The organism is Roseateles sp. P5_E1, assembly GCF_054049335.1.
Genome location: NZ_JBFUMN010000021.1, coordinates 1 through 54389 on the forward strand (window position 1 = coordinate 1; position 54389 = coordinate 54389).

Below are 54389 nucleotides of genomic sequence, written 5' to 3' on the forward strand. Positions count from 1 at the left end.
TTGCTGGACTCGAACAGGGCACCGTTGCCGTTGCGAGAGATCGAATGATCACCATGCCAGGCGGCGCTGGTTGACAAGGGCGACCCCGGCAGATAGCCCGCGTTCAATGTGACGTCGGCCGTCCACTGCCCGATGACGGACCAGTTGCCACTCACGTTGCCGTTGCCGCCGATGCTGCCCGAGGCGCCGATCGAGAAGGTCAGCAGCCCCAAGGCGCCGGGGCCGCACAGACTCTGATTCTGGCAATTGACGGCATTGATCGTGAATGCGTCGTCAATGCTGCCATTGGCCGAACTGCTGCCATTCGCGTACATCGCGGCGCCGTTCGTGCTGGTCAGGTTGGCGCTGGCTTCGGCCAGCAGATGCAAGGCGCCCAGCCCGGCGGAGGCTGAGGCATTGGAACGGCCCAGCCCCGTGGACACCGCCGCCCCGCCGCCGGCCGCTTCGAACTGCGAAGACGTGGCCGTGAAACTGACGGGCACCGTGTCCGCGTTGGAGTGGTAGTCGGTCGGGCCAGGGATATTGATGGTGCCGCTGCCCGCCGAAGCCGTGGCCGAGAATTTTGGCGTCGCCGCTTGCGCGGCAGCCCCGATCGACAACAGGCAGGCGGCCAGAACGAGTGCGGTTGAACGGGCCATGCCAATCTCCGATGTCGCTGAAGCGGCGGATTGACCCACGGAACCCTCGCCCTGTACAGCGTCCGCTCAGCCTGCGTCGTTATTGTTGATTGCCCACCACCCGCGTTCAGGGTGCGCGTGCTCATGGAAAGATGGCTGGCCTGCACTGCCCTCGCGCCTGTAGCAGCCGCACGCAGCGCCCCCTATCTTGTCAGTCAGTTCGCACTGCCCGAGCGAGTCAAGGGACGCCGCACGTGCCAGATCCGGCGCAGCAGTTCGCCAGTTCCGTACCTACGCTGGCACCACACGTTAGGTGTAGCGCAATGGTCTCCAAGCGCCCAGACTGAAGTTCGCTTCGCTTACGGAGGTCTTCATGTGCAGCCTGTATCGTGCCCTCTCCCGAGCGGCCGCCTCGATGACCCTCGTCCTCACCGCCTTGCCCGCCCTTGCCACCTGGGGCCCCATCAACGAAGGCCCGGACTTCGACTCCGCGAACCCGCCAGCGACCTTCCGTTTTATGTCTGCGGGAATTTATGACCCGACGACCCACCTCATCGGCTACATCAACTGGCAGGACGACCCGTCCGACACGATCCGCTTCTACATTGGCGAACAACTCGGAAGCGCCGGATATGAGCTGCGGCAGTTCCGCGTCAGTTTCTGGACCTACCCGAGCCTCGACTCCGGCGAACAAGGCCTGCACCTTCTGCTTCGCAAGGCTTCTCCGTTGAGCCAGCCGCTCCTTTCGGTGGATCTCATGGCGAACTCATCCGGGATGGGCAGTTTCACCGACGACACGCTGCGGCTGAACTCCGGCGAGCTCTACGTCCTGACCTTCAGCACCCTGGGTTCGACCAACTCCGGCGCCTTCGCGTCCTATTCCCTCGGCTTCTCGATCACCAATCCCGTTCCCGAGCCCGCAACTTGGGCATTGCTGCTGCCCGGTGCCGCGGCGTTGGCCCTTCTCGTTCGCCGGCGAGAACGTATCCGCCAGATCTGAATTCGCCGCCTTGGCTTGGAACCTCCCGGCCCCGCGCCGGCACGGCCGGGGCGCGCGTCATCGTCGCCGGCTCGGACGCGAGCGACGCACCTGACCATTACCAGCGCGCCGGCGCCGACGTGGCACTGCGCGGCGAGGGCTTGGACGTGTTGCCCGCGTGCGGGGCGACGAACTTCTCGCCGGCCTGGCCCAGCCCGTCACGCTGCAGCCACGCGGTGACCACGCCGAACTCGAAGCCCCGGCCGCGTGGGATCTCGTCGACATCGAGCGCTACCGCACCACCTGGGTTGCCGCCCACGACTATTTCAGCCTCAACATGGCGGCGTCCAAGGGCTGATCCTTCCGCTGCAACTGGTGCGCCAAGCCCATCTGGGGCCAGCGCTACCAGCAGCGCAGCGCCGCAGCGGTGGCGGCCGAGATGGCCGAGCTCAAGGCCCGCTTCGCGCCCGACCACATCTGGTTCGCCGACGACATCTTCGGCTTTCGCGCCGACTGGGTGCAGCGCTTCGCCGCCGAACTCGACGCCCGCGGCGGCGGCGTGCCTTTCACCATCCAGACCCGCGCCGACCTGGTCAGCGACACCACGGCCCGGGCCCGGGCCCGGGCCCTGGCCGACGCCGGCTGCCGCGAGGCCTGGATAGGCACCGAGAGCGGCAGCCAGCAGGTGCTGGACGCGATGAACAAGGGCACGACGGTGGACGAGATCCTGCAGTCCCGCCAGCGCCTGAAGGCCGTGCCGTGCGCGTGGGCTTCTTCATCCAGCTCGGCTATCTGGGCGAAGGCCTGCCTGAGCTGCTGCACACGCGCCAGCTGATCGAGGAGGCACGGCCCGACGACATCGGTGGCAGCGTGTCCTACCCGCTGCCGGGCACGCGCTTTCACGAGCAGGTCAAGGCCCAGCTGGCCGCCAAGCGCATTGGGACGGCAGCGGCGACCTCGCCATGATGTTCCGCGGCACCTTCGGCAGCGAGATCTACCGTGCGGTGCGCGACTTGCTGCATGAACAGGTGAGCCTCGGCCACGGCCATCCGCCTCGCGGTCACCGACAAGCAGTCGAAACTCGCAGCCAACGCGACGATCTGGCGCGTTGACGCGTCGAACGGAAACGCCTTCACGGCCTGGAAGGCGATGGGCTCGCCGCAGTCGCCGAACGACAAGCAATACCCGCAGCTCGAAACCGCCTCGGAGCTGGTGCTGCAAGCGTTGAAGTCTCGTGCCGCTCGCGAGCGGCGCTCGTCGAATTTGACGTCACGGCGCGCCGCCAGGGCGTCGCGTTGATCGTCTTGGACCGAGGTAGTAGCCGGCCCGGCACCCGGCCCGCCGCTGCCCTGAACTAGCCGGGCCGCCGCGAGGCGCTCGCACCATGCTCAACCTGGCATCACACCGGATTGGCGATTGAAAACAAAATCGCGTTGAACCCTTGGTCAACGCGGCGGAACCCACGCCCCCAACGCTCCTCTCCAAATGTCCCGCATGGCGCGACTCAAAACCGACTTGTCATCACCTTGCGGCGCTCCCGCCGACGCGACGGCCCGCTTCTACGATGGTGTGGCGGCTGGCTACGACGCCCTGGTTGATGGCCGAGACGACAACGTGGCGGTGCGGTTGTCGTTCTGTGAGCGCGTGGCGTCCATCGCTGGGCCGGGCGGGGTGATCCTGGATTTCGGTTGCGGTACTGGCACCGATGCGGCGTGGTATGCCACGCGTGGGCACCGCGTCATCGCCTACGACGTCTCGCCCGGCATGGTGGATGTGCTGAGAGCGCGTTGTATCAACGAGATTGCGGCTGGGCGCATCACGCCGGCGGTGGGCCCGCTGGCCGCAATGGAAAACGCGCTTCAGGGAAGCCCTCCGGTTGCAGCCATTTCCGCCAACTTTGCCGTGCTGAGCCACGTGCGCGAGCTCAAGCCGCTGCTGCAACGGCTCGCGTCGCATGTGAAACCGGACGGGGCACTGGTGGCGAGTGTCCTCAATCCGCTCTACCGACAAGACATGCGGCACGCCTGGTGGTGGCGAAGCGCATTGCGTTCGGTCCGGACGGGAGCGATCGAGTTGAAGGGCAAGGTCACGTCCTACCGGCATTTCGTCAGCGCCATACGCGAAGCGGCGGAACCTCATTTCGCCCTTGTGGAGGTTCGCGCAGCCAGTCGTAGCGCGCTTCTAGGGGCGCTCGATTCAAACTTCCTGTTTGTCGTTCTCCGCAGGCGGCCATGAGGCATTTGCTGTCCTTGTTGCGCAGCGGTAAGGGCCTGCGCTACGCGCCTGTGGTGTATGCCGATTCAGCGGAGTTTGCACTTCGAGTGGTGCTGCGAGGGCTGCCCAGCGGGCCCATTGACGTCAGTGGCGACCACTGTCCCGTGTCCATGCGCCCCTTCGTTCTGGGGGTCCGCTTGGCGGCGAAAAATGTCGATCAAGGTGCCCTTGCGCTGTGCCCATGGCTGGAGATCTACCCGCCGAATTCTGAAACCACACCCTTGGCGCGGCTGGCATTGAAATCGGTCGGAATGCTGCCGATGAAGCAGGGCGCCCTGTACCTTTTCGAAGTGGCGCGCACGATGAACCGCTGCCTGCCGCGACCCACCTTGTGGCTCCGGTACTTGCTGGCCTGGCAAAACGCGCGGACCGCTGCTCGGCGAGGTGATGCGCTTCGCATGTCTGCGCGAGACCTGCGCGCGCTGAATGCCTACTACATCGTGGCGAGGCCGGTTTTTCTCGTGGGCGTGGGGCACGACAAGCGGGAGGACCTGTTCCCCATGGACCTCGTGGGCGCGCTGTCGTCGGGCGAGTACCTGCTGGCCCTGCGCGCAACGAGTCCGGGCGTTGCGCTCATGGAAGCCTCCAAGCGCATTGCCATGAGCAGCGCGCCCGCCGAGCTGCTTGAGGCCGTCTACGCCCTCGGAAACCGGCACCGCCAGCCCACGCTTGACCTGAACAAGTTGACCGTGCCGATCTCGTCGTCGCCGCTATTCGGGCTTCCCGTGCTGGATCAGGCAGGGCTCGTTCGTGAACTCTCCGTTGAGAGGGTCGAGCGAATCGGCTCGCATGTATTGTTCATTGCTCGCATCGAGCACGAAGCCGGGCTCTCAGGCCGGCAGCTCGCCCACATGAGCGGGACCTACATTGAATGGCTGCGGCGCAGTCAGCGGGGCTGCGAAGTGCTGGCGCCCTTGTAGAGCCCACAACGGGAAGGAAGTTCGTCACTTTGGCGAGCCGGAGATGCATTGCGGCACGTGCTACCCGGCTGGCGAATTGCCGGGCACGGGACCTCGCGCTTGTAACCGCCCGGCGACCATCTCCAATACTTGGTCCGCCTGGGCGATGAGGGCTGGATCGTGGCTGACGATGAACACCACGGGGCGGCCGGGCGCCTGGCGCAGCAGGCTGACGAGGGCCTGTGAACTGGCGCCGTCGAGGTGGTTGGTCGGCTCGTCCAGGATCAGCAGCCGCGGCGCGCGCAGCAGCACCCTGGCCAGGGCCACCCGCTGGCGCTCGCCACCGGACAGCGGGCTGCCGCCCGGGCCCAACCGGGTGTGCAGACCGTCGGCCCACGCGCTCAGCCGCGCGTCCAGACCCAGCGCATGCGCCATGCCTTGCACGGCCTGTGGCGTGACACCGGGCGCCGCATAGGCCATGTTGTCGTAGACAGTGCCGGCGAACAGCACGGCGTTCTGCGGCAGGTAGCCCACGCCGCGCCGGAACGCCGACCGATCAATCTGCGCCCACGGCACACCATCGACGCGGATCGCGCCGCCATCGGCTTCGGCCAGACCGAGCAGCAGACGCAACAGCGTCGTCTTGCCCGCGCCGTTGGCGCCGGTCACCACGGTCACGCGCCCGGGCTCCAGGGCAAGATCGACGTCGCGAACCAGCATTCGTTTGCCGGCGCGGTGGCTCACGCCTTCCAGCGTCATGCGCCAGTGCGTCGGCGGCACACGGCCGTGATGCGCCGGCCCAGGCGGCATGGCCAGCAGCTGTTCGATGCTGTCCAGCGCCGGCACGCCCTGAGCCATCTCCTGCGACGCGCGCAACAGGCTCTGCAAGGCGCCGCGCAGCGCCAGTAGCAGGAACAGCACCGACGCCAGCTGCGCGCCCGACACTGCGGCACCGCCGGCCATGGTCAACCAGACGACGAGGCCCAGCAGCGCCAGGCCCAGCACCAGCGCGTCGAGCTCGGCTGCAAAGGTCTGCATCCTGGCCAGCGCACGCGTCAACGCATGGGTGCGCGCAACGCTCTGCCGGCAGGCTTGACGCTCGTGATGTTCGTTCGCCTGGCTGACCGCCAGCTCGTGGCGCAGGACGGTACCGCCCAACTGCTCATACAACTGGTCGATGGCAGCGTGCGCGCCAGCCATCTGGCCTGCCAGGCGACGTGAAAGCTGTCGCCGTGTCAGCCCCAGCAGCGCCAGTGCGAGGATCAGCGGCACGGCCAGCGCCGGCAGCATCGCCGCGATGCCGCCCAGGCACAGCAGCACCAGCATGGCTCCGGGCAGCAGGGTGCCGAAACAGGCCCGGGCCATCTGACCGAGCAGCTCGCCATGGCGCGTCATCGCCATCACGAAAGGCTCGACGCCCTGTTGATGCACGATGTCCACCGGCAAGTCCAATTGCCGCTCCACCAGCCGCTCGCGCACATGGGTCAGCCCGTCCTGCACGGCATCGATGACGAGACGCTGCCCGACATAGCCCAGTGCTGCTGCCGCCAGCAAGGCCAGGCAGGCCACCACCGCCCAGACCGCGACTGCGTTGCCGCTGACGGCGCGGCCGATGGCGATCGACACCAGCAGCAGCGTGCCCGCCCGCAGCAAGGTGGCCAAAAGCCCACCACACAAGGCCACCGGTCGCACCGCGAATAGCCGCCACAGCGAGCGGACCACCCGCCCCGGCTGCCAGGCGGGCTGCGGCGCAACCTGCCGGGGGCGGCGAGCCAGCGAGGCGACGTCGGGTGGCGTCGTCGTCTGCGCATTGAAGGAGTGTTCGGACATCAAATCTCGGCCCGAGGCTGGGCTCGGCGATGGCATAGTGGAAACAGCTGGGCGAGGCGGACAAGACAGTGGGATGGCAGGACATGGGCGGCAAAGTGCAGTTGCGTTTCATGCGCCGCCATATCCAGGCCTGCCTCGCTGCTGGCCAATGGCGCAACAAGCCCCGGCCACCCGAACATCCCGATGCCGGACTGCATCAGCGCGGCGCTGAACTGCAAGCGCAGACGCTGGCCCGCTTCAGCCGGGTTCGGGCCGCCTGCGGCGAACGGGTGTTGCTGGTGACGCCGCCATCGCCGGCCGGGTGGGTGTGGTTCGAGGATCTGCGATGCGCGCTGCAACACATCGGTGTGGTGGTGCTGCGCGTCGACGATGAACAGAGGCTGACGCCGGCGTTGGCGGCCGACTTCCGGCCGACGCTGCTGCTGGGGCTGGACACCGACCGGCTGCATCAACGCTTTCAGGCCACCGGCATGGACCACCCGTCGCGTTGCACGCGGCTGCTGATTCCCGCGCGCGACGTGGCCGAATCGTGCGCACCGCTGAGTGCGGCCGAGGCGCGGCGGCTTGATCGCACGGCCAGCGGTGCCGGCGCAGACCTGCTGCTGTCGCTGCATGCCGAGCCCTTCATGCAGCGTTCGGCAGTTGCATGGATGCGCCTGGGCAAGCCTTTCGTGTGGCTGCCTCAGGCGGCCAGCCCGTTCCGCGACCGGCCACATGCCTGCGCGCGCGTGTTCGACTATGCGCACCTGTCGGTGGCCAATCCACAGCGGGTCCGTGCCGTGTGGCACACGATGCGCCATATCCTCGCGCGGCACCACGGCCTGTTCGGTGAGCTCGAGACGTGGGGGTTCGGCGTGCCGCGGCTGCCGGTCGATGAGCATGCTCGCCACCAAGCGATGGCTCGCGTGTCGCTTGCCCCTTTGGTTGCTCCGCTGCTCGACAGCGCCGCAGACTTGACCCAGCGCGTCTATGCAGCGGCGGCCAGCGCCACCTTCCAGATCACCGAACTCAGTCCCCTGACCCGACAGCATTTCGATGAGGATGAACTCATTGCCGTGCCGCGAGGACCGACGTCGATGCGCGATGCCTTTGATCGCTGGCTGGATGATCGCCCGGCGCGTGAACGCGTCGCCGGTCGCGCGCTGGAGCGGGTGTACCGGGATCACACCAGTCTGCACCGCGCTGTGCAGCTCATCGACGAGGTCCGGGCTAGGCGCTGAGCGATGAAGTCGAGGCTCCATTTGCCCCTCCTGCTGTCAAGGCCGGCCCAGCCGGTCCAAAGCTCCTCGGTTGCCGGCGCATCCACAACACCCCGCCGATCGGCATGATGGCCGCGATCATCCAGGCAATGACGCTGGGATGCGGATCCAGGGTCAAGATGCCCACTTCCGCAAGGTAGAACCAACCCGCCGCCAGCATGCGATGGCCGTGGGCTCGCCAGCGCGGCCCCGGCGCCGTGCGCAGATCATTGACCGCAAGTGCACCTTGCGTCAGTGCAGACCAGGGAAAGGCGATCACGTCGATGAGCCGGTGCGAGTTCAGCAGGCCCCAAGTGCCTGCCAGCACGCCGGCCGCCACCAACAAACCCACCCAGCCGAGTGCGCGCACGACCCAGCGCGAACGAAGGAACTGAGCACCGGCACTCAGGCACAGCACCAGAGGTTGCAACGAGGTCACGGCGCCGAATGGGTTGCGGGCGTCCACGGCAATGCCCACGGCCAACACCATGCCGGCCACGACCAACCCCATGAAGGTGCGGCCGATCAGCCTGTGATGCCGGCGCCAGGCACCGGCATAGGCCGCTAGCGCGGCCAGCCAGCAGAGCATCGCCCCGCATGACAACACCACGTGGATCTGGATGATCAGCCCGCGTGCGCTCACCGGACGTCCTCCAACGCCGGCACCACTTGCAGCATGGCCGCCCATTCCAGCCAGCTCCGGCGCCTACCCCGCAATTTCAACTGCAGCCCATGCACCTTGGCCGCCTGGCGAATGCCATCCTCCTGGCAATCTTCTGACAGCACCATCAGCACCTCCGTGTGCGTCAGGTCCAGTGCCGCCAACTGCTCGAACAGCGCATGAAAGTACTCGAACCCCACCCCGCAGAACCAAGCGCGCTCCGGCATCGAGCGCGGTGAGCGTGCGTAGTAGGGTGGGTTGATCACCACGCAATCCAGCGTGGACGTGCGGATGCCTGCCAGCAGGTCGGCCACCACCACCGTCAGCGCCAGCCCGTTGGCCTGCGCATTGGCTGTGGCATTCGCCGCCGCAACGGGATTGATGTMCGACGCGATGACGCGAGCGCCGGCCTGGGCCAGTGCCAGGCCGATGAGCCCGCTCCCGCATCCCAGGTCGAGCACCCGCCGGCCCGGCCATGGGCCAGGACCCTCGTCCGAGAGCAGCCAGCGGACGAAGACGGCCGAGCTGAGCGTCGGCCCCGGTGGGAAGACGCCCGGGTCGATGCGCAGCCGCAAGCGGCCCAGGCGCCAATGCTGCGCGGTGCGACCGGCACGCGCCATGCGGCCCCGCAGCCACGGCGAGACGGCCCGCCGCACCGGGCCGCGCAGCAGGCGTGCCAGCAGGCCATGGGGCGGCAGGCCCCAGCGCGTTTCGGGGCCGCTCACGCGGGTTGCATCCCATTGCGACGATGCCACCACATGCCCAGACGCGAGCGGCACCACGCCACGCGATGGGCCAGTGCGCGGGCGCCGAAGGGGCGCGGCGCGGTGCTCACGGCATGGGTGTGGGTGAGCAGGCGCACGGCATGGCGGTAGTAGTCATCGCTGTAGGTGCGCGGGTAGCGCCGGTCGCGGTCGCTGCCCTGATCGAACGGCGGCGACGTGGTCTGGTCTGCCACCTGGTCGTGGAACAGCGTGCCGCGGATGGGATACGCCAGCGTCACGGTGAACAGGTCCGGCCGCGCATCGCGCAAATAGCGCTCGGTGGCGACGATGTCCGACTCAGTCTCGCCCGGGTAGCCGAGCATCAGGAAGGTGCCGGTCTGCATGCCCGCATCCGAGGCCGCGCGGATCATGGCGGTGACCTGCTCGACGCGGACCTGGCGCTGCATGGCATCCAGGATGCGCTGCGAACCGCTCTCGGCGCCGATCCACACGCGCACGCAGCCAGTGCGCGAGAGCAACTCCACGACGCGCTCGTTCATGCGGTCGGCCCGCGTGATGCATTCGTAGCGGATGCGCAGGCCCGCGGCATCAAGCGCTTCGGCAAACCCGGCAAGCCAGTTGTGGTTGATCGTGAACACGTCGTCGACGAACCAGAACTGATCGGGTGCGTAGCGATCCACCAGCGTGCGCAGCTCGGCCACCACATGCTGCGGCGAACGGCGGCGGTAGCTGGTGCCGTACACGGCCCGGCTGCACCAGGCGCACTTGTAGGGACAGCCGCGCTGGGTGCTGACGTTCAGCGAGGTCTGGCCATGGGCATCGCGCCAAGCCTTGAGGTATGGCCGCAGATCGATGCGATGCCGTGCCGGCTCGGGTAGTTCGTCCAGTTCAGGCACGAAACGGCGTTCGCCGGTGAACACCGGCTGCCCCTGCGCATCGGCATGGATCAGGCCGGGGATGGCCGCCAGCGCCGCGGCATCCCTGCAGGCGGCTGCAGGCAGCCGTGCTACATCGGCCATCGTCTGCTCGCCCTCACCGACCACCAGCAGGTGAGCACCATGGCTGAGATAGTCGGCGGCGTTGTGGCGCACGTCGGGCCCGCCCAGCACGATGACCGGGCTATCTTCTGCGCCGCCCAGCGCCGCGATCAGGCGCAGCACCGAGTGCCGCGTCATCAACGTCACGTAGAAGGCCATCATGCGCGGGCGCAGCGCCCGCACACGCTGGACGAAGGTGTCAGCATCGAGAAACGTGGCGTCGACGACATGGTGGTCGACGCCTTCGCGGTCCAGCCATGCCGAGATGGAAAGCAGGCCCAGCGGCGGATAAGGCCGCATGATGCGCTGCTCAATCGCGTCATCGGCGATGAAATACCCGTGAGTGAGGATCAGGCTCATCGTCACCGCCTGCGCCATTGGATCAACGCGTGGTCTGCCAGATGGGCGCCCCAGGCCGCCGTGAGCCAGCGGCGCTCGATCCGTTCCATCAGCGCCAGCCAGCGCGGTGCACGGCGGGCCAGGGGCTCCAGGTAGGACGGCGGCACCGCCAGCCCGACCGGGCGCACCCGTTCTTGCCGGAAGTGCTCACCCAGCGCGCACTGCATGTCGCCCACACCGTGGTACCAGACCGACAGCGGCGGTTGGCCGGCGCCCAGTTGGGCCGGCACCGGCCCGCCGCGCCAACGCCGCATGGCGCGGCGCGGCTGCAGGTGCAACAAGGCCCACGCGGTTTCCCACAGGCACAAGCGCGGCATCACGACGACGATGACCTGCCCCTGTGGCGCCAGGCAGGCAGCCAGCGGCGCGGCCAGCGCCCGCAGCGCCTCGGGCGACACGCAGTTCAGGCCGCCGAAGTTGGAGAACACGAGGTCGAACGGGCCACCCAGGTCCTGCGCCCTCACCTCACCGGACGCCAGCGCTTGCAGGTCCAGCTGCCGCGTCTGCACCAGAAGACCGAGACCACCACCTTCGAGCTTGTCGCGGGCCACTCGCAACATCTCGCCCGACACGTCGGTGGCTACCACGCGATGACCGGCGCGGGCCATGTGCAGAGCGTCCTCGCCCGTGCCGGAGTTCAGCTCAAGCACCAAGCAGGGCCGACCGTGCTGGCGCAGGCAGTCGTCAAGAACCTCCCAGACCATGCGGCGCTGCGCGGCGCCCACCAGGCTGTGGGTGAAATCACGGTCGTAGTCGACCGCCATCACGTCGAAGGCGGCTGCACTCATGGTGCCACCGCCGGTGCAGGTGCCGGCAGACGCTGTTCGCGCCCCATGCCGATTCGGGCGGTCAGCAGCGCGGGCGTGGCGCGCAGCAGCGAGGCCAGCGCACGAAGCCTGCCCCCGCGGCTGGGCGCCGGTAGCCGCCCGCGCAACACTGCCCAGCAACGCCCGATCTGGAAGCGCCGCGACGTGTAGACATGCAAGTGCCGGTAGAACGCCGGAGAAAAGGTCCCGGGGAACATCAGCGCGAGGTCATTGCTGTGAAGCCAGTGGGTCTTATGTCCCATCTGGGCCTTGACACGGTCGTGGAAGACGGTGCCTGGTAGCGGGTAGGACACCGAAATGCCGATCTGATCGGGCTGCAGATCGTCCAACATCTGGTGAGTTAGCTGAATGTCGTCGGCCGTCTCGCCGAGGTAGCCAAACTGCAGGAACAGCGCTGGCTTCACGCCCTGCTGCTTCAGCGCATGCACAGCGCCGTCGATCTGCGGCCGCTTGATGCCCTTGTCCATCGCATCGAGGATGCGCTGTGAACCGCTCTCGGCGCCGATCCAGGCCGTCTCCAAGCCTGAGCGGGACAATGCCTGGAGGTCGTCGGCATCGCGCAGCACCAGATCGGCGCGGGTCTGGATGGTGTAGCGCATCTTCAGGCGGCGCTCCTGCACCAGCGCGGCGAAGCGCTGCGCCCAGCCCGGCTTCAGCCCGAAGAGATCGTCGGTGATCCAGAAGTGATCGGCACCGTAGCGTCGCACCAGCAGCTCCAGCTCATCAACCACCTGCTCCGGGGAACGGACGGTGTAGCGTTTTCCATAGAGCGGCTTGGCGCACCAGTTGCACGCGTAGGGGCAACCGCGTGTGGTGGCGACGTTCAGCGAGAAGTGGCCATGCCGACGTTCCCAGACCTCCCGGTAAGGCTCCAGATCGGCCAGGTCCCATGCCGGAGGAGGCAGGTGATCGAGGTCGGTGATGGGTGCGCGCACCGGCGATCGCGCCAGACGGTCGTCCTCCAGATAGGCCAGCCCTGGGATGTCGGCCCACGGTCGGCCGTCACGCCAGGCCCCCAGAACGTCAGCCAGCGTGGCCTCGCTTTCGCCGCGCACCACAACGGTCGCGCCGGCGCGCAAATAGGGTTCGGGGAAGTCGGTGGCATCAGAACTGCAAACGACGACCCGTGCCCCAAAGGCACGCGCCAGGCGCACCATCTGCAATGCCGCTTCGCGCATGCGGTCCAGGCACATCTTGGTCAGATAGTTGAAGCCGTCCTCCTGCAGCACCACGAACTCCGGGCGTTCCTGCTCTAACCGACAGAGGAAGGACAGTTCACTTTCAGCGAGCCCCGCATCGAACACATGCGTCTTGAAGCCCAAACTGCGCACCAGCCCGGCCGCGTACAAGGTGCCCAGGGGCGGATACGGCTTGCCCGCCTGCCACTGCTTGGGATCGAGCCGGTAGAAGTAGGCCGAGGCGACCAATACGGTGTCGTCGACGGTGTGGCGCGTGATGGCCCCGCCCGCCTGCCGCTGCAATCGGTCCAGATTCGCCTGATAGCGCTCAAGAATGCGGTACTTCCATTCCGCGGTATGGAGCTTGGCCACATCGCGGCTGAGCTCCATGCTCCGCCGCGCCGTCAGAGATGACAGCTGCGCAATATTGCGACGGAGCCGTCGGTGGATCAGCTTCCACGCGCACCAGTCCAGCAACGCGCCCAGCACCCCTCCCAATGCCATCTCGCTGAAACGGCGACCAGTCGTACGCGCTGGCTCTGCCGGCCTCTGCAGCACTGCCCGGTTCGGCAGGTAGTCGTCCACCCAAGAGTTGGCCTTTTGCAGGTGCGTCAGCGAATCACACCCCGCCACGGGATACAGCGTGGCCAGCTCCATCGCCGTGAAGACGTCGCGCCGCTCAAGTGCCAGCTTGTGGCCAGCCAGCAGGTAGTTCGAGCACAGCATCTGCGGTGCGGGCAACTTCTGGCGGTAGAAGCGCAACAAGACGTAGACCAGCCACAACCGCCCCGGCCGCGTGATGATCAAGAAGTCAAAGTCCCCGTCCTCGGCCAGCGACCGCTTGGACAAGGATCCGGAAATGGCCACGCCATCCACGAAGGGCAGGCGCATCAGGCCACGGCCCACTTCCAGCGCTTGAGGCATGGCCGCGTCGGCACGGTCGCGGTTGGCTGACCAGCGCGCAATCGGATCGTCCATCTCGGCGATCCAAAACCATCGGTCATGGCTGGCCACCAGGCCAGCCGTTTGCAACCGCTGCAGCGCACTCGCCACCTCGCTGATCGGCACGCCCGGCGTGTCAAGAAATCGCCAGACCTCATCGGCGGACAGCGGGCTGTTGAACACCTGGCGATATGCCAGTGCCCTCAGCACCGCTTGCTGGGCCGCATCCAGCGAGGGTATCTGTGCCGTCACGGCTTCAGTTGGCTTCAGCATAGAACCCCTCCACCTCGGGACGCGTGTATCGGCGCAGGCGCTGCAGCGCCTTCAATTCCAGCGGCCGCCTGTACAGGCCGCTCCAGTACCGCGGCAGTGACGCCAACTGCATCATTCGGCGGCCCCATTCGCCCAGGGTGAAATCCGTGCGCGTCGGGTAGCGGGCGTTGATCACCGTCTCGAAGTCATGGATGTGGCGCACCATTGCGGTCGTCAGCCACGGTGTCAGCGGATTGCGATGCAAGTCGAAGGACTCCCATGACGGGCTGACCCATTCCTCCAGCGTGCTCGGGAAGCGGAATCCCGCGGCCTGGCTGTGCTGCTGCAGCGTGCTGCCCTCGGTGGGCACCGGGCTGTAGATGTAGAGGATGATTTCGGTCGCCGGGCTCTGGTCTTTCAGGCGCCGGATGAAGCTGATGTCGCGGTGGATCTGCGCCCAGACCTCGGCCTCGGTGGGCCGGGGAAAGCCCAGCACGAACGAATACTCGGGAATGATGCCGAACGACAGCAGGCGGGCGGCGAACCGCAGGATCTGCTCGCCTGACTGGCGCCCACCCTTATCGACCATGGCCAGCACTTCGTCGTCGCCGCTTTCGGCGCCGAAGAAGATCATGCGGCAGCCCGCTTCGCGCATCAGCGACAACGTCTCGTCGCTGTAGCGGTCCAGCGTGTCGATGCGACCTTCGCCCCACCAGGTCACGCCCTGCCCACGCATGCGCTCGGCGAAGGCGCGCACGCGTTTCTCGGCAACAAAGAAGTTGTTGTCGGTGAATTCGATGGCATCCACGCCATGCATGTCGCGCATCTGCAGCACGTCGTCGGCGACAAGCTCGGCCGAGCGCGCCACCCAGCGGCCTTGGTAGAGCGGCACCACGGCGCAGAACGCGCACATGAACGGACAGCCCATGCTGGTGTGCATGGCATGGGTCCGGCGGCCAAGGAAGGTGCGCGGCAGATAGCGTTTGATCGGATGACGCCGGGCCAGCAGTTTCAGCGGCAGTGATGGCTGACTGTCGAGGTTCGGCAGCGGGGCCTTGCCGGTGCGCACCACTTCGCCCCTCCGCTGGAAAATCAGCCCGGGGATCTGGTCGGGCGAACGGCCCGCGCACAACGCCGCCAGCAATGCCGGCAGTGAACCCTCGCCGGCCGATTGCACGACGTAGTCCACCCAGCCCGACTGAAGGACGGCCTGCGGATGGTTGGATGGAAAGTAGCCGCCCCAGATCGTGACGACCAGGGGAAAGTGCTCGCTAACCTGGCGAGTGATCGGCACCGCCTGCCGCAACTGCGGTCCAGGCATCACCGTACAGCCGAAAAAACCGAATCGCCCGGAAGCCAGCAGCCTCTCGATCACCACCCAGGGATCTGGCTCGAGGTTGCCGTCGACCAGCTCGACGTCATAGCCGTCGCCTAGCGCCGCCGCAATGTGCAGCAAGCTGTTGGGTACGCGGCCTGTGCGGGTCGCCCAGGGGTTAAACAGCAGAATGGCTGGCTTAGGCCGCAGCGTCGGGACGGCGGCGGAGGCAGCGGCACCCCCAACCGCCGGCGACGAGCCTTTGCGCCTCCCGTAGAAATGCATCGGCACACCCACCGCCGCTTGCACCCCGGGATCGGCACTCACGCCCGCCGTCTTTGGGCCGATGACGCTAGAACATTCCATGCAGTTCGACAAAGCTTTGCCGCCGGTTGTCGATGGCGTTCTGCGGGATGCCACCAAACTTGCGATAGCCCGCGCGCAGCTGCGCGAAGGCGAAGGGCGTGTACTCGTAGACGAGGCTGTAGCGCACCTTGTTGTCGTGGGCCACACGGCGGTCAGGGTCGAGGTACTCACCGGTGAGCTTGAGGTTGTGGCCCTGCTGCACCAGCCAGTTGGCCTCCAGCAGCGTCGCGTATTGCTTGCGCTTGCCCTCGGGGTAGCCGGCGTCGCTGACCATGTCGATCTCGGCCAGCCAGGCCACCGGCCCGGTCGTCGTGCCGGCAAAGAGGCCGTAAGCCTGGCGGTTGCCTGCCGCCGACTTGACCTGCGCGGCCGCTGCGCCGACGCGGCCCCAGGGCTGCATCCAGATGGCCTGGGCCGTCGTCTGGTGGCCGTTGGAATTGCCCGTGTTGCCAGGGCCGTTGCTGCGCACGAGCTGCAGGGACCAGTCATCGCTCTCGTGCCCCAGCTCAAGGCCCTTGTCGGGCACGGTCATGCTGACCCCGCTGAGCTGGCGAACGAAGGCCAGGCTGTCCTGCAGGCGCCAGCCAAAGGGCAGGTAGAACTGGCCGGCCTTGGCATACCAGCCCAGGCCGGGCGTCTGCAGGCGCACATAGGCCTCCTGGCGCTCGGACTTGCCGGGCGCGACCTGCTGGTCGAGGTAGGCGCCGAGGTAGTCCTTKATGAGCTGCACGTCGGCGTACAGGCGCACCTGCTCGGTACCGCCGACGCTGCGCGTGGGCTGGCCCGAGACGGAGGTGCGCGTCGTCGCTGTGCGCAGGTCGCCACCCAGGCGCAGGCGATCATCCAGCAGCGAGCCGGTCCAGCCCTGCAGTGCGTCGGGCAAAGCGTTGGCCGGGATGACGTTCTGCGCGAAGGTGTTGCCCACCGCATTGCGCAGGCCGCCGCCCGAGGGGTTCACATGGCAGGCCACGCATTTGAGGCCGGCGCGGATGGCGAGATAGGGCTCGGCCTTTACGGCCGAGAACAGCAGCGCGAGGGCCAGGCCGAGAAGCAGTCGTGCGGCCATCATTTCTGGGCTCCGTTGTTGATCCATTGGCGGATCAGGCCGATGGTCTGGGCATCCAGATAAGGACCACCCAGCGGCATGCGCGCACCGACGGCCTGGTGGCCTTCGAGCTTGTGGATCAGGTAGCTGTTGTCCGCATCGCCCGGCGCCACGCGCTTGAGCGCCGGCACGCCGCCGCTGGATACACCCACCAGCATCGCGAAGCTGTTGGTCGCGTCCAGCCGCAGGCCGCGGGGCGCGGCCGCGCCGGCGTGGCAGGCCGTGCAGACGGGCGTGAAGACATGCGACTGGATGGAACTGAAGCTGGCCGTCATCGGGCCGCTGGGGTCGTCGCCCTCGCCGAGCGGCCGGCCGTTGGCGTCCAGCCCTTCACCGCTGCCGCCGCCGCAGCCCGCGATCAAAGCGGCTGCAGCGCCCAGCGCAGCCACCCATGGTTTCGAGATCCTCATCACTGCCCTTTCCTGGCTTCACTGCGGCGTGAGTGCCAGCGCCTGCAGCGCAGGTTCAAGGCAAGCTAGGGATTCAGAACGCGGTCGTCAGGCCGAGCACCAGCGCGCGCCGGCGTGTCGCGTCCGTCCAGGTGTAGGGGCCGCCGCGGCCGGCTGCTGTCCAGGCAAGCTGCAGATCGCTGCTCGCGCCGAGTTGCCAGGACGCACCCAGGCGCAGGTCCGCACGCGTCGCGCCATGCGGCTCGGCATAGGGCGAGGCCCGGCCGCCGCGGCCGTGCAGCAGGCCGACATGCCCCAAGGCCGCCACGCCCCGCGCCAATGGCCAGCGCAGGTTGAATTCGGCATAGACGCTGCGCTGGCCGATGCCGTAGTAGTCGGGCGAGACATAGGCGCGCAGGTTCCAACGCTCCCCCAGCAGCCCGGCATAGACCTCCTGGTAGTCGTAGCGCGACACGTTCTCGTAGGCATGCGCGACGATGCCGGCCTCGCCGTCCAGGCCCGGCGCCAGGCCGAAGACCCGGCCGCCATAGAGCTGCAGCGCGGCGCCACGCCGCTGGGAAAAGCGAGCATGCGCCAGCTGTGCCCCGCCATACCAGCCAGCCTCGCCGTCCCAGGCCAGGCCAAGCTGGGCGCTGGGGCGGTTGGCGCTGTACGACATGCCGCGCTCCCGCGCATCCGTCTGCAGCGACAGCGTGCCGCCCACGTCGGCCCAGGCTGCGCCCGCGCCGGCCAGCAGCGTGGCGACCAGCGTCGTCAGTCGGGCCAGGTGCGCGGGGGGAAACATCAATCGGCAGTTTGCCCCAGCATCGTGCAGGTTGGGCCGCGAGTGCCGGCGTGGCGGGCCAGCGTCGCGCAGCTGTCGATGCGGCCCTGGGTGGTGTTGACCAGGGCCGTCTTCAGCGCCAGGGTGCCGCGTGTGCCGTCGAGCTCGCGCACCAGGGCGAGCAGGCCGGTCGCATGCGCGGCCGCGAAGGACGATCCCGATACCAACGACCAGCCACCGCCCACGGCCGTGCTGGGCACGTCACGCCCCGGCGCGATCACGGCGCCTGCGGGCAGTGGCGGCGCGAGGCCGACGACGAGCACGCCGGGATGGTTGGCCGGAAAGGGCCCGTTCTCGCTCGGCATCGCCGCGACCACGGTGGCGCCGCGCGCCTGGGCCTGGTCCAGCAGCAGCGCGAGCAGGCGGTCGTCCGGCCCGCCGAGGCTCATGTTGATGATGTGGGCACCCTGCTGGATGGCCGCGTACAAGGCCTTGGCCAGGCCCAGGCTCGTGCACAGCGTCTGAGTGCCAGCCGCCTGCCAGCAGGCACGGAGGGCCAGCAACCGGGCCTGGGGCGCGATGCCGGCGATGCCCAGGCCGTTGTCGGCCCGCGCCGCGATGATGCCGGCCACCGCCGTGCCGTGGCCTTCAGCCGGCGGCGCCTTGTCGTCGACGAAGTTCTCGTTGAGGGCGACCTGGCCGGCGAGGTCGGGGTGGCCGGCCTCCACGCCGCTGTCGACGATGGCCACACGCACGCCGCGGCCGGTGGCCAACTGGTGCAACTCGGCCAGATGCCACTGGCGTGCAGCCGGCTGGGCTTGGTAGAGCGGTTCCTGCTGGCTGCCCTGGGCGCGGTACAGGCTGACCGGCTGGGCCCAGGCGACGCGCCTGTCCTCGGCCACAGCCTCGGCGACCTTCGCCGAACTGCGCGTGTCCCCCTCGGGCAGGCGCATGACGAAGCAGTCCACGCCGGCCAGCGGCATGGCCCATTCGCTGCGCATCTCCAGCTTGTGGGCCTGGGCCAGCGACTGGGCGACCTGCTGGCGCGACTGCCGGCCCACGCCCTCGCCATAGGTGCCCGCATAGCTGCCGTCGGGCCGGTAATGAGCCTTGGGCAGCTGCAGCATGACGAGGACCTGGCGCTGGGCGTCCTCGGCCTGGGCATGGGCGCCACCGCCGGTCAGGCAGCAGGCCAGCAGCACCAGCAAGCGCAGCCAGAGTCTCATTGAGCCGGCCCCGGTTGCAGCGGCTCGGCCAGGGCGACGATGGGAGCCGTGCGCAGGGCGGCGAGGCCCCGGGCGTCGACACGCAGCAGCCAGGCGCCGGTCTCGGTGGGCCCGGCGACGACACCGGCGCCCTGGGCCTGCAGCAGTTCCCGCACCGCCTTCTCGGTGGTGCCGGGCTTGAACATCACCAAGGCATCCGCCACGACCGGCACGCTGCCGCTGGCGGACAGGCCCTGGTAGGTCGGCCCGTCGGGGCGCGGCGCCAGCACCAGGGCCAGCAACAACGCGACTGCCGCACCTTGCAGGCCCAGGGCCCAGGGCATCCAACGCGCCGCACGGGCAGGTTTTGGCTTGGCAAGCTGTATCAGCGCATGCATCTTCGCCAGCCCCGCCTCGACGTCACCGCCCTGCGGCGGCGTACCGGCCACGTTCAGCAGCGTCTGCATGGGCTGCTCGGCTGCCAGCTCGTTGCGGCAGGCGGTGCAATGCAGCAGATGGCGTTGCACCTGGCCGGTCTCATCCTCGCCCAGCTGGCCGCGCGCATACCAGGGCAGCAGCGCCTGCACGGCGGCATGCTCGTCATGTTCCATCGGAATCACCACACTCATCACAGTTCTCCTTGCTCCAACCCGGCGAGATCGTCGAGCAGGAGGCGCAGCCGGCGCCGGGCATAAAACATCCGTGTCTTGACGGTCTCGGGCGGGCAGCCGACGACATCGGCGATCTCGGCATAGGCCATGTCATGGAAATAGCACAGCTCCACGACGGCGCGGTGCTCCGGCGACAGCTCGGCCATCGCTGCGCGCAACCGGCCGCGCAGCTGCTCCAGCCCCAGGCGCTGCTCGGGTCCTGGCCCTGGGTCGGTCGGCTCCTCGACGCTGTCGCCGTCCACCGGCAGGTCCTGGCGGCTCAGGGCCTTCAGCGCCTTGCGGTAGGCGATGCCGAAGATCCAGGTCGACAGCTTGCTGCGCCCGTCGAAACTGTCGGCGCGCTGCCAGACGACCATCAGGGTGTCGTTCAGCACCTCCTCGATGGCTTCCGGCTGACGCATCAGATGCGACAGAAAGCGCCACAGCCGGGGGTGGTAAACCCGATAGAGGGCGTCGAATTCCGCCCGCTGCCCGCGCTTGATGCCCTCCAGCAAGGCCAGTTCCAGCACCTCGGCCGCCGGCCCGCGGGCAGAAGCAGCCGGGGCCGACGGGGCGTCATCGCGCTTTTTCCTGATGCTGGGCCACTTCAACATGCTCGCCACACGGGGTTCCATTGCGTATGAGTCCCGGCTCGGTGCCAGGAGGTTCAAAGCGATGGTAGCGAGCCCCCGGCTCAGGGGGCTAGGCCAGGCCGGCCAACGTCATCTCATGCAGCCAGTGCGATTCGGCAAAGCCCTTGGTGTCATAGAGCTTCTTCAGGCGTGCGGTGGGTACGGGCAGCTTGCAGGTGGCCGCGGTGAAGTTCTGCTCGCCCTTGCCTTCCTTCCAGGCCGACTGCCAGACCGTCGCCAGCGTGACGGCGCCGTCGGCCATGCGGTTCATGGTGCGCTCACCCAGTGCGGCCCACATCGCCGCCGACTGGCCACGGCCATGCACCCGGCGGTAGACCTCGAGCACCTCCTCGGGCGGCAACTCCTCGATGGTGCGGCGCATCAGCTGCACGACGGCGTCCGCCGCCGCCATGGGGCCTGTGAACAACGGGCGCTTCACCGCCGCACCCACGCGCTGCTTGACGCCGACCACCACCTCGTCGGCGGCCTGGTTCAGCATGTCGTCCTCGTAGACGGCATGCACCTTGTCGTCGTCGGCGTCGTCCGGCTGGCCATGGTGCAGCTGCGAGACATGCAGGGGCTGGCAGGCGTCGCCAATGTAGTGGGCCAGCACGCCGGCGGCACAGACGTAGGCGTCGAGCTGCTTGGCGGCAGCGGCCTGCACCATGACCTTGTAGAGCTCGGCAACGCGAAACGGCAGCGCGCCACGGTGCGCGGGTTTGCGGGCAGGGTCGATGCTGCTGTAGAACTGGTCCCACACCTGCGGGTCGCGCGACGCCGGGTCCTGCTGCCAGAGCTGGATCAGCGTCCTGCCCTGGAAGGCGGGCCCGCGGCCGGGCTCGTCCATGTCAGCGAAGTGGTTGGCCTTGTCCTTGCCTCGGGTGCTGCGCCAGACCAGGTCGGGCACATCGGCCAGAGCGATGAATTTCGATGTCTGCGTGGCGCCGGGCAGCTTGCCAGCGGTGATGTCCTCGTCGCTGACGCCGATGGCCGTCGCATTGGCCTTGAAGACGGCCTTGGCCTTGGCCGTCTGCAGCGCGAAGCAGGCGGCATAGCCGATGTTGTAGTGGCCGACCTTGCCCCAGTAGCGGCTCTGGCCGCTGCGCCAGTCCTCGACGAGCTCGACATTCAGCGCCTTGCACAGCGAGCTGAAGCCGGTGGCCAGCGCGAATTCGGTGGCGCGGTTCGAATGCAGGGCGCCGAAGCCATGGCCGCCCCATTGCACGGCCAGCGGCCGGAAGTTCACCGGCGCAGGGGCGCCCTGGTCCTTGGCGGTGCGGTCGGCCACCTCGTCCCAGAACCACACGGCACCGGAGTCGCCCGGGCGCGTCTGCACGGTCTGGCCCGGCCGGCGCGGGCCGATGAGGAATTCCGCCAGCGCGTCCACGCCGCCCACGCTGGCATGGCGGTAGAACAGCCCGTGCACGCAGCCCTCGGTGCGGATTCCACCCGGCAGCTCCGTGAACAGCGGGCAGCCGATCAGGTTGAGGCTCATCTTGTCGGAGCTCAGGTCGATGACGGGGCCGAAACCGCCGACGCCCAGGTACTGGGAATTGGTCGAGCCGATGCTGTCGAGCTTGACGAGGGCGGCGTCCAGCGTCAGCCGGGTATCGCGGCCGGCAAAGCCGGGGTAGATGTCGGCCAGCGGCAGCGCGTCGACGCTGCGCGACGTGATGTGCCCGATGCCGACCTTCTTGCCACGCGGCAGCGCAAAGACTGGCGCGCCGGGCTCGGTGCCCGAGGTCACGTGGCGGCTGACGAGGGCGAAGGCGCAGGCGCCGTCCTCGACGATGGCCGAGGCGACGCCCATGCGCGTCGCGCCCTGGTCGGCCACATGGACCTGGAAATTGGGGCCGAACTTGTCCGCCGCATAGAGAGCCGTGTCGGCCGGCGGCAGGTTGGCCACGCGCCGCTGCACGAGCACGGGGCAGGTACGCACCTGGCGGCCGTCGGGCAGGTAGAGCACCGGCGGCACCGCCAGCTCGGGGTGGCGGGACAGCGTCTTGCGGTCCAGCCATTCGGTGACGAAGACCAGCACGCAGGGCCAGGACCAGGGCCGGAAATTGCTGTTGTCCAGCGTGCGGGGGCCGAGCTCCTTGCCGGTCTGCTCGGCATGCTCGTCGGCGTAGTTGGGGTCGTCCAGCCGGATGCGRTAGCGGCCCATGGCCGTGCCGATGACGGTCGGCAGGTTGGCGATGTGGACGTGGTACTGGTCGCGCGCCTCGAGCAGGTCGCGCACGCTCAGGGTGCGGGGGTCGGCGCGGCGGATGAAGCGGTCCATAAGGTCTTTCGCAGGGCGGATCAACGGCCGGACGCTATCAAGCCCCGGCCCCCGCCGCCTCATCAAGCCTTGGGAGGCGCTATCGTTGCACCATGAGCGAAGCCGGCGCCCTGCCCCTGGACACCCTGACCTCGGCCTGGGCCGGCGGCGCATCCGACGCCGAGCCGCAGTTGCAGTCCGGCGGTGGCGAGACCGGCAGCGGCCGTGAATGGCGGGTCAGCGGTGACTGGACGGTGCTGGCCCTGCGTGAGCGCTATGTGGAGTTCCGCCAGCGCGTGGCCGCCGCCGTCACCGAGACCCCCGATGCGCTGTGGGACCTGCGTGCCCTGGGGCGGCTGGACACCGCCGGCGCATTGACGCTGTGGCAGGGCTGGGGCCGCAAGCCGCCGCGGCGGCTGCTGTGGCTGCCCGAGCATGTGACGCTGTTCTCGCAGTTCATGCAGCCCGGCGCCTTCCCGAAGCGCAAGCGCAGCCTCGGCCCCGGGCTGGAACTGGCCAGCTTGAAGACCCTGGCCTTCGCCCGCCATGGCGTCGACATCGTCGCCCTCATCGGCCGCCTGCTGCTGGACTTCGTGCAGATGCTGCGCCACCCCTCGCTGATCGGCTGGCGCGAGATCTCGGCCAATGTCTACCGCACCGGTGCCCAGGCGCTGCCGATCACCGCCCTGGTGGGCTTTCTCGTCGGGCTGACGCTGTCCTACCTGATCTCGCGCCAGCTGAAGGCCTATGGCGCCGACATCTTCGTCATCAACATCCTCGGCCTGGCGGTACTGCGCGAACTGGGGCCGCTGCTGGCGGCCATCATCGTGGCCGGCCGCTCGGGCTCGGCGATGACGGCGCAGATCGGCGTCATGCGAGTCACGCAGGAACTGGACGCGCTGTCGGTCATGGGCATCTCGCACACCGTGCGCCTGGTGGCGCCCAAGGTCATCGCGCTGGCCATCTCGCTACCGCTGGTGGCTCTGTGGACAAGCGGGCTGATGCTACTGGGTGGCATGACGGCGGCCAGCGCCCAGCTCAAGCTCGACCCGATGCAGTTCGTGCACATCCTGCCCAGCGTCGTCGAGCCCGTCAACCTGTGGCTGGGCTGGATCAAGTCCATCCTGTTCGGTGGGCTCATCGCGCTGCTGGCCTGCCATTTCGGGCTGCGCGTGAAGCCCAACACCGAGAGCCTGGGCCAGAGCGTCACGCAGTCGGTCGTCACGGCCATCACGCTGGTCATCGTCGTTGACGCGGTGTTTGCGGTTCTCTTCTCCAACCTCGGGGTCTGAAATGGACAACCCAGAACCCATCATCGAAGTCGAGAACGTGACCACGGCCTATGGCGGCCACGTCATCCATCGCAACCTCAACCTGACCGTGCACCGCGGCGAGGTGGTGGCGCTGATCGGCGGCTCGGGCTCGGGCAAGACGACGCTGCTGCGCCTGCTGCTCGGCCTGGAGGTACCGCAGGCCGGCAGCGTCAAGATCTTCGGCCACCCCTTGGGCCGCTGCGCGGTGCGCGACCTGGAGTGCGTGCGCTACCGCTGGGGCGTGCTGTTCCAGGCCGGCGCGCTGTTCTCGGCGCTGAGCGTCTACGACAACGTCGCCCTGCCGCTGCGCGAGCTCAAGAGCGTGCCGGCCGACCTCGTCAAGCCGCTGGTCATGCTGAAACTGGCCCAGGTCGGCCTCAAGCCCGAGGACGCGTTGAAGCGCCCGGCCGAGCTGTCGGGCGGCATGGTCAAGCGCGTGTCGCTGGCGCGGGCGCTGATCCTTGACCCGCAGTTGCTGTTCCTGGACGAACCCACCGCCGGCCTGGACCCCGACAGCGCCAAGCAGTTCGTCAAGCTGCTGCGGCGCCTGCGCCAGGAGCTGGGCCTGACCGTCGTCATGGTCACGCACGATGTCGACACCCTGTTCGCCGTCGTCGACCGCGTCGCCGTGCTGGCCGACCAGCGCATCATCGCCAGCGGCCCACTGTCCGAGGTGGCGCGACTGCCGCATTCCTTTGTGCGCAATTTCTTCCTCGGCCATGTCGAGCGCTGCGCCGAGGAGGATGTGCGGCGCTTCCGCCTCAGCCTGGACGACACGAGCGATGAGGGCGGCATTCCCGCCGTCCTTCGCGAAGAACAAACCGCCTGAAAAGCCGCATGGAAAACAAAGCCCACGCCCTGGCCGCCGGCCTCTTTCTGCTGCTGCTCGGCCTCATGCTGGCAGCCAGCGTCGCCTGGTTCCAGGGCGACCGCACCGAGCGCGTGCGCTACACCGTCGTCGCCCGCAGCGGCGTTCCCGGCCTGAATCTGAAGGCACCGGTCAAGCTGCGCGGTGTCGAGGTGGGCTACGTCGAGACCATTGGCTTCGACTCGGCCGACCCGCGCCAGATCCTCGTCGGCATTGCCGTCGATGTGGCCGCGCCCGTGTCGACCCAAACCTATGCCCAGCTCGGCCTGCAGGGCGTGACCGGCCTGTCCTTTGTCGGCCTGGAGGAGGCCGATACCAAGGGAACCCTGCAGCGCGCCGCACCCGGCACCCGCCTCGCGCTACGGCCGACGCTGCTGGATCGCCTGGCCGAGAGCGGCCCGGGCCTGGTGACCGGCTTTGCCGAGACGGCCACCCGGCTCAACGCCCTGCTCAGCGACGACAACCGCATCCAGCTCGGCAAGACGCTCGCCGAGCTGCAACAGGCCGCCGGCGACACCAGCAAGCTGATGGCTGCCCTGCAACCCAGCGCCCGCGAACTGCCGGCGCTGCTGAAAGACTCTGATGCCACCGCCAAGCGCGCCCAGGCCGCGCTGACCCGCATCGAGGCGCTCGCCGCCGATGGCCAGTTGCTCGCCCAGGATCTGAAGGCCCGCGCCAAGGCGCTGGACCAGCTGGAGGCGGCCGCCGCTCAGGTGCAGGCCACCAGCCGCAGCCTCGAACTCGCGCTGGTGGGCGACACGCCGCCGCGCAACCGGCCTGTGCTGGCCGATGTCTCGGCCGCCAGCCGCAGCATCGAGCGTGCCGCCAATGACCTCGGCGACCAGCCGCAGAGCCTGCTGTTCGGCCGCAGCGCGCGGCCGCCCGGGCCCGGCGAGACGGGTTTTGCCGAGCGGCTGAAGAAATGAAAACAGCATCGATCCTGCTGGCCGTCGCGCTGGCCTTGAGTGCCTGCTCCCTCGCACCGACGGCGCCACCGCGGGCCGTCTACGACCTCGGCCCCGCGCCTGCGGCGGCCGCCAGTAGTGGTGCGCTGGCCTGGCGCGTGGCCGACGTGACGGCGCCACCCTGGCTGTCGGGCGACGGCATTGCCTATCGCCTCAGCTTCCAGCAGGCCCAGCGCCTGGAGCACTACCGCGACAGTTTCTGGGCCGCACCGCCCGCGGCCCTGCTGACGCAGCGGCTGCGCGAACAACTCGTCACGCCGCCCGCCTGCGCGGGCCGGCCGGCAGCGCTGCTGGCCATCAACCTGGACGAGTTCGAGCAGGTGTTCGCCAGCCCGGCCAGCAGCCAGGTCGTGCTGCGCCTGCATGCGACGTTGTGGCCCGCCGGCGCCACCAGCCCGCCAGTGCAACGCCACTGGCGCATCGAACGCGCCGCCGCTACACCCGACGCACCCGGCGCCGTGCGCGCCATGGCCCAGGCGGTGGACGAAATGCTGCCCCAACTGGCCGACTGGCTGGCGGCATCCGCCTGCCGCTGAATCCGGCACGGGCTGCGAGTCCAGGCCTTACCGGGCGGTCGATGGGCCAGCGCGGCGGCGCTGCAAGCGGACCAGCACCAGCAGGCCGGCGCCGGCCATCATCCAGCTCGACGGCTCGGGCACGGCCGCCGCCGTCATGAACTGGCCCGAGGCCGAGCTCGTGGTGACGCCGTCGGGCAGGGTCCAGTTGAAGTGCAGGGTGTTGCCGAAGTCGGCGCTGGTGTTGGGGCTGCCGGCATAGGGCAGCGCCACGGCCGAGGTGTGGAGCTCGGCATAGATGAAGACCTTGCTGTTGCCCAGGGGGATGGCCAGCTCATCGCCCAGGACCGTCGTGCCGGATTTCAGCTGCATGGCCGGGGCRTAGTCGTTCAGGTGATCGAAGAAGTCGGCCTTGGGGTCGCCGACATAGAAGCGCGCCCAGGCCTGCGCATTGCCACCGGGTGTCAGCGTGCCGTCGATGCTGACGCTGAGGTTGGCCAGGCCGAGGTTCTGGCCGTTGTGGAAGGCCACCGTGTCCCAGAAACGGGCCAACGATTCGGCGCCCGTCTTGGCATGGCAGCCCGGGCATGGTGTGGCGCTGGAGGCCGCGTGCAGCGTGCCGTCGCTCAAGGCAGCCATGCCCCAGGCATAGGAGTACTTGTAATACGACGGCGTGTTGGCCATGGCAGAGAAGCTGCCCTCGCCACCGCTGCGGGTGCCGCCCGTCGTGCCGGCGTAGCTGCCGTAGTTGGGTGTCGCGGCTTGCGCGGTGAAGGTCAGCAGGGTGGCGCTGGCCAGGGCCAGCGCGAGAGTCATCGAGGTCTTGTTCATGGTGGTCTCAAGTTCAGACATTCAGGGGTTGGGTGTTCATCAGCGCCCGCGCGCGGGCGGCGATCTGTTCGGGCCGGGGCACGGCGGCCTGCTCCAGCGGCCAGCTGGCCAGCGCCGGGGCGTCGGGACCGGTCAGGCGCCGGGGCGCGACCTTCAGTTCGGCAAAGGCCTCTTCGGCGACGACGGCGCACAGCTCGGCCGCCAGGCCGCACAGGCCGCTGGCCTCGGTCACGCACAGCAGGCGGCCGGTCTTGCGCACCGAGGCCAGCACGCTGGCCGTGTCCAGCGGCTTGAGACTGCGCAGGTCGATGACCTCGGCCTCCACGCCATCCGCCTGCAAGGCCTGCGCAGCGGTGAGGCAATGGCCGACGGTCTTGCCGTAGCCCACCAGCGTCAGCGCGTCGCCGCGCCGGCGCACCGCGGCGCGCCCGGGCAGCAGCAGTTCGTCGCCATTCACTTCGCCCGGCGCATGGGCCAGGCCGATGTCGCTGAACAGCAGGCTGGGCAGGGGCTGACCCAAGGCACCGGTCAGCAGCCCGGCGGTGTCGCCCGGCGTGCTGGGCATCAACACCTGCAGGCCGGGCACGTGGGCGAACAGCGCCTCCAGGTTGTGGTTGTGCTGGCCGCCGATGGACCAGCCGGCGCCGGTCTGGGCCAGCACCACCATCGGGAACCCGAACTGCCCCCCGCTCAGGGCCCCGAGCTTGCCGGCGCTGTTGACCAACGCGTCCATGGCGAGCATCAAGAAGGGCGAGAACAGCAGGTCCACGACCGGGCGCAGGCCCATGGCCGCGGCGCCCACGGCACAGCCGACGATGCTGGCCTCGGCCAGCGGCGTGTTGCGCACGCGCTCGGCACCGAAGGCGGCCAGCAGCTCGGGGTTCTTGGTGGCCACGCCCTCGCCGATGAAGATGACGCGCTCGTCGGCCGCCATCGCGCGGTGCAGCGCTGCCATCAGCGCTTGCTGGGAAGTCATTGTTTGCATCTCTCGTGCTCCTTCAGGCCAGTTGGGGCCAGGGCGCCGCAAGTGCGGCGGCATGGGCGTGCTCGATGACGCCACGCACCTCGGCCTCGCGGCGGGCCAGGTCATCGGCACTCAACATCAGCCGCTCGGCCTGGCGTTGGATGGGGTCGCGCTTGAGCCACTGGGCATGCTCGGTGGCACAGACATAGGCCTGGTCGTCGGGCTCAAAGTGGCCGCGTTGGCGGTAGGTCGTCAGCTCGAGCAGGCGCGGGCGGCCGCTGTCGCGGATGGCGGCCACGGCCTGCACGGCGGCGGCGTGAACGGCCTCGACGTCATTGCCGTCCACCACCTCGGCCACCAGGCCATGGCCCTGCACCCAGTCGGCCACGTGCTCGCCGGGCATGGTCTCGCGGCGGTGCACATAGGCCTGCCACTGGTTGTTCTCGCAGACGAAGAGAATCGGCAGGCGCCAGGTCGCGGCCAGGTTGATGGCCTCGTGGAAGATGCCCTGGCAGGCCGCGCCGTCGCCGAAGAACACGGCTGTGATGCCCTCGGGCTGGGCGCCGAGCTTCTGAGCCAGCGCCACGCCCGGCGCCAGCGACAGCCCACCGCCGACGATGGTGGACGTCAGCACCACACCCAGTGCCTTGACCGAGATGTGCAGCGAGCCCGAGTGGCCACCGCAATAGCCGCTGGCGCGGCCCAGCACCTCGGCGAACATGCGCTCGGGGTCGGCGCCGCGCGCCAGCAGGTGGCCGGCGCTGCGGTGGTTGGTGAGCAGCTTGTCCTGCGGGCCCAGGGCGGCGACGACGCCGACGGCGCAGGCCTCCTGGCCGACCGAGGTGCAGGTACCGGGGTTGCTGGGCGAGGCGGCGGCGATGAGCTGCTGCTCGTAGGCACGGATCAGCAGCATGGCGTCCAGGCGGGAGGACACGGTCGAGGCGGTGGCGGCGTTCCCAACGGGTGCTGCTGGCAGTTCGCGCGGCGTGGGAAGGGTGTTCGTACTCATGTCGGTCTTTCTCAGTTCAGCAATGCGGCAAGGCGCGACAGATCCAGCGCGGCGACGGCGTCGCGCATCGGGGTCGCATAGGCGGGGTTGTTGGGGTGGGTGCTGGCGCAGACGGTCAGCAGCTGGATGCGCGTGCGGTGGCGGGCGTCCCAGGGGAAGCCCGGGTCCAGCTTGACGAGGCGCTTCAGCGGCCGTCCGGCGTCGGCAGGCCCGGGCAGGCGATGGCGGCCGCTGCCCAGGCGGTAGGGCTCGCCGAGCTGGCCGGCATCCATCGCGGCGCGGGTGGTGCGCAGGCTCTCCAGCTCGTCGACCAGGCCCTGGCGGCCACGTGCCAGTTGCGCGTGATAGCTCGCCTCGCCAGCCTTGCGCTGGCGGGCCGCCATCAGCAAGGCGTCGGCGGCCTTGGCGTTCTGCGGTCGGATCTGCTCGGCCCGGCGCTCGGCGGCAGCCAGGTCAAAGGGCTGCAGCGCGCGCTCGTTGCGCTGGTCCCAGTCTTCGATCTTGCGTTGCTGCTCGCGCTCGAAGTAGCCAAGCATCTCGCCCACCGTCACGGGCACCCAGGGCAGGCGACGCTCGGGGCCGATGACGGCGCAGTCGCGGAACACTGGCCAGCCCTGCATGGTCTCGCCGCGCTCGCCTTCGAGGTAGGCGCTGAGCTGCTCGTCATGGGCCCAGCGGTTCAGCGTCGTCAGCGGCGAGTTGATGAAGAGACTGAAGCCGGCGCGCGGGCCGATGCGCTGGGCGGCTTCGGCGTGAATGCCGCAGTCCTTGCCTATCCAGGTCTTGGGGCCGAAGCCCTGGGCATGGATGACGGCCTCGCGCGGGCGGCGGCTGGGCTCGTCGGAGTCCATCACCTGGCGGGTCAGGCGCAGCCTCACTTCGGGCAGAGCCAGCAGGCCGGGGTTGAGCCGGGCCTGCGCCTCGAAGTGATCCATCACCGCATGCAGCGGCTTGAACGACGCATGGCTGATGGGCAGGCCGTCGCTGCTGATCGGCTCGGCAGCGTTGACGGCCCAGCAGCCGGCCTGGGCGGTGCCAGCGGCGAGCACCAACCCTGCGAGCAGCGCGGCGGCGGCCTGGGCGCTCAGCGAGGGGTTGGAACATGCTTTCATAGATAGCTCTCCTGATTCGGCGGTTTCGGGCAAGGCTGCGCCGCGCCGCTGCCTGGTGGGCTTCGGCCGGTTGATGCCTTGGGGGATGCGTGTCTCGCGCCGGGTCTGTCCGGCATGGGCTGTACTGTGGTCGGCGAGCGCTTTTCGCGCTGCTAGTTCTCCACTAAGGGTTTGTTAAGTCTTTGCTAACGGCGACGCGATGGCCTGCTTGCCTATCATTCCGACCTCGACCCAACCACCGCGCCGCACCTTGCCGCAACTCCCCCCCGACTGGGCCGCTCATCTCGAAAGCGGCGTCTCCCACCGCCTCGGCGGCAGCCATGCCGACGGCCAGCCCGAGATCTGCCGCGGCCTGGCCGCTCAAGCGCTGGCGGACGGCCGCGTCGAAGTGCTGCTGGCGGCCGACATCGCCGACCGGCTGCTGGCCGCCGTCCAGGCGAGCGGGCGCATCGCCTACGTCGCGGCGCAGCCGGGCAGCCATCGCACGCTGCACGTGAAAGGGCTGGACGCCGAGGTCTTCACGCCCACGGCCGGCCATGCACCGCTGTTCGAGCGCTGCCGTGAACGATTCATCGCCCAGGTCGAGCCCTACGGCTTCAGCCGCGAAGCCATCATGGCGATCTGGTACGACCTGGGCGTGCAGCGCCTGGCCGGCATCCGCTTCACGCCCTGCGGCGCCTGGGACCAGACGCCCGGCCCAGGTGCCGGCAACCCCGTGGAACTGCTGCGCTGATGGCCCGCCTTCCCGGCATCTGGATCGATCACCTGCAGCAGGGCGTCACGCTGCGCGTGGGCTCGAGCACGCCCGAGGGGCAGCCCGAGCTGGCCTTCGCGCACGGCGCCTGGGCCCTGGCCGACGGTCGCATCGAACTGCTCGCACGCAGCGAGGCGGGCGCCGAGTTGCTCGACGCGATCCGCGCCACCGGCCGCGTCGCTGTCTCCGCTGGCCTGCCCAGCACCTGCCGCGTGCTGCATGTGAAGGGCGTGGACGCCAAAGTGCTGCCCGCCTATGCCGAGCAGGGGCCGAAGTTCGCGCATTGCTTCGAGGCCTGGCTGCGACAGATCGAACTCTTCGGCGCCGACCGCCGACAGGTCAACGCCGTGCTCGGCGACCTCACCCTGGCCGACCTCAGCTGCGTGCGCTTCACGCCGCTGGCCGCCTGGGACCAGACCCCCGGCCCCGGCGCCGGCCAAGCCATCGACCTGTTGCCATGACCGACACCCCCACTCCTCAAACGGAACGTCGTGCGCTCAAACTGCGCGACGTGCGCCGCCTGCTCGAAGGCGTCATCCCGCCGGCGATGTGCTCGGTGGGCGCCGACGGCATGCCGCACGTCAACTACCTGTCGCACGCCGAGTACATCGACGACGAGCATGTCGCGCTGACCTACCAGTTCCTCAACCGCGCCCGCGTCAACATCCTGGCTACCGGCCGCGTCGCGCTCAGCGTCGAGGACCCGATCACCGGCGTGTCGGTGCTGCTTCAGCTCCGGTATGAGCGCACGGACACCGAGGGCCCGGTGTTTGAGCGCCTGCGCGCCAAGCTCGCCGGCATCGCCGCGCAGACGGGCATGGAGAAGGTCTTTCACCTGCGCGGCGCCGACGTCTACCGCGTCGAATCGCTGCGCAAACTCGACCCGGTGCACCCCCTGCCGGCCATGGCGCCGCGTTGCGATCTCGCCACCGGTGTGCGGCGCCTGAGCGAGCAGCTCGCCGAGGCGCCCGACCTGCGCAGCCTGCTGCAGGCCTTCACCACCGGCCTGCAGCGCGACCTGTGCATCGGCCACGCCATCATCTGGCTGCTGGACGAGCAGCGCCAGGGCCTCTATACGCTGGCCAGCATCGGCTACGAACAGGCCGGCAGCGGCGCCGAGCTGCCGCTGGCGGAAGCCGGCCTCGCCGGCGTCGCGCTGCGCGAGAACGTGCCCATCCGCATTGGCCACATGAGCCAGATGTACAGCTACGGCATGTCCTGGCGAGCCAAGGCCGAGCAGCTTGGCTTGCAGGCCGCCATGGCCGACACCATCCCCATGCCCGGCCTGGCCAGCCCGCGCAGCCAGCTCGCTGTGCCGCTGCGCGCCCGTGGCCGCACGGTCGGCGCGCTGCTGGTTGAAAGCGAGCACGACCAGTTCTTCAGCTATGACGACGAGGACGCACTGACGGCCGTTGGCGCTCAGCTGGCGCAAGGCCTGGCAGCTTTGCGCACGACGGAGCTCGTGGAAGAGCCCGTGGCGGCGGCCCCCGCGGCCGAACAGGCGGCCGGCGGCACGCCGCTGCGCTTGCGCCACTACCCGCGTGACCACAGCGTCTTCATCAACGACGAGTACCTCATCAAGGGCGTGGCCGGCGCCATCATCGCCAAGCTCGTGCGCGACCAGATCGACAGCGGCCGCGAGGCCTTCAGCACGCGCGAGCTGCGCCTGGCCGGCGGCGACCTGCGCCTGCCCGAGGTGCAGGACAACCTCGGCGTGCGCCTCCTGCTGCTGGAGCGCCGCCTGGCCGAGCGCGACTTCGGCCTGCACATCGAACGCGCCGGCCGCGGCCAGTACCGCCTCATTGCCGACGGCCCGCTGAGCCTGACGACCGAGGGCTGAGTTGCGCGTCTGTCGCGCCATGCGCTACCGTCGAGACACGAGCACTGGCCGGCCTGGCCGCACCTCAGCCCTGACACTGGAGACCCTCGTCGTCACGGCCGCAGTGCCGTAGCGTTGACAGGCCCTAAGACACCATCAACGAAGTGATGCCGGTCTGGCCCGGGTGGTAGAGCCGCAGGCGCACGAAGTAGCGACGACCGGCAAAGAGCTTGTAGACGATGCTGGCATTGCGGTCTTCGCCGCTGTCGTCGTCGGCCGCCAAATTGCGCGGCGTGCCGTTCACGTCCTCGAACAGGCCGAGCAGCGTGTCCGATGCGCCCTTGGTGGCGATGGTGTACCTGCGCGACTCGGTGGGCTTGAACAGATAGTCCACCTGTTGCCCGGCCGCAAGGGGCACGGCCACGGCCTTGAAGGCTTCCAGCGTCGGCGTCTGGGCCGCCTGCGCCGGGTACCACTTCAACAACCAGGCCTTGTCGGCCTTGGACAGCTTGCCGGGCGGCACCAGGCCGTCGACGTCATATTGCTCGGGCTCGTCGATCAGGCCAGGCTCGAACTCGTACTCCATGATGGAGTCGGGGTCCCAACTCGAGCCCTGCACCTGGCTGGGCTCGAGCTTCTCCAGGATGTTGTGGAAGGTCGTCTCGCGCGTCCAGCTGTTGGGCGGCTTGCCCAGCGAGGTGTAGACGGCCTCCTCATGCCACTTGATGCCGGCAAAGGGGTTCTGGTGCTCGTGCTCCATGCCCAGCACATGGCCGAGTTCGTGCAATGCGGTGCCGCGGCCATACTCCGTGGTCAGGTCCCAGCCATAGACGGTGGTCGGTTCGGTCGTCGGCACATGCAGCACGTCGCGCCCGACGGCCGACGCCGAGCTGCCATCCGGCTCGGAGTAGCCGATGCGCACCTCGGCCTCGCTCATCTGCGTGACCTCCTGGAACACCAGGCCGATGCCGACGGCTTTCCATTCGGCGAAGGCGGCGCGCACCGCATCGGCTTGCTTCTTGGCCACGGCGTAGTGGCCGCTCTTGAAGAAGCAATAGTGCAGCACCGTGCCGTTGAGCCACTTGCCTCGGGTATTCAATATGGCACGTGCGCGGCGCGGATCGTTGGCGATGACGGCCGGCAGGCTGGGCTTGATGCGCGGCGGCGTGTTGCACAGCGGCCTGGGTGCCGGGCGCGCGGCCAGTTTTGACTTGTTTGTTTTCGGCTTGCTTGCCATGGATGCCTCCATCGAGCGTCACTGCCCATTGCAGCCCGCTCAGCATGAACCCGGCGCCGCCCGGGACCAATAGCTGACTTGAGGATGACCCCTAAGTCGTCAGGACTCGTCCGCCGCGATGCACTCGATCTCGACACGCGCGCCCAAGGCCAGACCGTTGCAGCCCAGTGCACTGCGCGCCGGCAGCGGCGTGCTGCCGAAGAACTCGCGGTAGACCTCGTTGAAGGCCGGCCAGTCGGCCATGTCGGCCAGCATCACGGTGCAGCGAACCAGGTGCTGCAAGTCCAGCCCCTGGCCGCGCAGCACGGTGCGGATGTTCTCCAGCGTCTGGCGCGCCTCGGCCCGCAGGCCGCCATCGACGAGCTTGAGCTGGCCGGGCACGTTGCCGAGCTGGCCCGACAGATAGAGCATGTTGCCGACGCGCACGCCCTCGGGAAAGGGCACGGTAGCAGGCACGACTTGGCCGCTGTTGAATCGTTCGATCTTCATCGTGGCGTCATTCCCATTGCTTGCTCCAGTGCAGCCGGGTCATAGACCTGGCCACCTTTGATGGTGCGGTAGACACGCCGGATGTCGCTCATGTTGGCAAGCGGATCACCGTCGACCAGGATCATGTCGGCCAGCTTGCCCGGCGTGATGCTGCCGCGCTCCTTCTCGACACCGAGCACGCGCGCCGGCACCAGCGTGGCGATGCGCAGCACCTCGGCATTGGCAATGCCGGCCTGGGCGTACAGCTCCAGCTCGCGGTGCAGGCTGTAGCCGGAGAAGCCGTCGCTGCCCGGCATGATCGTCACACCGCCCTCGTACAGGCGCTTGAGCATGCGCAGCAGGCCTGGCAGCGCCTGGGCATAGACGGCCTCCTTGCCCGCTGGCACGGCGACGGCCCCCGACAGCTGGCGGCGCTTCACCACCGTCGGGAAGCGCTGCACCACGGGCCGCAGCGCCGGCGCGGCGCGCGCGGGTTCGCCGGAGAACAGGCCCTCCAGTACGACCATCGTCGGGTCCAGGACGGTCTGGTGCTGGCGCAGGAAGGCGACGAAATCCGTGAAGCGGCCGTCATTGAAGTCGAACTGCGCGAGGCGGTCGGCCAGCACCGTGTAGCGGTCCCGCGTGCGCGTGTCCTTCACATCGGGGAAGAAGTTCAGCAGGATGAAGTTCAGGTGCTGGATCTCGTCGGCCCCGGCCTCAACGAAGGCGCGTGCAAAGGTGAAGGCCGGCACATGGCCGCTGACACGCAGGCCACGCTCGTGGGCGCGGTCAGCCACCGTCGCCACCAGCGCCGGGCTGAAGGACGAATAGATCTTGACCTGGGCATAGCCGTGGTCGGCGTACCAGTCCACGGCGGCGCGGGCCTTCTCGGGCGTATCGACCTTGACGTCGGTTGGGCCGGCCAGCGGACCGATGCCTTCGATGATGCCGGCCAGCGTCACGCGCGGGCCCAGCTCCGTGCCGGCGTTGAAGCGCTTCACGCGGGCCAGCATCGGCTGGTTGTCATTGGCCATGTCCCGCGCGCTGGTCACGCCGGCGATCAGGTCGAAGACGCCATCGACATTGCTGAAGTGCTGGTGCACATCCCACAGCCCGGGCATCAGGAAGCGGCCATTCGCGGCGATGACTTCGGCACCGGGCGGCACGTCGAGATCGGCATCGGGCTCAACACGCACGATGCGCTCGCCGCGCACGAGGACACTCATGCCGGGGCGCGCGATGCCCGTGACGGGATCGAACAGGCGTGCACCGCGGATCAGCAGCGCGCCCGGCGGCTTGTGCGTGTGCGCCCGCGCCAGCGCCGCATGCCAGGCCTGGTCGGCGGCCTGCTGGGCGCGTTGCAGTTCCGCCAACGCCGGCAGCAGCGGGGCCTCCAGCACCTCGAACCAGTCGTCGATGACACCGGCCGTGTCGCCCCTGTCATCCAGCCAGACAGGCACCGGCGTGAATTCGATGCCACCGATGCGATAGAGCGTCAGCTTGCGCCCCACCACGTCGACGTCGGCACCGCCTTCCAGCCAGGCCTCGCCGGCGGGCAGCAGCTTCAGCCGACGCCCCGGCGCCTTCAGCAGCGCGCGGGTCAGCACGCCCATGAATTCGGGTGGTGGATTGGCCGGCAGGTAGAAACCGGCCGAGCGCGTTTCACCGGTTTCGATGCGGTTCTTCCAGCGCGCCAGGCCGGCCGCATCGCGCTCGAAATGCTCGCTGAACTCGACCTTCCAGTAGTCGTTGCCGCTGGCCTCGTAGCGTATCGGCAGGCCATTGGCGTCGAGCCGCCAACGCGCCTGGATGACATCGCCACGGCCGCGGTCGTTGAAGCGGTAGTCAGCCGCGGTGACGCCGGGCTCAGGCTGGGTCAGCGTCTGCGTGCCGGCCGGGTTGCCGTGGATCTGGACCTGGTCGTCACGTGCGCTGACCGACGCGGCGATAAAGACAAGCGCGACGGCGAACCACTTCATTGCCAGGCCTCGCCCATCAGGCGGCGGAAGTTGCCGCCCAAGATCTTGTCGATGCGGCTCGCCGGGTGTCCACGAGCGGCCAACAATTGCGCCAACTCGATGAACTGCATCGGCCCGCAGAGATCGGGCAGGAAAAGGCTGACGTCCGGCGTCTCGCCCGGCGCGCCGATGCCCATGCTGCGCCGCAGCTCCGTCTCGGCGGCGAGCATGGCGCGGTAGGCGTCCAGGTCGTCGACGGCCGTGGTGCCGCCGTCGGTACCGAGGCCGACATGATCCTCGCCGCAGACGTCGATGGCGTGCTCCAGATGATTGATGAGATCCGATGCCATGGGCTGGCCGGCCAGGCGCAGATAGGGCATGAAGTACAGCCCGACCACGCCGCCCTTGTCGGCCAGCAGGCGCAGCTCGGCATCGCTCTTGTTGCGCGGGTGGTCGGCCACGGCGCGGCAGCCGCTGTGGGTGATGGCCAGCGGCCGGCGCGCGACACGCAGCGCGTCCAGGCAGGTCTGCTCGCTGCTGTGGCTGAGGTCGACCAGCACGCTCAGCGCCTGCAGCCGCTCGACGACCTCTGCGCCAAAGCCGCTCAGGCCGGTGTCGTCGGGCACCGTCGCACCGCAGCCAACGGCGTTGCGGCCGTTGTAGGTCAGCTGGATGACGCGCACGCCGAGGTTGGCGAACAGCGCGATACGCTCGGCCTTGTCGCCCAGCATCTCGGTGTTCTGAAAGCCGTAGATGACGCCGATCTGGCCGCCCGCGCGTGCCGCGTCGATGTCTGCCGCCGTATGTACCTTGCGCAGCACCGCAGGCCTGGCGCGGATGAAGGCGTCCCAGCCGGCGATGTCGGCCACCGTCGCCTCGAAAGGTTCGGCGCTGCCGGCCACGTGGCCCAACGTGATGTTGACGGCCGTGAGGCCGGCCGCGCGAGCGTCGCCCAGGGAGCGCTCGTCGACGCCCTGGCCGGTGCTGGTGTAGGCCATGGCGCTGCGGTCGCCGGCGCTGGGCTGGATGCGGATGTTCGGGTTGTCGAGGACACCCAGGGCGTTGATGACGAGATTCATGGAGAGAACTTCTTGATATGGAGCAGAGGCAACAACAACAGGCAGCTCAGGCCGACGAGGGCGTCCAGGCCGAGCGTCGCGGCATAACCCCAATGCTGGACGGCATAGCCCTGCCAGACGACGCTGTAGGTGATGGAGAGATTGGTCAGCGCCATGTAGGCGGCGAACTGCGTGGCCGCCACGGCCGGCTGGGTGATGCCCATGAAGAGGGCCACCCGCGCGCCGTAGATGAAGCCGAACAGCAGGTGGTAGATGACGACGGTGGCGAAGAAGGTCGTCACCAGCGCAGCGGGTGCGGCCTGGCCCGGCCCCCAGCCGTGGCGCTGCAGCTCGGCCATCAGGTACAGGCCGGGCAGGCTCAGCAGCGCCACGTAGACCGCCATCGCGCGGCGCAGGTTCACTCGGTCAGACAACCAGCCCCCGGCAATGCAGGTCACCGCAGTGGCAGCCTGCGAGACCGTCGCCAGCCAGCCAATGCGCTCGTTGGACAGGCCCAGGTCCACAGCCAGGTTGGCCTGCAGCCCACGCGACAGAGCCATGGCCGCGATGGGCAGCAGGCCGAACAGCAGGCCGGCAAAGGCCAGGCGCGAACCCAGCAGGGCCTGCAGCGCCTCGCGCAGGAAGGTGTGGACCTCGCGGCCCGCCGCGGCCAACGAGCCGCGCGCGGCGGACGCCGGCACCTCCTCGCGCATCGGCCACACCACCAGCGTCATCACCGCCAGGATCGCCAGGGCCAGCAGGACGATGCTGGTGTCGAAACCGATGCGCCCGATCAGCAACAAGGCCCCGCCGCCGCCGATCAGCACGCCCAGCGACTGCCCGCCGAACATCATGCCGCTGGCGAAAGCGCGCTCATGCTCGGGCAGCGTCGTCACGGCCAGCGCATCGACGGCCACGTCCTGCACGGCGCCAAACAGGTTGTGCACGACCAGCACTGCCGTGAAGAGGCCGAGCTGGGTGGTCAGGTCCAGCCCGGTCAGGGCCAGCAGCGTCAGCACCATCATCAGCTGCGCGCCAAGGATCCAGCCTCGGCGCGGGCCCAGGCGCCTGGACGCGATCAGGTCGACGAAGGGGCCATAGGCCCATTTGAAGGCCCAGGGCAGCAACACGAAGCCGATGAAGGCGCCGATCTCGCCCGCACTGGCGCCCTGGCGGCGCAGCTGGGTCGCAACGGTGGTCGACGCGAAACCGATGGGCAGGCCCTCGGTCAGGTACATCAGGAAGAACGCCGCGATACGCCCCCGTCGGGACGCCAGCAGATTCGGCAGTTGCATCGCCTGTCATCCTCTTCGCGTGAACGCCGAACGATTCTAGAATATTGTTCTAATGAGCAAGCCCCGTGGTTCCACCAGCCGCCTGAACCAGGTTTTCAAGCTGGCTTCGCCCGGCGAGCGCGGCGCCAGCCGGCGCGCGGTGCTCGCGCACGCCCTGCCCTGTTTCAACGCCCGCGGCATCGAGGCCGCCACCATCGAGGACCTGCGCCAGCGCAGCGGCCAGAGCGTGGGCACGATCTACCACCACTTCGGCAACAAGGAAGGCGTGGCGGCGGCCCTGTTCTTCGCCGGCTTCGATGATCAGAGCCGCGCCATCGCCACACGCACCGAGGCCGTCGCCGATGCACAGGCAGTGGTTGTTGAGCTGGTGACCGCCTACGTGGACTGGGTGACCGCCCTGCCCGAGCTGGCGGCCTTTCTCTTCATGGCCCGCGAGACCGTGGCCCAGGGGCCGCATGGCGATGCCCTGCGCGAGCGGCTGGAGGCGCGCTATGCCCCCATCGATGCCCGCCTGGCCGAGAGTGTGCGCGCCGGCCTCCTCGCCGAGCTGCCGGCCGAGCTGATCCCGGCCCTGGTGCTGGGCGGTGCGGAGTCCTACTGCCGCGGCTGGCTGGCCGGGCGGCGCGAGGCCAAGCCGGCGGCCTATGCGGGGCTGCTGGCCGAGGCGGCCTGGCGGGGTATATCAGCCTAGGGTGTTGCCGCGCTCGCCGAGGCCGGCGCGTCCTCGGCGACGGGCAGGCCCTGCTTGCGGACCTCGTCGTCGATGTGGCGACGCTGTTTGCGCGCCGCCTCGAGGTCGCGCCTGGCGGCGTCCTCGTTGCCCAGGCGGCGTTGCGCCAGCGCGCGGCCGTAGAGGGCCATGGGCAGGGGCTTGATCTCGATGGCCGCATCGAAGGCCTTGAGGGCGCGCGACGCGTCGTCCAGACGCAGATAGGCCCAGCCCAGGCTGTCGCGGGCCGACACGGCGCCGCCGTCCAGGCTCACGGACTCCTTGCAATCGTCCAGGGCCAGCTTCAGGTCCAGTGCCAGGCGCACGCGCAACCAGCAGCGGTTGTTCAACACGCGGGCCATGCCGCTGTCCGAGCGATGGCTGGGCATCCACAGCTCCCACTGGCGCAGGGCCGCGGGCACCAGCTCCAGCCTGGCGTAGACGTCAGCCATGCCGGCACGCAGATGCGAGGACGGCGGCAGTGCCGCGTCCAGAGCCTGCAAGTCGGCCAGCGCGCCGTCGCGTTCGCCCTTGGACACCCGCAGTGCGGCGCGCAGGGCCAGAGCCTCGTCCAGCGCAGGGTGCAGCCGCAGGGCTTCGTCGAGGTCGGCCTGGGCCTTGGCGAACTGGCGCATGGAGAGATGCACCCGCGCCCGCGCCAGGAAGTGAGCCTCGGCAAGGGGCTCGAGTTCGCAGGCGCGGTTCAGGTCCTCCAGCGCGCGCTCATACTCACCGCGGGCCGCCGAAGCCTCGCCGCGCCGCGCCAGGGCGGCCGCGTCGTCGGGCGAGATGTCATCAGGCCGCGCCRCATAGCGCGGGTCGTACTGTCCGGGCGTGGTGCGAGCAAACACCGCACCGCCATTCCAGGTCGCGTAGAGCTTGCGCTGCAGCTGCGACACATAGATGCGGTGCGACAGGAAATAGTCCAGACCCAGCAGCATGTCCTGGTCGGCCCCGCTGGCCTCATCGATGACGAACTGGCTGTTGTGGATCTTCTCGCCCCCGAACTCGAAGGTCTCGATCGGCCCGGTCCACGCCTTTGCCTTGCCCGAACCGGCGCCGCCGACGCGGCCGATTTCCGTGAGGTCGGACTCCTTCACGCCGGCACGCTTGGCCGTGCGCAGCTTCAGCGAGGTGCGCGGCGCGCCGGTGTCCAGCAGCGCCCTCACGTCCTGGTCGTTGACCCGGGCGGTCACCTGGATGGCCGTGTCATGGCCGCGCGAGCCCCCCTCCAGCGGCAGCACGATGATGGGTGCCTCGCCGGCCCAGTAGGCAAAGTTGGTCTTGTCGCAATCGCCCTTGGGGAACATCAGCCTCACGACGCCGTGGGCCAGGTCATATTCAGCATCGGCCATGGACAGGAAATTGCGCCCCAGGACGCCCTGGATGCCCGAACCCAGCTCGTTGCCGCCGACGATGAACTCGACGTTGTTGAGTGTGGTGCCCTGGAAAATCACCTTCTCCACGCGCGTCGCCCGCGCTTCGACGGAGCCGGTATAGCCCCAGATGCGCAGGCCGGCGGGCAGGCTCCTCAGCCGCAGATTGAGCTGGGCCGCCACCGACGGCGTCAGGAAGCTGAAGAAGGCGCCGCTGTCGATCAGCATGGGCACTTCGGTGCCGTTCAGGTTCAGCGTGCCGACCGGGCGATGGTTGACGATGCGGACCGGGATCTCCAGCTGGCTGAGCTTGCAGTCACCCCAGGCCGGCGCGGCGATCAAGGCTGCGGCCAGCAGCGCCCATGCGGCGCGCACTTGGTTCATCTTCATCTGCTCTCCCTGGCTTCATGATYTGGCACGCCTTAGAGCGCGCGGCGCGCACTCTAAGGCAGGCCGGGCGACCTCAGCGCCAGGCGGGGTAAACCATGTGGCCCGGAATGAACTGGGTAAGCTATCTTTATTGAACCGCTGTTTCATTTTTATCCGTGAACACTTTTTCCTCGCCCGCCTCCCGGCCGGTGTCCATCGCCGCCCTGGGCGAATGCATGCTCGAACTGCAGGGCCAGGCCTTCGGCCAGCTGCGCCAGAACTTTGGCGGCGACACGCTGAATACCGCCGTCTACCTGGCCCGTTGCGGCGGGGCGAACCTGCGCGTGCACTACGCAACCGCCCTGGGGGATGACTCCCTGAGCGCCGGCCTGCTCGAGCGCTGGGCCGCCGAAGGCGTGCAGACCGGTCTCGTGCAGCGCCTGCCCGGCCGGCTGCCGGGCCTGTACCTGATCGAGCTGGACGAGGGCGGTGAGCGACGCTTCCACTATTGGCGCGGCCAGGCCGCAGCCCGCGCCTATTTCGATACCGCGACGACGGCGTTGGAGGAGCAGGCCGACGGGCTGGACGCCCTCTACCTGTCGGGCATCAGCCTGGCCATCCTGCCGCAGGCCGGACGCGAGCGTGCACTGGCGCTGATGGCGCGCATGCGTGCCGCGGGCAAGCTGGTCGCCTTCGACAACAACTTCCGCCCGCGGCTGTGGGATTCGCTGGCCGATGCGCGCTACTGGTACCAACGCGCCTTCGCGGCCGCCAGCGTCGCCCTCATCACCGCCGACGACCACCAGGCCCTGCACGGCCTGGCCGACCTGGACACCGCCGTGGCCGCAGCCCAGGCGCTGCCCGTGGCCGAGATCGCGATCAAGCGCGGCGCACTGTCGACCCGCGTCGGCCTCAACCATGTCTGGCAGGACGTGGCCACCGAAGCGGTGCCGCGCGTCGTCGACACCACCGCGGCCGGCGACTCCTTCGCGGCCGGCTACCTGAGCCAGCGCCTGCGCGGTGCCACGCCGGCAGCAGGCGCGGCATTCGGCAACCGAGTGGCGGCCCGTGTCATCCAGCATCCGGGCGCGCTGATCCCGCGCGAGGCGATGCAAGACCTGATGGGATAAAGAAGCGATATGCGAATTCTTTGGACGCTGGCCCTGGCGGCCGGGCTCTGCCATGCGCAGACCAACACGGCACCTCTGCATCCGGCCACCTATGTGCACGCCGGCTGGGCGCAGACCACCGGCGGCCAGGGCGGCAAGATCATTCGCGTGACGACACTCGCCGGCGAAGGCCCGGGCAGCCTGAAGGCGGCCCTGGATACGCCCGGGCCGCGCATCGTCGTCTTCGAGGTGGGCGGCGTCATCGACCTGGCGGGCAAGAGCTGGAAGCTGCGCGAAGGAAAGATCACCATCGCCGGCCAGACGGCGCCCGACCCCGGTATCACGCTGGTCAAGGGCGAACTGGAAGTGTTTGCCAAGGACGTCATCCTGCAGCACATCAGCATCCGCCCCGGCGCCTTCGGGCGGGCCAAGCGCAGCGGCAACGACCATGACGGCTTCTCCACCGGTGACGGCGCCGAGCGCGTCATCGTCGACCATTGCAGCTTCTCCTGGGCAACGGACGAAAACCTCTCCGTCGGCGGCCATCGCTTCGAGGGCGCCACCCCCGACGACTGGCGCGCCCACACCTCGCATGCCATCACCTACAGCCACAACCTCATCTACGAGGGGCTGAACGAGGCCGTGCACATCAAGGGCGAGCACAGCAAGGGCTCGCTGATCCACGACAACGCCACGCAGATCCTGCTGCTGGGCAACGTCTATGCGTCCAACCGCGAGCGCAATGCGCTGTTCAAGGGCGGCGTGTGGGGCGCCATGGTCAACAACCTGATCTACAACCCCGGCTGGCGGGCGGTGCACTACAACCTGATCGCCCACGAATGGGTGGGCCGGCCTTACCAGGTCGGCAAGATCACGCTGGCCGGCAACGTCTACCGCGCCGGCCCTGGCACGGCGCTCAACCTGCCCTTCTTCACACTGGGCGGCGTCGGCGACGTGCAGCTCTACGAACAGGACAACCTCGCCGTCGACCGCCAGGGCCAACCCCTGCCGATGACGGGCCGCTACACGACCAGCGCCGAGATCATTCCCGTGCGCCAGCCCTATCTGCCTGCCGGCCTGAACTGGCTGCCGCCGCGCGAGCTGGAGAAGCTGCTGCCGCTGTACGTCGGCTCGCGGCCCTGGGCGCGCGATCCGCTGGACTTCAAGCAGCTGTCCGACATCGCCGAGGACCGCGGCCAGCTCATCGACGACGAGACCCAGAACAACCCCGAGGGCCTGCCCAAGCGCAAGCCGACGCAGCGCACCTTTGTCGAGGCCGACTGGAATCTCGCCGACATGGCGCCGAAGGCGGGCTGGCAATCGCTGTTCACGCAGGTCTCGAAGTGAGCCTGGACCGCCGCGGCTTGCTGGCACTGCTGGCGGTCCCACCGGCCTGGGGCGCCGCCGACTGCTCCGACGCGCCCGGCCAGCCCTACCTGCCGCCTTGCCAGCCCTGGCCCAAGGGCATTGAGGGCCAGCGCAAGGCCGACCTGGGTGATGGTCGCTTCCTGAACCCTGTGCTGGCCGGCGACAGGCCCGACCCGACGGTGCTGAAGGACGGCAGCGACTACTACCTGACCCACTCCAGCTTCGAGGCCGTGCCGGGCCTCTTGATCTGGCATTCACGCGACCTGGTCAACTGGCGGCCGGTGGCCAACGCGCTGCACGAGGCGGTGGGCAGCGTCTGGGCGCCGGACCTGTGCAAGCACGGCGATCGCTACTACCTCTATCTGCCCGTCAAGGCCTCGCCCAACGACATCCTCGTCAGCTGGGCCGATCGCATCGAGGGGCCGTGGTCCCAGCCTGTGCCGCTCGGGCTGAGCAAGCACATCGACCCGACGCATGTCGTCGGCGAAGACGGCCGACGCTGGCTCTTTCTCAGTGGTGGCGACCGCGTGCGCCTCAGTGAGGACGGGCTCAAGCTTGCCGGCTCCATCGAGCATGTCTACGACCCCTGGCGCTATCCCGAAGACTGGGACGTCGAAAGCTTCTCGCCCGAGGGGCCCAAGATGCTGCGCCATGGCGGCTGGTGGCACATGCTGCTGGCGGTGGGCGGCACCGCCGGGCCACCGACCGGGCACATGGTCATCGCCGCGCGCAGCCGCACGCTTGACGGCCCCTGGGAGCAGGCGCCGCACAACCCGCTGATGCGCACCCGCTCACCGCGCGAGCGCTGGTGGTCGCGCGGTCATGGCAGCCTGGTCCAAGGCCCCGCGGGCGATTGGTGGATGCTGTATCACGGCTACGAGAACAGCTTCCACACGCTGGGCCGACAGATGCTGCTGGCACCGGCGCGCTTCAGTGCCGATGGCTGGTTCCATGTCGATGCCGACGACGGCGCGCCGCTGCCCAAACCCAAGGGCGGCGACGCCGTACCGCATGGCCTGGCGCTGTCGGACGATTTCTCCGGCACGACGCTGAAAACCCATTGGCAATTCCTCAGCGGCAGCAGCCAGGCGCAGCGCGCCCGCGTTGTGGACGGCAAGCTGCGCCTCACCGCCACCGGCAAAGGCCCGGCCGACAGCCCACCGCTGGGCTTCATCCAGGGCGACCCGGCGTTCGAGCTGGAGTTCGATCTCGACTTCGACGAAGGCGTGCAAGCCGGCCTCGTCATGTTCTACAGCCCGCGCCTGTACGCCGGCATGGGCGCCAATGCGAAGAGCTTGCAGCTGCACCGCTACGGGCAGGACATCCGGGCCGTGCCCAAGCCCGCTGGCATCTCGCGCCGCATGCAGTTGAGGTTGCGCTGCGTGCGCCATGTGCTGACGCTGTACTCGCGTGCCGACGCCGGCCAGCCCTGGGCCAAGTTCCCGGTGCAGATGGACGTCAGCGGCTACCACCACAACACAGCGGGCGGCTTCGCCAGCCTGCGCCCGGCGATCTACGCGGCGGGTCAAGGCGAAGCACGCTTCTCGAACTTGCGCTATCGCGCTCTCGACTAAGGAGACCTCATGAAGATCCAAACCACGCTGATCGCTGCGGCGCTGCTCAGCCCCGCAGCCTGGGCCCTGGAGCTGAAATCCGCCGACGTGCACAACAGCGACGACTACCCCACCGTCGTCGCCGTCAAGCACCTGGGCCAGTTGCTCGCCAAGAGCAGCGGCGGCGCGCTGACGGTCAAGGTCTTCAACAAGGGCGCGCTCGGTAGCGAGAAGGAGACCATCGACCAGGTCAAGCTCGGCGCATTGGCGATGACGCGAGTCAACCTCGCGCCGCTGACGGCCATGTGCCCGAAGACGCTGGTGCCTTCCCTGCCCTTCCTGTTCCGCGACACGGCCCACATGCGCCATGCCTTCGACGGCCCGGCCGGCGAGGAGATCCTCAGGGCCTGCGAACACCAAGGCATGGTCGGCCTGGCGCTGTATGACTCCGGCGCCCGCTCGGTCTATGCGCGCAAGCCCATCAAGACGCTGGCCGACATGAAGGGCCTGAAGATCCGCGTGCAGCAAACCGACCTGTGGGTGGCCGCCATGACGGCGCTGGGCGCCAACCCCTCGCCCATGCCCATCGGCGAGGTCTACACGGGGCTCAAGACCGGCCTTATCGATGCGGCCGAGAACAATGTGCCGAGCTACGAGGGCTTCCGCCACTTCGAGGCGGCCAAGTTCTACAGCCGCACCGAGCATTCGATGACGCCCGAGGGGCTGTTCATCAGCAAGCGCATCTGGGACAAGCTGACACCCGACCAGCAGAAGCAGCTGCGCGAGGCCGCCAAGGCCTCGGTCGCCGTCGAGCGCGAACGCTGGGACGCGCAGGAAGCCAAGGCCCTGACCGCCGTGAAGGCCGCCGGCGCGCAGATCGTCGAGCCGGACCGCGAAGCCTTCCGCCAGGCCGTCCAGCCAGTCATCGCCAAGTTCGTCAACACGCCGGAACTCCAAGCCCTCGTCAAAGCGATTCAAGACACCAAATGAACGCCTACACCAAGCTCTGCGCGACGCTGTCGCGCTGGTCGCTGCGCGCGGCCGTGCTGGGGCTCGTCGTCCTCGTCGTCTGCGTGCAATGGCAGGTCGTGGGCCGCTATCTGCTGAACGACTCGCCCACCTGGACCGAGCCCTTTGCGCTGCTGCTGGTGCTCTACATCACGGCCCTGGCGGTGGCGGTGGGCGTGCGCGATGCCGGCCACCTGGGCATGGAGTCCATCGTGGTGCTGCTGCCCAAGGGCGCGCAGCGCGTGGCCGAGGCGCTCATCCATCTCTGCGTGATCGTCTTCGCCGTGCTGATGGCCGTCGCGGGCTGGGAGTGGCTGACGCTGAAATGGGCCGAGCCCAAGCCCATGCTCGGCATGTCCGAGGGGCTGGACTATCTGCCGCTGGTCATCTCCGGCGTGCTCATCGTGCTGTTCTGCATCGAGCACCTGATCGCGCTTTGGCGCGGCCAGACCATAGAAGAAGCGGGAGTCTGAGGTGGAGGGTCTTGAACTCTGGATCATGTGCGGCAGCTTCGTGCTGCTGCTGCTCTTGGGCGTGCCGGTGGCCTTTGCCATCGGACTGTCGTCCGTGGCGACGGCGCTCGCGGCCGACCTGCCCATGGCCATCGTCTTCCAGAAGATGGTGGGCGGCATGCAGGTCTTCTCCTTCCTCGCCATCCCGTTCTTCATCTTTGCCGGCGAGCTGATGCTGCACGGCGGCATCGCCGAGCGCATCGTCAACTTCGCCAACCGGCTGGTGGGCCATGTACGCGGCGGCCTGGGGATGAGCAATGTGCTGGGCTGCACGCTGTTCGGCGGCGTGGCCGGCTCACCGTTGGCCGATGTGTCGGCGATGGGCTCGGTGATGATCCCGCTGATGAAACGCGAGGGCTATGACGCCGACTACGCGGTCAACGTGACCACGCACGCCGCCCTGGTCGGCGCGCTGATGCCCACCTCGCACAACCTCATCATCTATGTGCTGGCCACGGCCGGCATTGCGGCGGTCAGCGTCTTCAACCTCATCCTCGCCTGCCTGATCCCGGCGGTGCTGCTGACGCTGTCCAATCTGGCCGCAGCCTATGGCGTCGCGGTAAAGCGCGGCTACCCGACGCACGGTGCCTTTCCCGGCTGGGGAGCCGTGTTCTCGGCCTTTGTCGCGGCACTGCCGGGCCTGCTGGTCATCGTCATCATCCTGGGCGGCATCCTCAGCGGCGTGTTCACGGCCACCGAGTCGGCCGCCACGGCCGTCTGCTGGGCGCTGATCGTCACTGGGTTGGCCTACAAATCCTTGAGCCGCCGCGGCTTCCTGGAGGCTTGCGCCAAGGCCTGCAAGACGACGGGCGTCGTGCTGCTCCTGATCGGCATCTCGGCCGCGTTCGGCTACTTCATGGCGTTGTATGAGGTGCCGCAGAAGACCGGTGAATGGCTGGAGCAACTCAGCGGCAACCGACCATGGGCGATCTTCCTGTGGGTGAACGTGCTGCTCTTCGTGCTCGGCACCTTCCTGGACATGGCGGCCACCATCCTGATCTGCACGCCCATCTTCCTGCCCATCTGCATGAAGGCCGGCATGGACCCGACGCAGTTCGGCGTCGTCATGCTGCTGAACTGCGCGCTGGGTCTGAACACGCCGCCGGTGGGCAGCACGCAGTTCGTCGGCTGCGCGATCGGTGGCGTCAGCGTCGGCCAGGTCATGCGATCGATTGCGCCCTTTTACGGCGCGCTGCTGGCCACACTGCTGGCCGTCACCTACATTCCCGCGCTGTCGATGGCGCTACCGGCATGGGTGGGTGGCTAGTAGCCTGGATAACGCGCCAGCACCCGGTTCCATTCGGGCTGCTGGCGCGCCCGCTGCAGGCCCAGGTTGAGGCGCTGCATCAGGTCCGGCCGCCGCTCCAGCGTGCGCCGGCTGACGTAGACATGGACCGGGCTCACGGCCAACTCCAGCACCACCTCCACCGCCTCGCCGGGCTCACGCGCGGCGCGGTAGAGCAGCGTGGCGGGGTCGTCGATGACGTAGTCCACGCGCCGCCCGCGCAGGGCCGACAGCGTCAGGTCATTGGCATGCAGCGGCACCAGCTGGCCCGCCAGCTCCGGGTCCTCCAGCTCGCGGCGCACGGCCAGCGGAAAGGACACGCCGCGGATCATGCCGATCTTGACCGCGCGGCCCTTCAGGTCGGCCAGCCGGCGCGGCCGATTCGCTGCGCCCGCCAAGCCCATCAGCGCCACGCGTTCGTTGCGATAGGCCAGCGTGAAGTCGCCAAACGCCAGCCGCTCCGGGGTGTGCGTGGCCGAAGACATCAGATCCAGTTCGCCCTGGGCGATGTCCGGGACCTGCCGCGCCCAGGGCCGGCGCGACCATTGCAGATGCTCGCCGCAAGCCTGGGCCATCAACTCCAGCAGTTCCACGTCCAGGCCCTGCGGGTTGCCGGAAGCGCCCTTGCTCTGGAAGGGCGGGTAGTCACTCCAGCCGATCCGCAGCGGCGCCCTGTCGTCGGCCCACGCCATCGCATCAGGCAGGGTCAGGAGCAGCAGACAGGCATCGCGGCGGCGCAGGTGCATCGCCCGACTCTCTCACAGCGCCGCCTGCTTGGCAGCCCCTGGCGACCATGAACCTTGCACGTCGCCAACTGTTTGCTGCACTGGCCACGTGGCCGGTGTTCGCCCGTGCCGAAGCCCTCGACGAGACGCTGGCGGGCCTGCAGCGCCGCTGGCGCCCGCGCCTGGCCTGGCGCCCCGGCCCCGGCTGGCGCGCCGAAACCCTGGCCAACGCCCGTCGGCTGATCCTGCAGCCGGGTGACGTCGGAAACGACTTCGCGACTGAAGTGCTCGGCGAGCAAGACCGCGGCAGCCACACGGCCCAGGCGCTGACGCTGCGCGGCGCACTCGGCGACCGCGTACCGGCGCTCTATCTGCGCCCCAAAGGCGCCGGCCCGCACCCAGCCGTCGTCGTGATGCACGATCACGGTGCGCGCTTCGACATCGGCAAGGAAAAGCTGATCCGGCCGCTCCAGCCCAAGCCGTCAGCCCAGGCCTGGGCCCAGCGCTATTACGGCGGCTGCTTCGTCGGCGACACGCTGGTGGAGGCAGGCTTTGCCGTGCTGGCCATCGACGCACTTGGCTGGGGCGAGCGCAGCCGGCCCGGCCTGGTGCGCGACGACCAGCAGGCGCTGGCCAACCACCTGATGCAGCTCGGCCAGACCTGGGCTGGCATCATCGCCAGCGACGATCTGCGCTCGCACCGCTGGCTGCGCGAGCGGCCCGAAGTGGATGGCAAACGCGTCGCGGTGCTGGGCTTCTCGATGGGCGCATTCCGCGCCTGGCAGCTGGCGGCCGTCTGCGATGAAGTCTCGGCCTGCGTCGCCGCGCACTGGATGTGTACGCGCGAAGGGCTGCTACGGCCGGGCGAGCACACCCTGGTGGGGCAGTCTGCCTTCAGCATGGCCCATCCGGGGCTGGCGGCGGAGCTGGATCATCCGGATGTGGCAGCGCTGATTGCGCCGAGGCCGTTGATGCTGTTCGGATCGCCGGACGACAAGCTGTTTCCGTGGGATGCGGTGCAGCAGGCTTGGGGACGGTTGGGTCAGGCTTGGGGACGAGGGGCCGGCTTGCAGACGCGCGCCACGCCCGGTGGGCACCTGTTCGACGTCGAGAAGCAGCGGGCGGCGGCGACATGGCTGGCAAGTCAGCGCCATTGACGGACAGCACGGCCCGGGCGCGGCCCGACAAGGCGAGTTTTCACCTCGGCAACATCCGGCCGACCCTGACTTTGTTGGCATAGTCCTTCCACCACAACCGCGAGCATTGAATGCGTGCATCCCACAACCCTCAAATCCCGATCGCCGATCAACCCGGCGGCCTGTGGGTCCAGCGCGCTGTCGGTGCCGTGACCCTGCTCCTGGGCATCACGCTCGCGGTGCTCCTCGCCTTCAGCACGTTCACGCTGGCGGCGCGCGGCGGCGCGACGCTGACCCCGGCCTTGATCTTCTGCGCGGTCATCGGAACCCTGTCGGCCTTCTTTGTCTCGGTGGGCGGTCGCATGAGCTTCAATCGGCCCAATCGACACGGCTCGCTGTTGACGCCCGGGCTGTGGTTTGTCATCGCGGCCCTGTTCTTCGCCTGCGCCGTGTTCATTGTCTGCACGCTGGTCGCCACGCGGCAGTTCGCCGGGCTCGACGTGGCCGGCTACCCCCTCGCCTTGGCCGTGCTCGCTGTCATGGCCGGTCGGCGCGCCATGAAGAAGCGCGACAGCGCGTCGTGAGAATTCTGGCGGTTTGCGGCAGCCTGCGCACCGCCTCCATCAACGCCGCGCTGCTGCGCACGGCCCAGTGCCTGGCGCCGCCAGATATGGAGGTCAGCGTGTGCACATTGGTGGGTGAGCTTCCGCTCTTCAACCCGGACCTGGAGGCGAACCTGCCACCCAGCGTCGCCCAGTTGCATGCCCAGGTCGCCGCGGCGGATGCGCTGCTGATCGCCAGCCCGGAGTACGCCCACGGCGTCACCGGCGCCATCAAGAACCTGCTGGACTGGCTGGTCAGCTTCGAGCTCTTTGTGGGCAAGCCGGTCGCCGTGCTCAATGCGTCGCCACGGGCGCATCACGCCGACGCGGCGCTGAAGGAGACACTGAGGACGATGTCGGCCGTCATCGTCGAGGCGGCGTCAATCAGCATTTCCTTGCTCGGATCGGGCATCGACGAGGCAGCCATGGCCGAGACACCCTGGGTCGCCGAGGCCATCCACGCTTCGCTGGTGGCGCTGCAAGGCGCGCCGCACCCATCAGTGGCGCCGGCGGCCGATCTTTGAAAGCGGATCCACACAAGCGCGATGGCGAATCAGGCGCTGCGGCGCCACACTCCAGCTCAAACCTGTCCTCGGACCTGCCATGAACGAACTGCTCGCCGCCTACCGCTACACGACCAACAACTACGCCCAGATCGAGGCCAGCAAGGTCTGCGGTTGCTGCAACTGTGTCGGCATCTTCAAGCCCGATGACATCGTCGGCTGGACCGGCCTGACGGTGCAGAACATCGACGATCCCAAGGCCATCAACGAGCAGACAGCGATGTGCCCGCATTGCGGCTCCGAGGCCGTGCTCGGCGACGGCTGCGGCTTTCCGATCAATGCGCAATTCCTGGCACGGATGAACGAGGCATGGTTCCAGCGGACGATGATCCACAGGCCAGCGCAGAAGAAGTAGGGGCCGGGCCGCCAGTCCTTGAGCCCCCCGACCACGGGGGCGCTGCGGCTGCCACCAGGGGACGCGCCGACCGCCCGGCTGCCGGGGCCGCCGCTACATTCGGCCTTCGGGTGGCGGGCGCCAGCCGATCCCTGTCGGCAACCCGAAGGTAACGCCATGACCCACCGCACCCCTCTCGGTCGAGCCCTGCTTGCCCTGATTGGCATCGCTTGCTCGGCCCCTTGCGCCGTCTCGGCCCAAAGCCTGTACTACACCGAGACCAACGTGAGTGCCAACGCCTTCGGCTTCGCGTCCCCGGTGCAGCCGCCCGCCGCCGGTGCCGTCGTCAACTCATCCAAACCGCCGCTGCCGTCGTTCATCAGCCAGCAAGCCGACATCGCCGGGCCGCTGGTGCCGGGCAGCGTCCAGGGCCGGGCGGTGGCGTACGCGTGGGCGCAGACCGGTGGCCTGCATGTCTCGACGCAGGCGCAGGCATCCGTCAACGCATTCGAGTTCAGCAACCCCAACCCGAACGGCTCGGGCACGTCGTCGGTGGCTTCACTGTTCCGCGACGTGGTCGTCTTCAACGTGCCCGGCGCCGCGCCGGGGACGCTCTTCAACGTGTCGGCCACCATCGATCTTTCGGTCCTGTACGCGGCCCAGGGCCTGCTGCTGAACACCACGGCGCCGAGCTTCGTCGCCGCTAACGCGTCGTGGCAGGCCGGTTTGCGGCTGTTCAGTGGCGCCGGCACACATGTCCAGTATGCGCGGCAAGGCGCCTGCAGCTGGTCCATGGCCGCAAGCCAGTCAAACTGCGCCGGCGATCAGACAGGCTCGGCCAACCTGTCCTTCACGATTCCGACCGGCACCAACCTCGTGTTCGAAATGACGGCCAATGCGGCGTCGTTCGCAGGCGCCTTCGTGCAGGGGCTCGGCGCCGCAACGTCGGACTCGGTGGTCGACATGGGCCACACCCTGGCCTGGGGCGGCATGCAGCAGGTATGGGACGCCGGCGGCACGCCCGTGGCGAACTTCTCAATGATCGGACTGGGCAGCGGCTTCGACTTCCGCAACGCCTATGTGTCGCCCGTGCCGGAACCAACGACCGCAATGCTGCTGCTGGGCGGGCTGACGGGCCTGGCCTGGCGACGCCTGGCCTCGCTGAAGCGGCCCGCTTCAAGCGCGGGGTGAAAGTGCCGGCGAATGGACCTGACCATTGACCGCGAAGCCAGTAGTGATGGCACTCGGCTGAGCGGCGGCTGCCTGTGTGGCGCCGTGCGCTACGGCTCGCCTGGCCCCGCCCTTTTCGCCGTCGTCTGCCACTGCCGCGACTGCCAGCGTGCCTCCGGCAGCGGTGGCGTCCCGATCCTCGGAGTGCCCAAGCCCTCATTCACCTGCCAGGGCCCGGTGAAGCAGTCGCGCATCGCCGGCGGCAGCGGGCTGCCAGCCGTGCGCAATTTCTGTGGCGACTGTGGCAGCCTGCTGTTCGGCACGCCCGAATCGGCGCCCGAGATGGTGACGATCTACGCGGGTAGCTTGGACGACCCGGGCGCATTCGCACCGACGGACGCGTTGTTCGTTGGGCAGCGGCCGCCCTGGGCCAGGTTGACCGGACCGCTCTGCGAGCATGAGGCCCTGCCTGCACCCGTCACCGGACGCTAGCGGACTCCAAGACGGGCACTGGATCGGGTCGATGTCATGGCCCGCCGCCGGGCAACAGCGCTTGCTCCCTGACCTGCCGTGCATCTTCACGTCCTGCCTTCAAAGCCCACCGGCGATTCCTGCCGCATAGTTGCGCCGCAAGCATTTCATGGAGGCCCCTATTGATCACTGCTGCCATCACCAGCCTGCTGCTGGCTGCCACCACCGCCTCGGCGAATTCGTCGACCATCGAACTGCAGGCCATTGCTGGATGCATATCTGCGGGCCCGATCAAGGGCGTGGAGACCAAGCGGTCTATCCCGGCCACGGCGCGATCCATCACCGTCCCCGGAGGAGCGGAACTGCAGGTGTCGGTGCTGGACGGCTACCGCGTGCTGATGGCCACGGCGCAGGGCCAGCTTTTCGTCAACCTGAAGCTCGAACGCTCAGCGCCCGGCAAGGCCGAAGCAGACCGTGACGCAATCCGCCGGCAGATGCAGGGCTTTGCAAGCCAGGCACCGGCCGGCAGCCCACCCCTCAAGCGCGAACAAGGCGGCGGCGTGGAAACCCTGGGGCTGGACCAACCCTCGCTGGACGGTGGGGGTCCCTTGGGCTTCTATACGCTGTTCCTGCCGCATGCCGACATGGTGGTGACGGCCTATCTGCTGAACCAGCCGGCCGCGCAGCGCGACTTCGCCACCTATGCCGACTACGAGCGGCTGAGGGACCAGGCGCTGGCGCAGGTCAAGGCCTGTCTGCCCAAGGCGGACTGACCGGTCGACGCCGCTCGCTCAAGGCGCCAGCGTCCTGGCGCTGGCCAGCTCCGGCTTGAGCTTGATCAGCCCTTCCATCACCTGCTCCGAAAACAGCGCCGCACCCTTGGGGCCCAGGTGGGCGCGATCGAAGCGCGGCGGTGCTTCGGCGAGCGCGTCAGCGGCCGGCTGCCCCATGGCGGCGGCGACGGCACGAGGCGCATACTCGCTGCCATGGCCATCCCGCACGCCACCCCCGGTCAAGCCATCGACATCCGCCCCAGCGCTGGCGACCCCGACGGCGCGCGAACGGTGGCGCTGTTCAAGTCACGCGACCTGGAAGTCATGCGTCTCGTGCTGCCCGCCGGCAAGGCGCTGCCGCCGCACAAGGTGGCGCACGAGATCACCATCCAGTGCATCTCTGGCGCATTGGCCGTGACGACCGACGCCGGCCGCCATCAGTTGCAGGCAGGCCAGTTGCTCTACCTGGACCGAGAGGCCGTGCACGACGTGCTGGCGCTCGAGGACGCCATGGCTCTCGTGACCGTCGTGCTGCCCTGACTCACCTCTCGAGCGTGCGCGCCGTGGCCAGCTCCGGCCTGAGTTTCAACAGCCCG

56 protein-coding genes and 2 pseudogenes (1 of these 58 running past the window's edge) are annotated in these 54389 nt (G+C 68.6%); 30 read left to right on the forward strand and 28 right to left on the reverse strand.

Going from position 1 to position 54389, the window contains the following annotated elements; all coding sequences use genetic code 11:
* A pseudogene (locus ACXJKJ_RS16775) lies at positions 1–638 on the reverse strand (hypothetical protein); the annotation flags it as partial.
* A gap of 394 nt (positions 639–1032) precedes the next feature.
* Here ACXJKJ_RS16775 and ACXJKJ_RS16780 point away from each other — a divergent pair.
* The 7 genes and pseudogenes from ACXJKJ_RS16780 to ACXJKJ_RS16810 all read left to right on the forward strand — a co-directional run bounded on the left by ACXJKJ_RS16780 (position 1033) and on the right by ACXJKJ_RS16810 (position 4790).
* Entirely contained in the window at positions 1033–1617 is a 585-nt protein-coding gene (locus ACXJKJ_RS16780) for a PEP-CTERM sorting domain-containing protein (RefSeq protein WP_457391137.1), read from the forward strand.
* A gap of 157 nt (positions 1618–1774) precedes the next feature.
* Positions 1775–1954 (forward strand): hypothetical protein, encoded by a 180-nt coding sequence (locus ACXJKJ_RS16785; protein ID WP_457391139.1) that lies wholly within the window; start codon positions 1775–1777, stop codon positions 1952–1954.
* Between the two features lie 15 nt (positions 1955–1969).
* Positions 1970–2431, forward strand: a pseudogene (locus ACXJKJ_RS16790) (radical SAM protein); the annotation flags it as partial.
* The gene (locus ACXJKJ_RS16795) at positions 2362–2562 is read left to right on the forward strand and encodes a hypothetical protein (RefSeq protein WP_457391141.1); all 201 of its coding nucleotides are present in this window, start codon (positions 2362–2364) and stop codon (positions 2560–2562) included. The pseudogene ACXJKJ_RS16790 and the gene ACXJKJ_RS16795, both read left to right, overlap by 70 nt.
* Positions 2559–2708 carry a hypothetical protein gene (locus ACXJKJ_RS16800; RefSeq protein ID WP_457391143.1) on the forward strand — a complete coding sequence of 50 codons (150 nt, stop codon included), beginning with the start codon at positions 2559–2561 and terminating at the stop codon, positions 2706–2708. Before ACXJKJ_RS16795 ends, ACXJKJ_RS16800 begins: the two co-directional genes overlap by 4 nt.
* Positions 2709–3090: 382 nt before the next feature.
* Entirely contained in the window at positions 3091–3831 is a 741-nt protein-coding gene (locus ACXJKJ_RS16805; protein ID WP_457391145.1) for a class I SAM-dependent methyltransferase, read from the forward strand.
* Positions 3828–4790, forward strand: coding sequence for a hypothetical protein (locus tag ACXJKJ_RS16810; RefSeq protein ID WP_457391146.1), 963 nt, complete (start codon positions 3828–3830; stop codon positions 4788–4790). Before ACXJKJ_RS16805 ends, ACXJKJ_RS16810 begins: the two co-directional genes overlap by 4 nt.
* Positions 4791–4850: 60 nt before the next feature.
* Here ACXJKJ_RS16810 and ACXJKJ_RS16815 read toward each other — a convergent pair whose 3' ends face one another.
* On the reverse strand, positions 4851–6599 hold the full coding sequence (locus tag ACXJKJ_RS16815; protein ID WP_457391147.1) for an ATP-binding cassette domain-containing protein: 1749 nt from the start codon (positions 6597–6599) through the stop codon (positions 4851–4853).
* A gap of 83 nt (positions 6600–6682) precedes the next feature.
* Here ACXJKJ_RS16815 and ACXJKJ_RS16820 point away from each other — a divergent pair, with 83 nt between their 5' ends.
* Positions 6683–7819, forward strand: coding sequence for a glycosyltransferase family protein (locus tag ACXJKJ_RS16820; protein WP_457391149.1), 1137 nt, complete (start codon positions 6683–6685; stop codon positions 7817–7819).
* On the opposite strand, the gene ACXJKJ_RS16825 is transcribed toward ACXJKJ_RS16820, so the two are convergent.
* The 13 genes from ACXJKJ_RS16825 to ACXJKJ_RS16885 all read right to left on the reverse strand — a co-directional run bounded on the left by ACXJKJ_RS16825 (position 7809) and on the right by ACXJKJ_RS16885 (position 22585).
* Positions 7809–8480, reverse strand: coding sequence for a hypothetical protein (locus ACXJKJ_RS16825; protein ID WP_457391151.1), 672 nt, complete (start codon positions 8478–8480; stop codon positions 7809–7811). The two genes, ACXJKJ_RS16820 and ACXJKJ_RS16825, sit on opposite strands and share 11 nt — an antisense overlap.
* Entirely contained in the window at positions 8477–9223 is a 747-nt protein-coding gene (locus ACXJKJ_RS16830) for a methyltransferase (protein WP_457391152.1), read from the reverse strand. The genes ACXJKJ_RS16825 and ACXJKJ_RS16830 overlap by 4 nt, the downstream gene beginning before the upstream one ends.
* Positions 9220–10620, reverse strand: coding sequence for a B12-binding domain-containing radical SAM protein (locus ACXJKJ_RS16835; protein ID WP_457354586.1), 1401 nt, complete (start codon positions 10618–10620; stop codon positions 9220–9222). The genes ACXJKJ_RS16830 and ACXJKJ_RS16835 overlap by 4 nt, the downstream gene beginning before the upstream one ends.
* Before the next feature lie 2 nt (positions 10621–10622).
* Positions 10623–11447, reverse strand: coding sequence for a class I SAM-dependent methyltransferase (locus ACXJKJ_RS16840; protein ID WP_457391154.1), 825 nt, complete (start codon positions 11445–11447; stop codon positions 10623–10625).
* Positions 11444–13879 (reverse strand): radical SAM protein, encoded by a 2436-nt coding sequence (locus ACXJKJ_RS16845; RefSeq protein ID WP_457391156.1) that lies wholly within the window; start codon positions 13877–13879, stop codon positions 11444–11446. The genes ACXJKJ_RS16840 and ACXJKJ_RS16845 overlap by 4 nt, the downstream gene beginning before the upstream one ends.
* Complete coding sequence (locus tag ACXJKJ_RS16850) at positions 13863–15500, reverse strand: B12-binding domain-containing radical SAM protein (protein ID WP_457391157.1); 1638 nt, start codon at positions 15498–15500, stop codon at positions 13863–13865. Before ACXJKJ_RS16850 ends, ACXJKJ_RS16845 begins: the two co-directional genes overlap by 17 nt.
* 25 nt (positions 15501–15525) lie before the next feature.
* Positions 15526–16608: a hypothetical protein gene (locus ACXJKJ_RS16855; RefSeq protein WP_056197306.1), complete on the reverse strand. Its 1083-nt coding sequence runs from the start codon at positions 16606–16608 to the stop codon at positions 15526–15528.
* On the reverse strand, positions 16605–17054 hold the full coding sequence (locus ACXJKJ_RS16860; RefSeq protein WP_056197307.1) for a hypothetical protein: 450 nt from the start codon (positions 17052–17054) through the stop codon (positions 16605–16607). The genes ACXJKJ_RS16855 and ACXJKJ_RS16860 overlap by 4 nt, the downstream gene beginning before the upstream one ends.
* 73 nt (positions 17055–17127) lie before the next feature.
* On the reverse strand, positions 17128–17838 hold the full coding sequence (locus tag ACXJKJ_RS16865; protein WP_056197309.1) for a TorF family putative porin: 711 nt from the start codon (positions 17836–17838) through the stop codon (positions 17128–17130).
* Entirely contained in the window at positions 17838–19043 is a 1206-nt protein-coding gene (locus ACXJKJ_RS16870; RefSeq protein WP_457391159.1) for a S8 family peptidase, read from the reverse strand. The genes ACXJKJ_RS16865 and ACXJKJ_RS16870 overlap by 1 nt, the downstream gene beginning before the upstream one ends.
* Positions 19040–19651 (reverse strand): zf-HC2 domain-containing protein, encoded by a 612-nt coding sequence (locus ACXJKJ_RS16875; protein ID WP_457391160.1) that lies wholly within the window; start codon positions 19649–19651, stop codon positions 19040–19042. The genes ACXJKJ_RS16870 and ACXJKJ_RS16875 overlap by 4 nt, the downstream gene beginning before the upstream one ends.
* On the reverse strand, positions 19651–20286 hold the full coding sequence (locus tag ACXJKJ_RS16880) for an RNA polymerase sigma factor (RefSeq protein WP_457322611.1): 636 nt from the start codon (positions 20284–20286) through the stop codon (positions 19651–19653). Before ACXJKJ_RS16880 ends, ACXJKJ_RS16875 begins: the two co-directional genes overlap by 1 nt.
* A gap of 88 nt (positions 20287–20374) precedes the next feature.
* Positions 20375–22585, reverse strand: coding sequence for a hypothetical protein (locus ACXJKJ_RS16885; RefSeq protein WP_457391161.1), 2211 nt, complete (start codon positions 22583–22585; stop codon positions 20375–20377).
* Between the two features lie 92 nt (positions 22586–22677).
* On the opposite strand from ACXJKJ_RS16885, the gene ACXJKJ_RS16890 reads away from it, so the two are divergent.
* The 4 genes from ACXJKJ_RS16890 to ACXJKJ_RS16905 are packed head-to-tail and all read left to right on the forward strand — an operon-like array spanning position 22678 to position 26246.
* Entirely contained in the window at positions 22678–23856 is a 1179-nt protein-coding gene (locus tag ACXJKJ_RS16890) for an MlaE family ABC transporter permease (protein ID WP_457322613.1), read from the forward strand.
* 1 nt (position 23857) lies between these two features.
* Positions 23858–24706, forward strand: a complete 849-nt coding sequence (locus tag ACXJKJ_RS16895) for an ABC transporter ATP-binding protein (protein WP_457354607.1) — start codon at positions 23858–23860, stop codon at positions 24704–24706.
* A gap of 8 nt (positions 24707–24714) precedes the next feature.
* Positions 24715–25671, forward strand: a complete 957-nt coding sequence (locus ACXJKJ_RS16900; RefSeq protein ID WP_457391162.1) for an MlaD family protein — start codon at positions 24715–24717, stop codon at positions 25669–25671.
* Entirely contained in the window at positions 25668–26246 is a 579-nt protein-coding gene (locus ACXJKJ_RS16905; protein WP_457391164.1) for an ABC-type transport auxiliary lipoprotein family protein, read from the forward strand. The genes ACXJKJ_RS16900 and ACXJKJ_RS16905 overlap by 4 nt, the downstream gene beginning before the upstream one ends.
* Before the next feature lie 27 nt (positions 26247–26273).
* On the opposite strand, the gene ACXJKJ_RS16910 is transcribed toward ACXJKJ_RS16905, so the two are convergent.
* Genes ACXJKJ_RS16910 through ACXJKJ_RS16925 form a run of 4 tightly spaced genes read right to left on the reverse strand, consistent with a single transcriptional unit; the run spans position 26274 to position 30141 of the window.
* Complete coding sequence (locus tag ACXJKJ_RS16910; protein WP_457391166.1) at positions 26274–27056, reverse strand: PEP-CTERM sorting domain-containing protein; 783 nt, start codon at positions 27054–27056, stop codon at positions 26274–26276.
* Between the two features lie 13 nt (positions 27057–27069).
* Positions 27070–28032, reverse strand: a complete 963-nt coding sequence (locus tag ACXJKJ_RS16915; RefSeq protein WP_457391167.1) for an alpha-ketoacid dehydrogenase subunit beta — start codon at positions 28030–28032, stop codon at positions 27070–27072.
* A 22-nt stretch (positions 28033–28054) separates the two neighbouring features.
* Positions 28055–29029, reverse strand: a complete 975-nt coding sequence (locus ACXJKJ_RS16920; protein ID WP_457391169.1) for a thiamine pyrophosphate-dependent dehydrogenase E1 component subunit alpha — start codon at positions 29027–29029, stop codon at positions 28055–28057.
* Between the two features lie 11 nt (positions 29030–29040).
* The gene (locus ACXJKJ_RS16925) at positions 29041–30141 is read right to left on the reverse strand and encodes a hypothetical protein (RefSeq protein ID WP_457391171.1); all 1101 of its coding nucleotides are present in this window, start codon (positions 30139–30141) and stop codon (positions 29041–29043) included.
* A gap of 250 nt (positions 30142–30391) precedes the next feature.
* On the opposite strand from ACXJKJ_RS16925, the gene ACXJKJ_RS16930 reads away from it, so the two are divergent.
* The 3 genes from ACXJKJ_RS16930 to ACXJKJ_RS16940 are packed head-to-tail and all read left to right on the forward strand — an operon-like array spanning position 30392 to position 32735.
* Entirely contained in the window at positions 30392–30874 is a 483-nt protein-coding gene (locus tag ACXJKJ_RS16930) for a hypothetical protein (RefSeq protein WP_457321914.1), read from the forward strand.
* Complete coding sequence (locus ACXJKJ_RS16935) at positions 30874–31356, forward strand: hypothetical protein (RefSeq protein WP_457321916.1); 483 nt, start codon at positions 30874–30876, stop codon at positions 31354–31356. The genes ACXJKJ_RS16930 and ACXJKJ_RS16935 overlap by 1 nt, the downstream gene beginning before the upstream one ends.
* Positions 31353–32735 (forward strand): GAF domain-containing protein, encoded by a 1383-nt coding sequence (locus ACXJKJ_RS16940; RefSeq protein WP_056197332.1) that lies wholly within the window; start codon positions 31353–31355, stop codon positions 32733–32735. The genes ACXJKJ_RS16935 and ACXJKJ_RS16940 overlap by 4 nt, the downstream gene beginning before the upstream one ends.
* Before the next feature lie 124 nt (positions 32736–32859).
* On the opposite strand, the gene ACXJKJ_RS16945 is transcribed toward ACXJKJ_RS16940, so the two are convergent.
* From ACXJKJ_RS16945 to ACXJKJ_RS16965, 5 genes are all read right to left on the reverse strand, one after another.
* Positions 32860–33951, reverse strand: a complete 1092-nt coding sequence (locus ACXJKJ_RS16945; RefSeq protein WP_056199502.1) for a zinc metalloprotease — start codon at positions 33949–33951, stop codon at positions 32860–32862.
* A 99-nt stretch (positions 33952–34050) separates the two neighbouring features.
* Entirely contained in the window at positions 34051–34440 is a 390-nt protein-coding gene (locus ACXJKJ_RS16950; protein WP_082532658.1) for a RidA family protein, read from the reverse strand.
* Positions 34437–36398: an amidohydrolase family protein gene (locus tag ACXJKJ_RS16955; RefSeq protein WP_457391173.1), complete on the reverse strand. Its 1962-nt coding sequence runs from the start codon at positions 36396–36398 to the stop codon at positions 34437–34439. The genes ACXJKJ_RS16950 and ACXJKJ_RS16955 overlap by 4 nt, the downstream gene beginning before the upstream one ends.
* The gene (locus tag ACXJKJ_RS16960) at positions 36395–37456 is read right to left on the reverse strand and encodes a dipeptidase (RefSeq protein WP_457391175.1); all 1062 of its coding nucleotides are present in this window, start codon (positions 37454–37456) and stop codon (positions 36395–36397) included. Before ACXJKJ_RS16960 ends, ACXJKJ_RS16955 begins: the two co-directional genes overlap by 4 nt.
* Positions 37453–38730 carry an MFS transporter gene (locus ACXJKJ_RS16965; RefSeq protein WP_457391177.1) on the reverse strand — a complete coding sequence of 426 codons (1278 nt, stop codon included), beginning with the start codon at positions 38728–38730 and terminating at the stop codon, positions 37453–37455. The genes ACXJKJ_RS16960 and ACXJKJ_RS16965 overlap by 4 nt, the downstream gene beginning before the upstream one ends.
* 52 nt (positions 38731–38782) lie before the next feature.
* On the opposite strand from ACXJKJ_RS16965, the gene ACXJKJ_RS16970 reads away from it, so the two are divergent.
* Entirely contained in the window at positions 38783–39421 is a 639-nt protein-coding gene (locus ACXJKJ_RS16970) for a TetR/AcrR family transcriptional regulator (RefSeq protein WP_056197339.1), read from the forward strand.
* Here ACXJKJ_RS16970 and ACXJKJ_RS16975 read toward each other — a convergent pair.
* Positions 39418–41205: an aspartyl protease family protein gene (locus ACXJKJ_RS16975; RefSeq protein ID WP_457391179.1), complete on the reverse strand. Its 1788-nt coding sequence runs from the start codon at positions 41203–41205 to the stop codon at positions 39418–39420. The genes ACXJKJ_RS16970 and ACXJKJ_RS16975 overlap by 4 nt on opposite strands.
* A 155-nt stretch (positions 41206–41360) precedes the next feature.
* Between ACXJKJ_RS16975 and ACXJKJ_RS16980 the strand changes: the two genes are divergently transcribed.
* From ACXJKJ_RS16980 to ACXJKJ_RS17005, 6 genes are read left to right on the forward strand one after another with little or no spacing between them, the layout of a single operon-like run.
* Positions 41361–42314: a sugar kinase gene (locus ACXJKJ_RS16980; RefSeq protein WP_457391181.1), complete on the forward strand. Its 954-nt coding sequence runs from the start codon at positions 41361–41363 to the stop codon at positions 42312–42314.
* Positions 42315–42323: 9 nt separating this feature from the next.
* Positions 42324–43640, forward strand: a complete 1317-nt coding sequence (locus tag ACXJKJ_RS16985) for a pectate lyase family protein (RefSeq protein WP_457354634.1) — start codon at positions 42324–42326, stop codon at positions 43638–43640.
* Entirely contained in the window at positions 43637–45235 is a 1599-nt protein-coding gene (locus ACXJKJ_RS16990) for a family 43 glycosylhydrolase (RefSeq protein WP_457391183.1), read from the forward strand. The genes ACXJKJ_RS16985 and ACXJKJ_RS16990 overlap by 4 nt, the downstream gene beginning before the upstream one ends.
* A 9-nt stretch (positions 45236–45244) precedes the next feature.
* Positions 45245–46204, forward strand: coding sequence for a TRAP transporter substrate-binding protein (locus ACXJKJ_RS16995; protein ID WP_457391184.1), 960 nt, complete (start codon positions 45245–45247; stop codon positions 46202–46204).
* Positions 46201–46695 (forward strand): TRAP transporter small permease, encoded by a 495-nt coding sequence (locus ACXJKJ_RS17000; RefSeq protein WP_457391185.1) that lies wholly within the window; start codon positions 46201–46203, stop codon positions 46693–46695. The genes ACXJKJ_RS16995 and ACXJKJ_RS17000 overlap by 4 nt, the downstream gene beginning before the upstream one ends.
* 25 nt (positions 46696–46720) lie before the next feature.
* Entirely contained in the window at positions 46721–48001 is a 1281-nt protein-coding gene (locus ACXJKJ_RS17005; protein WP_457391222.1) for a TRAP transporter large permease, read from the forward strand.
* Here ACXJKJ_RS17005 and ACXJKJ_RS17010 read toward each other — a convergent pair.
* Complete coding sequence (locus tag ACXJKJ_RS17010; protein WP_457325595.1) at positions 47998–48765, reverse strand: substrate-binding periplasmic protein; 768 nt, start codon at positions 48763–48765, stop codon at positions 47998–48000. The two genes, ACXJKJ_RS17005 and ACXJKJ_RS17010, sit on opposite strands and share 4 nt — an antisense overlap.
* Before the next feature lie 47 nt (positions 48766–48812).
* Between ACXJKJ_RS17010 and ACXJKJ_RS17015 the strand changes: the two genes are divergently transcribed.
* The 7 genes from ACXJKJ_RS17015 (at position 48813) to ACXJKJ_RS17045 (ending at position 53793) form a co-directional block, all read left to right on the forward strand.
* Complete coding sequence (locus tag ACXJKJ_RS17015) at positions 48813–49901, forward strand: dienelactone hydrolase family protein (protein ID WP_457391187.1); 1089 nt, start codon at positions 48813–48815, stop codon at positions 49899–49901.
* A 188-nt stretch (positions 49902–50089) separates the two neighbouring features.
* The gene (locus ACXJKJ_RS17020) at positions 50090–50464 is read left to right on the forward strand and encodes a hypothetical protein (protein WP_457391189.1); all 375 of its coding nucleotides are present in this window, start codon (positions 50090–50092) and stop codon (positions 50462–50464) included.
* Positions 50461–51006 carry an NADPH-dependent FMN reductase gene (locus ACXJKJ_RS17025; RefSeq protein WP_457391190.1) on the forward strand — a complete coding sequence of 182 codons (546 nt, stop codon included), beginning with the start codon at positions 50461–50463 and terminating at the stop codon, positions 51004–51006. Before ACXJKJ_RS17020 ends, ACXJKJ_RS17025 begins: the two co-directional genes overlap by 4 nt.
* 79 nt (positions 51007–51085) lie before the next feature.
* Positions 51086–51400 (forward strand): hypothetical protein, encoded by a 315-nt coding sequence (locus tag ACXJKJ_RS17030; protein WP_457391191.1) that lies wholly within the window; start codon positions 51086–51088, stop codon positions 51398–51400.
* Between the two features lie 156 nt (positions 51401–51556).
* Positions 51557–52570: a PEP-CTERM sorting domain-containing protein gene (locus tag ACXJKJ_RS17035; protein ID WP_457391193.1), complete on the forward strand. Its 1014-nt coding sequence runs from the start codon at positions 51557–51559 to the stop codon at positions 52568–52570.
* A 12-nt stretch (positions 52571–52582) separates the two neighbouring features.
* Positions 52583–53041 (forward strand): GFA family protein, encoded by a 459-nt coding sequence (locus tag ACXJKJ_RS17040; protein ID WP_082532661.1) that lies wholly within the window; start codon positions 52583–52585, stop codon positions 53039–53041.
* A gap of 161 nt (positions 53042–53202) precedes the next feature.
* Positions 53203–53793 (forward strand): hypothetical protein, encoded by a 591-nt coding sequence (locus tag ACXJKJ_RS17045; RefSeq protein WP_457391195.1) that lies wholly within the window; start codon positions 53203–53205, stop codon positions 53791–53793.
* A gap of 18 nt (positions 53794–53811) precedes the next feature.
* On the opposite strand, the gene ACXJKJ_RS17050 is transcribed toward ACXJKJ_RS17045, so the two are convergent.
* The gene (locus ACXJKJ_RS17050; protein ID WP_157281575.1) at positions 53812–53970 is read right to left on the reverse strand and encodes a hypothetical protein; all 159 of its coding nucleotides are present in this window, start codon (positions 53968–53970) and stop codon (positions 53812–53814) included.
* Between the two features lie 36 nt (positions 53971–54006).
* On the opposite strand from ACXJKJ_RS17050, the gene ACXJKJ_RS17055 reads away from it, so the two are divergent.
* Positions 54007–54333, forward strand: coding sequence for a cupin domain-containing protein (locus ACXJKJ_RS17055; protein ID WP_457391197.1), 327 nt, complete (start codon positions 54007–54009; stop codon positions 54331–54333).
* A 1-nt stretch (position 54334) separates the two neighbouring features.
* On the opposite strand, the gene ACXJKJ_RS17060 is transcribed toward ACXJKJ_RS17055, so the two are convergent.
* On the reverse strand, positions 54335–54389 hold the 3' end of the coding sequence (locus tag ACXJKJ_RS17060; RefSeq protein ID WP_457391199.1) for a rhamnogalacturonan acetylesterase. 704 nt of this gene lie beyond the right edge of the window; 55 of the gene's 759 nt are visible here — the last part of the coding sequence; the start codon falls outside the window, past its right edge; the stop codon is at positions 54335–54337.

What these genes read in the sequence shown, in the direction of transcription:
- ACXJKJ_RS16780 (WP_457391137.1), top strand. Translation starts at nt 1,033, where the DNA reads ATGACCCTCGTCCTCACCGCCTTGCCCGCCCTTGCCACCTGGGGCCCC.
- ACXJKJ_RS16800 (WP_457391143.1), top strand. Translation starts at nt 2,559, where the DNA reads ATGATGTTCCGCGGCACCTTCGGCAGCGAGATCTACCGTGCGGTGCGC.
- ACXJKJ_RS16805 (WP_457391145.1), top strand. Translation starts at nt 3,091, where the DNA reads ATGGCGCGACTCAAAACCGACTTGTCATCACCTTGCGGCGCTCCCGCC.
- ACXJKJ_RS16810 (WP_457391146.1), top strand. Translation starts at nt 3,828, where the DNA reads ATGAGGCATTTGCTGTCCTTGTTGCGCAGCGGTAAGGGCCTGCGCTAC.
- ACXJKJ_RS16815 (WP_457391147.1), bottom strand. Translation starts at nt 6,599, where the DNA reads ATGTCCGAACACTCCTTCAATGCGCAGACGACGACGCCACCCGACGTC.
- ACXJKJ_RS16820 (WP_457391149.1), top strand. Translation starts at nt 6,683, where the DNA reads ATGGGCGGCAAAGTGCAGTTGCGTTTCATGCGCCGCCATATCCAGGCC.
- ACXJKJ_RS16835 (WP_457354586.1), bottom strand. Translation starts at nt 10,620, where the DNA reads ATGAGCCTGATCCTCACTCACGGGTATTTCATCGCCGATGACGCGATT.
- ACXJKJ_RS16840 (WP_457391154.1), bottom strand. Translation starts at nt 11,447, where the DNA reads ATGAGTGCAGCCGCCTTCGACGTGATGGCGGTCGACTACGACCGTGAT.
- ACXJKJ_RS16845 (WP_457391156.1), bottom strand. Translation starts at nt 13,879, where the DNA reads ATGCTGAAGCCAACTGAAGCCGTGACGGCACAGATACCCTCGCTGGAT.
- ACXJKJ_RS16860 (WP_056197307.1), bottom strand. Translation starts at nt 17,054, where the DNA reads ATGAGGATCTCGAAACCATGGGTGGCTGCGCTGGGCGCTGCAGCCGCT.
- ACXJKJ_RS16865 (WP_056197309.1), bottom strand. Translation starts at nt 17,838, where the DNA reads ATGTTTCCCCCCGCGCACCTGGCCCGACTGACGACGCTGGTCGCCACG.
- ACXJKJ_RS16870 (WP_457391159.1), bottom strand. Translation starts at nt 19,043, where the DNA reads ATGAGACTCTGGCTGCGCTTGCTGGTGCTGCTGGCCTGCTGCCTGACC.
- ACXJKJ_RS16875 (WP_457391160.1), bottom strand. Translation starts at nt 19,651, where the DNA reads ATGAGTGTGGTGATTCCGATGGAACATGACGAGCATGCCGCCGTGCAG.
- ACXJKJ_RS16880 (WP_457322611.1), bottom strand. Translation starts at nt 20,286, where the DNA reads ATGTTGAAGTGGCCCAGCATCAGGAAAAAGCGCGATGACGCCCCGTCG.
- ACXJKJ_RS16890 (WP_457322613.1), top strand. Translation starts at nt 22,678, where the DNA reads ATGAGCGAAGCCGGCGCCCTGCCCCTGGACACCCTGACCTCGGCCTGG.
- ACXJKJ_RS16895 (WP_457354607.1), top strand. Translation starts at nt 23,858, where the DNA reads ATGGACAACCCAGAACCCATCATCGAAGTCGAGAACGTGACCACGGCC.
- ACXJKJ_RS16900 (WP_457391162.1), top strand. Translation starts at nt 24,715, where the DNA reads ATGGAAAACAAAGCCCACGCCCTGGCCGCCGGCCTCTTTCTGCTGCTG.
- ACXJKJ_RS16905 (WP_457391164.1), top strand. Translation starts at nt 25,668, where the DNA reads ATGAAAACAGCATCGATCCTGCTGGCCGTCGCGCTGGCCTTGAGTGCC.
- ACXJKJ_RS16915 (WP_457391167.1), bottom strand. Translation starts at nt 28,032, where the DNA reads ATGACTTCCCAGCAAGCGCTGATGGCAGCGCTGCACCGCGCGATGGCG.
- ACXJKJ_RS16920 (WP_457391169.1), bottom strand. Translation starts at nt 29,029, where the DNA reads ATGAGTACGAACACCCTTCCCACGCCGCGCGAACTGCCAGCAGCACCC.
- ACXJKJ_RS16925 (WP_457391171.1), bottom strand. Translation starts at nt 30,141, where the DNA reads ATGAAAGCATGTTCCAACCCCTCGCTGAGCGCCCAGGCCGCCGCCGCG.
- ACXJKJ_RS16935 (WP_457321916.1), top strand. Translation starts at nt 30,874, where the DNA reads ATGGCCCGCCTTCCCGGCATCTGGATCGATCACCTGCAGCAGGGCGTC.
- ACXJKJ_RS16940 (WP_056197332.1), top strand. Translation starts at nt 31,353, where the DNA reads ATGACCGACACCCCCACTCCTCAAACGGAACGTCGTGCGCTCAAACTG.
- ACXJKJ_RS16945 (WP_056199502.1), bottom strand. Translation starts at nt 33,951, where the DNA reads ATGGCAAGCAAGCCGAAAACAAACAAGTCAAAACTGGCCGCGCGCCCG.
- ACXJKJ_RS16950 (WP_082532658.1), bottom strand. Translation starts at nt 34,440, where the DNA reads ATGAAGATCGAACGATTCAACAGCGGCCAAGTCGTGCCTGCTACCGTG.
- ACXJKJ_RS16955 (WP_457391173.1), bottom strand. Translation starts at nt 36,398, where the DNA reads ATGAAGTGGTTCGCCGTCGCGCTTGTCTTTATCGCCGCGTCGGTCAGC.
- ACXJKJ_RS16960 (WP_457391175.1), bottom strand. Translation starts at nt 37,456, where the DNA reads ATGAATCTCGTCATCAACGCCCTGGGTGTCCTCGACAACCCGAACATC.
- ACXJKJ_RS16965 (WP_457391177.1), bottom strand. Translation starts at nt 38,730, where the DNA reads ATGCAACTGCCGAATCTGCTGGCGTCCCGACGGGGGCGTATCGCGGCG.
- ACXJKJ_RS16970 (WP_056197339.1), top strand. Translation starts at nt 38,783, where the DNA reads ATGAGCAAGCCCCGTGGTTCCACCAGCCGCCTGAACCAGGTTTTCAAG.
- ACXJKJ_RS16985 (WP_457354634.1), top strand. Translation starts at nt 42,324, where the DNA reads ATGCGAATTCTTTGGACGCTGGCCCTGGCGGCCGGGCTCTGCCATGCG.
- ACXJKJ_RS16995 (WP_457391184.1), top strand. Translation starts at nt 45,245, where the DNA reads ATGAAGATCCAAACCACGCTGATCGCTGCGGCGCTGCTCAGCCCCGCA.
- ACXJKJ_RS17000 (WP_457391185.1), top strand. Translation starts at nt 46,201, where the DNA reads ATGAACGCCTACACCAAGCTCTGCGCGACGCTGTCGCGCTGGTCGCTG.
- ACXJKJ_RS17005 (WP_457391222.1), top strand. Translation starts at nt 46,721, where the DNA reads ATGTGCGGCAGCTTCGTGCTGCTGCTGCTCTTGGGCGTGCCGGTGGCC.
- ACXJKJ_RS17010 (WP_457325595.1), bottom strand. Translation starts at nt 48,765, where the DNA reads ATGCACCTGCGCCGCCGCGATGCCTGTCTGCTGCTCCTGACCCTGCCT.
- ACXJKJ_RS17015 (WP_457391187.1), top strand. Translation starts at nt 48,813, where the DNA reads ATGAACCTTGCACGTCGCCAACTGTTTGCTGCACTGGCCACGTGGCCG.
- ACXJKJ_RS17030 (WP_457391191.1), top strand. Translation starts at nt 51,086, where the DNA reads ATGAACGAACTGCTCGCCGCCTACCGCTACACGACCAACAACTACGCC.
- ACXJKJ_RS17035 (WP_457391193.1), top strand. Translation starts at nt 51,557, where the DNA reads ATGACCCACCGCACCCCTCTCGGTCGAGCCCTGCTTGCCCTGATTGGC.
- ACXJKJ_RS17040 (WP_082532661.1), top strand. Translation starts at nt 52,583, where the DNA reads ATGGACCTGACCATTGACCGCGAAGCCAGTAGTGATGGCACTCGGCTG.
- ACXJKJ_RS17050 (WP_157281575.1), bottom strand. Translation starts at nt 53,970, where the DNA reads ATGGGGCAGCCGGCCGCTGACGCGCTCGCCGAAGCACCGCCGCGCTTC.
- ACXJKJ_RS17055 (WP_457391197.1), top strand. Translation starts at nt 54,007, where the DNA reads ATGGCCATCCCGCACGCCACCCCCGGTCAAGCCATCGACATCCGCCCC.